At 53.9% G+C, this 57017-nt stretch carries 53 protein-coding genes (1 of these 53 cut by a window edge); 23 read left to right on the top strand and 30 right to left on the bottom strand.

Annotated elements, in window-relative coordinates; genetic code table 11:
• The first annotated feature begins 59 nt into the window (after positions 1–59).
• Together WA318_RS12090 and WA318_RS12085 are read left to right on the top strand one after the other, a co-directional pair.
• A complete protein-coding gene (locus tag WA318_RS12090; RefSeq protein WP_336081360.1) occupies positions 60–1529 on the top strand; it encodes a M81 family metallopeptidase in 1470 nt (489 codons plus the stop codon).
• Positions 1530–1584: 55 nt separating this feature from the next.
• A complete protein-coding gene (locus WA318_RS12085; protein ID WP_336081357.1) occupies positions 1585–2655 on the top strand; it encodes a D-TA family PLP-dependent enzyme in 1071 nt (356 codons plus the stop codon).
• 33 nt (positions 2656–2688) lie between these two features.
• Here WA318_RS12085 and WA318_RS12080 read toward each other — a convergent pair whose 3' ends face one another.
• Positions 2689–3180, bottom strand: a complete 492-nt coding sequence (locus WA318_RS12080) for a hypothetical protein (RefSeq protein ID WP_336081356.1) — start codon at positions 3178–3180, stop codon at positions 2689–2691.
• 198 nt (positions 3181–3378) lie between these two features.
• Between WA318_RS12080 and WA318_RS12075 the strand changes: the two genes are divergently transcribed.
• The 3 genes from WA318_RS12075 to WA318_RS12065 all read left to right on the top strand — a co-directional run bounded on the left by WA318_RS12075 (position 3379) and on the right by WA318_RS12065 (position 5791).
• A complete protein-coding gene (locus WA318_RS12075) occupies positions 3379–4230 on the top strand; it encodes an alpha/beta hydrolase (protein WP_114097292.1) in 852 nt (283 codons plus the stop codon).
• A 125-nt stretch (positions 4231–4355) separates the two neighbouring features.
• On the top strand, positions 4356–5297 hold the full coding sequence (locus tag WA318_RS12070) for an ornithine cyclodeaminase family protein (protein ID WP_336081353.1): 942 nt from the start codon (positions 4356–4358) through the stop codon (positions 5295–5297).
• The gene (locus WA318_RS12065; RefSeq protein ID WP_114097294.1) at positions 5294–5791 is read left to right on the top strand and encodes a thioesterase family protein; all 498 of its coding nucleotides are present in this window, start codon (positions 5294–5296) and stop codon (positions 5789–5791) included. The genes WA318_RS12070 and WA318_RS12065 overlap by 4 nt, the downstream gene beginning before the upstream one ends.
• A 57-nt stretch (positions 5792–5848) precedes the next feature.
• On the opposite strand, the gene WA318_RS12060 is transcribed toward WA318_RS12065, so the two are convergent.
• Positions 5849–6361 (bottom strand): GNAT family N-acetyltransferase, encoded by a 513-nt coding sequence (locus WA318_RS12060; protein ID WP_336081350.1) that lies wholly within the window; start codon positions 6359–6361, stop codon positions 5849–5851.
• A gap of 100 nt (positions 6362–6461) precedes the next feature.
• On the opposite strand from WA318_RS12060, the gene WA318_RS12055 reads away from it, so the two are divergent.
• Entirely contained in the window at positions 6462–7694 is a 1233-nt protein-coding gene (locus WA318_RS12055; protein ID WP_336081347.1) for a bifunctional alpha/beta hydrolase/OsmC family protein, read from the top strand.
• Between the two features lie 66 nt (positions 7695–7760).
• Here the strand turns inward: WA318_RS12055 and WA318_RS12050 are convergent, their stop codons facing one another.
• From WA318_RS12050 to WA318_RS12005, 10 genes are all read right to left on the bottom strand, one after another.
• Positions 7761–8108: a RidA family protein gene (locus WA318_RS12050; protein WP_336081345.1), complete on the bottom strand. Its 348-nt coding sequence runs from the start codon at positions 8106–8108 to the stop codon at positions 7761–7763.
• 42 nt (positions 8109–8150) lie between these two features.
• Positions 8151–9437: a M20 family metallopeptidase gene (locus WA318_RS12045; protein ID WP_336081343.1), complete on the bottom strand. Its 1287-nt coding sequence runs from the start codon at positions 9435–9437 to the stop codon at positions 8151–8153.
• A 51-nt stretch (positions 9438–9488) separates the two neighbouring features.
• Entirely contained in the window at positions 9489–10634 is a 1146-nt protein-coding gene (locus WA318_RS12040) for an NAD(P)/FAD-dependent oxidoreductase (RefSeq protein ID WP_336081341.1), read from the bottom strand.
• Complete coding sequence (locus WA318_RS12035) at positions 10631–11689, bottom strand: histone deacetylase family protein (protein ID WP_336081339.1); 1059 nt, start codon at positions 11687–11689, stop codon at positions 10631–10633. Before WA318_RS12035 ends, WA318_RS12040 begins: the two co-directional genes overlap by 4 nt.
• Before the next feature lie 67 nt (positions 11690–11756).
• On the bottom strand, positions 11757–12686 hold the full coding sequence (locus tag WA318_RS12030) for a 3-keto-5-aminohexanoate cleavage protein (RefSeq protein ID WP_336081337.1): 930 nt from the start codon (positions 12684–12686) through the stop codon (positions 11757–11759).
• Positions 12683–14059 carry an aminotransferase family protein gene (locus WA318_RS12025; RefSeq protein WP_336081335.1) on the bottom strand — a complete coding sequence of 459 codons (1377 nt, stop codon included), beginning with the start codon at positions 14057–14059 and terminating at the stop codon, positions 12683–12685. Before WA318_RS12025 ends, WA318_RS12030 begins: the two co-directional genes overlap by 4 nt.
• A 35-nt stretch (positions 14060–14094) precedes the next feature.
• Positions 14095–15192, bottom strand: a complete 1098-nt coding sequence (locus WA318_RS12020) for an ABC transporter ATP-binding protein (protein WP_114097302.1) — start codon at positions 15190–15192, stop codon at positions 14095–14097.
• 110 nt (positions 15193–15302) lie between these two features.
• A complete protein-coding gene (locus WA318_RS12015) occupies positions 15303–16457 on the bottom strand; it encodes an ABC transporter substrate-binding protein (protein WP_336081332.1) in 1155 nt (384 codons plus the stop codon).
• A 111-nt stretch (positions 16458–16568) separates the two neighbouring features.
• Positions 16569–17384 carry an ABC transporter permease gene (locus WA318_RS12010; RefSeq protein ID WP_114097518.1) on the bottom strand — a complete coding sequence of 272 codons (816 nt, stop codon included), beginning with the start codon at positions 17382–17384 and terminating at the stop codon, positions 16569–16571.
• Between the two features lie 15 nt (positions 17385–17399).
• Positions 17400–18272: an ABC transporter permease gene (locus tag WA318_RS12005; protein ID WP_336081331.1), complete on the bottom strand. Its 873-nt coding sequence runs from the start codon at positions 18270–18272 to the stop codon at positions 17400–17402.
• Positions 18273–18447: 175 nt separating this feature from the next.
• Between WA318_RS12005 and WA318_RS12000 the strand changes: the two genes are divergently transcribed.
• Together WA318_RS12000 and WA318_RS11995 are read left to right on the top strand one after the other, a co-directional pair.
• A complete protein-coding gene (locus WA318_RS12000; RefSeq protein ID WP_258548640.1) occupies positions 18448–19392 on the top strand; it encodes a LysR family transcriptional regulator in 945 nt (314 codons plus the stop codon).
• A 174-nt stretch (positions 19393–19566) separates the two neighbouring features.
• A complete protein-coding gene (locus WA318_RS11995; RefSeq protein WP_336081330.1) occupies positions 19567–20253 on the top strand; it encodes a GntR family transcriptional regulator in 687 nt (228 codons plus the stop codon).
• On the opposite strand, the gene WA318_RS11990 is transcribed toward WA318_RS11995, so the two are convergent.
• From WA318_RS11990 to WA318_RS11975, 4 genes are all read right to left on the bottom strand, one after another.
• A complete protein-coding gene (locus WA318_RS11990) occupies positions 20250–20702 on the bottom strand; it encodes a type II 3-dehydroquinate dehydratase (protein ID WP_336081329.1) in 453 nt (150 codons plus the stop codon). The genes WA318_RS11995 and WA318_RS11990 overlap by 4 nt on opposite strands.
• A 10-nt stretch (positions 20703–20712) precedes the next feature.
• On the bottom strand, positions 20713–22014 hold the full coding sequence (locus tag WA318_RS11985) for a TRAP transporter large permease (RefSeq protein WP_114097307.1): 1302 nt from the start codon (positions 22012–22014) through the stop codon (positions 20713–20715).
• Positions 22011–22535 carry a TRAP transporter small permease gene (locus WA318_RS11980; RefSeq protein ID WP_114097308.1) on the bottom strand — a complete coding sequence of 175 codons (525 nt, stop codon included), beginning with the start codon at positions 22533–22535 and terminating at the stop codon, positions 22011–22013. Before WA318_RS11980 ends, WA318_RS11985 begins: the two co-directional genes overlap by 4 nt.
• Before the next feature lie 77 nt (positions 22536–22612).
• The gene (locus WA318_RS11975; protein WP_336081327.1) at positions 22613–23614 is read right to left on the bottom strand and encodes a sialic acid TRAP transporter substrate-binding protein SiaP; all 1002 of its coding nucleotides are present in this window, start codon (positions 23612–23614) and stop codon (positions 22613–22615) included.
• 237 nt (positions 23615–23851) lie between these two features.
• Here WA318_RS11975 and moaD point away from each other — a divergent pair, with 237 nt between their 5' ends.
• The 3 genes from moaD to WA318_RS11960 all read left to right on the top strand — a co-directional run bounded on the left by moaD (position 23852) and on the right by WA318_RS11960 (position 27442).
• On the top strand, positions 23852–24103 hold the full coding sequence (gene moaD, locus WA318_RS11970) for a molybdopterin converting factor subunit 1 (protein ID WP_114097310.1): 252 nt from the start codon (positions 23852–23854) through the stop codon (positions 24101–24103).
• Positions 24104–24323: 220 nt separating this feature from the next.
• Positions 24324–25916, top strand: coding sequence for an L-serine ammonia-lyase, iron-sulfur-dependent, subunit alpha (locus WA318_RS11965; RefSeq protein WP_336081325.1), 1593 nt, complete (start codon positions 24324–24326; stop codon positions 25914–25916).
• A 209-nt stretch (positions 25917–26125) separates the two neighbouring features.
• Entirely contained in the window at positions 26126–27442 is a 1317-nt protein-coding gene (locus WA318_RS11960) for an NAD(P)/FAD-dependent oxidoreductase (RefSeq protein WP_114097312.1), read from the top strand.
• Positions 27443–27455: 13 nt separating this feature from the next.
• On the opposite strand, the gene WA318_RS11955 is transcribed toward WA318_RS11960, so the two are convergent.
• The 5 genes from WA318_RS11955 to WA318_RS11935 form a co-directional block, all read right to left on the bottom strand.
• A complete protein-coding gene (locus WA318_RS11955; protein WP_336081322.1) occupies positions 27456–28154 on the bottom strand; it encodes a cysteine hydrolase in 699 nt (232 codons plus the stop codon).
• Positions 28155–28156: 2 nt separating this feature from the next.
• Entirely contained in the window at positions 28157–28651 is a 495-nt protein-coding gene (locus WA318_RS11950) for a MarR family winged helix-turn-helix transcriptional regulator (protein WP_336081320.1), read from the bottom strand.
• 192 nt (positions 28652–28843) lie between these two features.
• Entirely contained in the window at positions 28844–29326 is a 483-nt protein-coding gene (locus tag WA318_RS11945; protein ID WP_336081318.1) for a group III truncated hemoglobin, read from the bottom strand.
• A 90-nt stretch (positions 29327–29416) separates the two neighbouring features.
• Positions 29417–30766 (bottom strand): NAD(P)/FAD-dependent oxidoreductase, encoded by a 1350-nt coding sequence (locus WA318_RS11940; RefSeq protein WP_336081316.1) that lies wholly within the window; start codon positions 30764–30766, stop codon positions 29417–29419.
• A 126-nt stretch (positions 30767–30892) separates the two neighbouring features.
• Entirely contained in the window at positions 30893–32263 is a 1371-nt protein-coding gene (locus tag WA318_RS11935) for an aspartate aminotransferase family protein (protein WP_114097317.1), read from the bottom strand.
• A 316-nt stretch (positions 32264–32579) separates the two neighbouring features.
• On the opposite strand from WA318_RS11935, the gene WA318_RS11930 reads away from it, so the two are divergent.
• The 7 genes from WA318_RS11930 (at position 32580) to pgi (ending at position 40855) form a co-directional block, all read left to right on the top strand.
• On the top strand, positions 32580–33962 hold the full coding sequence (locus WA318_RS11930; protein WP_114097318.1) for a glutamine synthetase family protein: 1383 nt from the start codon (positions 32580–32582) through the stop codon (positions 33960–33962).
• Positions 33963–34006: 44 nt separating this feature from the next.
• On the top strand, positions 34007–34555 hold the full coding sequence (locus tag WA318_RS11925; RefSeq protein WP_114097319.1) for a cupin domain-containing protein: 549 nt from the start codon (positions 34007–34009) through the stop codon (positions 34553–34555).
• A 93-nt stretch (positions 34556–34648) separates the two neighbouring features.
• Positions 34649–36154 (top strand): aldehyde dehydrogenase, encoded by a 1506-nt coding sequence (locus WA318_RS11920; RefSeq protein ID WP_336081313.1) that lies wholly within the window; start codon positions 34649–34651, stop codon positions 36152–36154.
• A gap of 70 nt (positions 36155–36224) precedes the next feature.
• Entirely contained in the window at positions 36225–37196 is a 972-nt protein-coding gene (gene speB / locus WA318_RS11915) for an agmatinase (protein WP_114097321.1), read from the top strand.
• A gap of 154 nt (positions 37197–37350) precedes the next feature.
• A complete protein-coding gene (locus WA318_RS11910; protein WP_114097322.1) occupies positions 37351–37956 on the top strand; it encodes a tyrosine phosphatase family protein in 606 nt (201 codons plus the stop codon).
• Positions 37957–38096: 140 nt separating this feature from the next.
• Positions 38097–39056, top strand: coding sequence for a PfkB family carbohydrate kinase (locus tag WA318_RS11905; RefSeq protein WP_336081309.1), 960 nt, complete (start codon positions 38097–38099; stop codon positions 39054–39056).
• 152 nt (positions 39057–39208) lie between these two features.
• On the top strand, positions 39209–40855 hold the full coding sequence (pgi, locus tag WA318_RS11900; protein ID WP_336081307.1) for a glucose-6-phosphate isomerase: 1647 nt from the start codon (positions 39209–39211) through the stop codon (positions 40853–40855).
• Between the two features lie 3 nt (positions 40856–40858).
• On the opposite strand, the gene WA318_RS11895 is transcribed toward pgi, so the two are convergent.
• From WA318_RS11895 to WA318_RS11885, 3 genes are read right to left on the bottom strand one after another with little or no spacing between them, the layout of a single operon-like run.
• Positions 40859–41143 carry a DUF3253 domain-containing protein gene (locus tag WA318_RS11895; RefSeq protein ID WP_336081305.1) on the bottom strand — a complete coding sequence of 95 codons (285 nt, stop codon included), beginning with the start codon at positions 41141–41143 and terminating at the stop codon, positions 40859–40861.
• Complete coding sequence (locus WA318_RS11890) at positions 41140–41334, bottom strand: DUF2256 domain-containing protein (protein ID WP_336081303.1); 195 nt, start codon at positions 41332–41334, stop codon at positions 41140–41142. The genes WA318_RS11895 and WA318_RS11890 overlap by 4 nt, the downstream gene beginning before the upstream one ends.
• Before the next feature lie 24 nt (positions 41335–41358).
• Entirely contained in the window at positions 41359–42366 is a 1008-nt protein-coding gene (locus tag WA318_RS11885) for an NAD(P)/FAD-dependent oxidoreductase (RefSeq protein WP_336081302.1), read from the bottom strand.
• 185 nt (positions 42367–42551) lie between these two features.
• Here WA318_RS11885 and WA318_RS11880 point away from each other — a divergent pair, with 185 nt between their 5' ends.
• From WA318_RS11880 to WA318_RS11870, 3 genes are all read left to right on the top strand, one after another.
• Positions 42552–44147, top strand: a complete 1596-nt coding sequence (locus WA318_RS11880; protein WP_336081300.1) for a choice-of-anchor I family protein — start codon at positions 42552–42554, stop codon at positions 44145–44147.
• Positions 44148–44312: 165 nt separating this feature from the next.
• Positions 44313–45047: a response regulator gene (locus tag WA318_RS11875; protein WP_114097329.1), complete on the top strand. Its 735-nt coding sequence runs from the start codon at positions 44313–44315 to the stop codon at positions 45045–45047.
• A gap of 9 nt (positions 45048–45056) precedes the next feature.
• Positions 45057–46556, top strand: a complete 1500-nt coding sequence (locus tag WA318_RS11870) for a sensor histidine kinase (RefSeq protein ID WP_114097330.1) — start codon at positions 45057–45059, stop codon at positions 46554–46556.
• A gap of 56 nt (positions 46557–46612) precedes the next feature.
• Here the strand turns inward: WA318_RS11870 and WA318_RS11865 are convergent, their stop codons facing one another.
• The 5 genes from WA318_RS11865 to WA318_RS11845 all read right to left on the bottom strand — a co-directional run bounded on the left by WA318_RS11865 (position 46613) and on the right by WA318_RS11845 (position 53964).
• Complete coding sequence (locus WA318_RS11865; protein WP_336081297.1) at positions 46613–49495, bottom strand: HAMP domain-containing methyl-accepting chemotaxis protein; 2883 nt, start codon at positions 49493–49495, stop codon at positions 46613–46615.
• A 203-nt stretch (positions 49496–49698) separates the two neighbouring features.
• On the bottom strand, positions 49699–50811 hold the full coding sequence (locus WA318_RS11860; protein WP_114097332.1) for an ABC transporter ATP-binding protein: 1113 nt from the start codon (positions 50809–50811) through the stop codon (positions 49699–49701).
• A gap of 4 nt (positions 50812–50815) precedes the next feature.
• Positions 50816–51703: a carbohydrate ABC transporter permease gene (locus tag WA318_RS11855; RefSeq protein ID WP_114097333.1), complete on the bottom strand. Its 888-nt coding sequence runs from the start codon at positions 51701–51703 to the stop codon at positions 50816–50818.
• Complete coding sequence (locus WA318_RS11850) at positions 51696–52604, bottom strand: carbohydrate ABC transporter permease (RefSeq protein WP_114097334.1); 909 nt, start codon at positions 52602–52604, stop codon at positions 51696–51698. The genes WA318_RS11855 and WA318_RS11850 overlap by 8 nt, the downstream gene beginning before the upstream one ends.
• Positions 52605–52701: 97 nt before the next feature.
• A complete protein-coding gene (locus WA318_RS11845; RefSeq protein ID WP_336081294.1) occupies positions 52702–53964 on the bottom strand; it encodes an ABC transporter substrate-binding protein in 1263 nt (420 codons plus the stop codon).
• A gap of 671 nt (positions 53965–54635) precedes the next feature.
• Between WA318_RS11845 and WA318_RS11840 the strand changes: the two genes are divergently transcribed.
• Complete coding sequence (locus WA318_RS11840) at positions 54636–54800, top strand: DUF1127 domain-containing protein (RefSeq protein WP_114097336.1); 165 nt, start codon at positions 54636–54638, stop codon at positions 54798–54800.
• Positions 54801–54916: 116 nt separating this feature from the next.
• Here WA318_RS11840 and WA318_RS11835 read toward each other — a convergent pair whose 3' ends face one another.
• Entirely contained in the window at positions 54917–56491 is a 1575-nt protein-coding gene (locus WA318_RS11835) for a cryptochrome/photolyase family protein (RefSeq protein ID WP_336081290.1), read from the bottom strand.
• Between the two features lie 267 nt (positions 56492–56758).
• Between WA318_RS11835 and bfr the strand changes: the two genes are divergently transcribed.
• On the top strand, positions 56759–57017 hold the 5' portion of the coding sequence (gene bfr / locus WA318_RS11830; protein WP_114097520.1) for a bacterioferritin. The gene runs 218 nt beyond the window's last position; the window shows 259 of its 477 coding nt (coding positions 1–259); the start codon lies at positions 56759–56761; its stop codon lies beyond the right edge, outside the window.

Below are 57017 nucleotides of genomic sequence, written 5' to 3'. Positions count from 1 at the left end.
TTCCGCCCCTTCGGATTTCATTAGCTGATATCAAAAGACCAATAACAAAGGCACGGGCCATGCGGATTTTTTGCGCCTCGATTGCAACCGAGACCAATACATTTTCACCTTTAAGAACCGATTTTTCCGATTTTCAGGAAAGCTTTTACGCGCCGCCTGGTCAGCATCCGGTAACCCCGACGCTGTGCAGTGCCGTCTTTACCGAAGGTCGCCTTCGTGCCGCAAAGGAAGGCTGGGACCTGATCGAAGGCACTGCAACCTGGGCTGAACCCGGCGGGCTTGTAAGTCGCGAAACCTATGAACAGCTTCGCGACGAAGTTCTGGGGCAGCTCCGCGCGGCCATGCCGGTTGATGGCGTGATCCTTGGCTTGCATGGCGCGATGGTTGCGCAGGATTATCTTGATTGCGAGGGCGATCTTATTTCACGCATTCGCGCGCTTGTTGGTCCGGAAGTTGTGATCGGCACCAGCTTTGACCCGCATAGCCATCTGACTGCATTGCGTGTCGATAATGCCGACATCATCGTCGCCTTCAAGGAATTCCCCCATACCGATTTCGTCGAAACCGGGCGTGCGGTGGTTGATCTTGTTTTGCGCACGCTGCGTGGTGAAATCATGCCGACCAAGGCAGTCTTTGATTGCCATATGATCGAAGTCCTGCCGACATCGCGTGAACCGATGCGGTCCTTTATTGACCGGGCAAAGGATATGGAAGGGACGGGCGATATTTTATCGGTTTCCTTCATTCACGGCTTTATGGCCGGTGACGTGCCCGACCTTGGTGCCAAGGTCATTGTCACCACCAACAATAACCCTGCGGAAGCCAAACAGATTGCACGAGACCTGGGGGTTGAGTTGTTTGGTTTCCGTGGGGCCACCCGGCCGACATTCCTTAAACCCGAAGCCGCCCTTGATCAGGCATTGGCGTCGGACGCCAAACCGATTGTGCTAACCGATGTCTGGGATAATCCGGGCGGAGGCGTACCGGGCGACAGCACGATTTTACTGCGCGCGGTGATGGAACGCGGGCTTTCTGATTATGCCTTTGGCACGCTTTGGGACCCGATGGCGGTAAAGACCTGTTTTTCTGCGGGCGAGGGCGCGACATTGCCGCTGCGCTTTGGCGGTAAAACCGGTGCCCATGCCGGAGCCCCGATTGACGCCGAGGTCACGGTCAAGAAGCTTGAACGCAATGCCTGGCAGTATTTCGGCGAAAGCATTGTGCCGCTTGGCGATTGTGCGGTGATCGTTCTTCCGGGCGGGGGTGAGGTGATCCTCAATACCAACCGGTCGCAAAGTTTCGATCCCAGCCTGTTTTCGAATATGGGGATCGATCCGAAATCAAAAAAATATTTGTTTATCAAATCGACCAATCACTTCTACGATGCCTTCGCCAAAATCGCGGGCGAGATCATCTATATTGATGTGCATGGTCCTTATCCGTCGGATCCGAAAACCAATGGATACCGTCATGTCAAACGTCCGCTTTGGCCGATTGTCGATGATCCGTTTGCCCAAAAGGCCAGCTGATTGTTGATTGCCATCGCCCCTTCGCGTCACCACCGAAAATCAAAGGACGTTTTTCATGACCCGTTCACCGCAATATCCCCAACTTGATACGCCTTGCGCGGTGATCAATCTTGATACGGTCGATCGTAACGTAAATGCCTATCAGGCCTATTGCGACAAGCACGGCATTGCGCTGCGCCCGCATATCAAGACCCACAAGATCCCGGCCTTTGCCAAACAGCAAATCGATGCCGGGGCCAGGGGAATTACCTGTCAGAAAATTGGCGAGGCCGAAATCATGGCCGATGCCGGACTGGATGACATTCTTCTGACCTATAATGTGTTGGGTGAACGCAAGCTTGCCCGTCTGCGTTCCTTGTTTGACCGGATCAAAACACTTCGTGTTGTTGCCGATAACGAGGCCGTCATCGAAGGCCTGTCGCGTGCCTTTTCTGACAGTGCCAAGCCGCTGGAAATCCTGATTGAATGTGATACCGGCGGCGGACGTTGTGGTGTGCAAAGCTCCGATGCAGCAGTGGTTCTTGCACAAAAGATCCAATCCCTTCCGGGCATTGCCTTTGCCGGTCTGATGACCTATCCGGCGGCCGGTGGTGGACCGAAAGTTGGCGGGTTCTTTGGCGATGCCATGGCCAAGCTCGACGCGGTCGGGATTGACTGCCCGATCAGAAGTTCGGGCGGGACGCCCGATATGTGGAAGGCCCACGAAGTATCGAACGTCACCGAACATCGTATTGGCACCTATATCTATAACGACCGGTCATTGATGGCGCGTGAGGTCTGTGGCGAGGATGATTGTGCACTTCGTGTTCTGGCCGAGGTGGTTTCACTCCCGGTACCCGGACGTGCAATCATTGACGCGGGATCAAAGGTTCTGACTTCCGATCTTCTGGGTCTTGAGGGATATGGCTGTGTCGTTGGCCATCCCGAGGTCAATGTGGTCGGTCTTTCCGAAGAACACGGCATCCTGCATTTCGAGGCCGATCTGAGCCCGTTTGAAATCGGCGAGCGGATCGAAATCATCCCCAACCATGTCTGCGTGGTCAGCAATATGCTTGATCAGGTGCATCTGGTGCGTGGGGACGTGATCTCAACGGTCGATGTCACCGCACGCGGCAAGGTTTTGTAACCAAACAATCCATATCGCGGGAAGGCCCGGCGGTCACGCCGGGTCGTGATTGGGCAGATAGCCGGTGAAACCGGTGATCAGCCATTTCCCGTCATCCTGCTTTTCGCAGTAATAATGGGTTTTCCAAAGCAGACGGTCTTCTGTGCCGTCTGCTTTTTTGATGCGCCCGTTGAAATGTTTGCGGACCAATGCGCGGTTGCCGGTAATGTCGATTTTTTCAAGTCTGGTTGCGCGAAATACACCCGTATAAAGGTCTTCGGCAAACGCGATTTTTTGCGCTTCGATCGCCTGGCGCAGCCATTCATCGCGATAGGCCCCAAGATCGGGAAACATCATTTCCCAGTCATCAGGGTTATCGGATTTACAGGCATCAATCGCATAAAACCCATCTGCCTTGAAATCATCTTCGACCATCGACCAGTCGGCGGCAACGAAGGCCGCAATATCGCGCGGAACCAGCATTTCCCATATTTGATTGCGGTCGGTATCAGATGGCGGAAACGGGCTTTGATCGGTGGGGCGCATTGCTGTCTATCCGGTTGATATAAAAATGATTTAGCCCATTTTCGCATCCCGGCGATGGCGGTTCAATCACAGAAGAAGCAAACGCGTAAAAATACGCATCCCCGATGCGAAGTGATTGCAAACAGGGAAAAATTGAAGAAAGATCGGTATTGAAGATCAGATCGTATACAGATCTAACCCATAAAATCCGAGGTGCCGATGGCTTGGGGTGGTTTCACATCAGCTGAACTTGAATGGCAATATAATCCGCGCGAAACCGTGCCGGAATTCATGACGCATTTCGAACGGTTTGTGAAACTGTCCGGTGAAACCCGCGCACAGTTGGGCGGCAAAATTGATGTCCGGTTCGGTGACGGACCCAAGGAAACCATGGATGTTTTCATGGCATCCGATCCCGGTGCCCCGGTTCATATCTTCTTCCATGGCGGATACTGGCGCAGTCAGGACAAAAAGGATTATGCCTTTGTCGCCCGTGATCTGGTGGCGGCCGGGTTTACGGTGATTTGCCCGAACTATGATCTTTGTCCTGATGTCACGGTGGCCGATATCACCGAGGAAGCCGTGCGTTGCATCGACTATGTCTATCGCAATGTCGAAGATTTTAACGGGGATCGGGACAATATCTCGATCTCTGGCCATTCAGCAGGCGGGCAGATTGTCGCGCGCCTTGCCACCCATGACTGGGAAGAAACACTTGGCGATGCGACGCCGTTTTCGGCTGTGATTCCGATTTCGGGTGTTTTTGATCTTGAGCCGATCCGTCACACCAGTCTGAATGATGATATTCGTCTTGATGAAGCATCGGCTGCCGATAATTCCCCGATGCTTGATGCTGTGCCGATGGATGTGCATATGATGGTCATTGTCGGCGGCAATGAAAGCCCGGAATTCGTGCGCCAAAGTGATGCCTATGCCGCCTATTGCGGAAGTGCCGGGCACAAGGTTCCTGTCTATAAGGCCTGGGGGGCGAACCACTTTACCGTGCTTGAAGAAGTGTTTTTGGGTACCGGTTCGTTGTTTGGGCATCTCAAGCGGTTCCTGCAACCGTAAATCACGGAAAATCACCTAAAAACAGCATGAAAAACCATCGCACTTCCTGTGACGCGGGCAGTCTGACGTGATATAAAAAATGTCCGCTACCATACTGAAACACAAATAATTCTACAGGAAGGCCCATGCGTTTCGTTACTGCCGAAGATATCGACAAATTTGTATCGCCCCGTGATCTGGTTGAAGCCCTTCGTGACGGTTTTGCACAAGGCTGCGAAGCGCCGTTGCGCAGTCATTTCAACATGGAACGCAGTAACGAGGATGATGCGACTTTCCTGATCATGCCAGCCTGGCAAAAAGACGGGGCAGCGGGTGTTAAAATCGCCGCTGTTGTGCCGGGGAATTCTGCACGCAATCTTCCGGCGGTTTCGGGAACCTATGTGCTGCTTGATGCGGTCACCGGACAGCCGTCTGCTGTTCTCGATGGCACCAAGCTGACCACGCGCCGCACGGCGGCGGCATCGGCGCTGGCGGCTGACTATCTGGCGCGCCAGGATGCGACGGATATGGTCATGGTCGGTTCAGGTGCCATGGCCCCGCAATTGATCAAGGCTCATGCGTCGGTGCGTCCGATCAAAAATGTCACGATCTGGAACCGCAATGCCGACAAGGCGACGAAACTTGCCGCCGAGATCGCCGAACTTGGTTTCAATGCGTCGGGAACCGATGATCTTGAAACCGCCTGCAAGTCCGCAGACCTGATTTCATGTGCGACCCTTTCGACCGAGCCGCTGGTACGCGGTGACTGGCTGCGTGATGGCACCCATGTCGATCTGGTGGGCGCGTTCAAGCCGACCATGCGTGAAAGTGATGATGCCGTCATGGCGAAATCGCGCATCTATGTCGACAGCTTCGAAGGGGCCAGCGCCGAAGGCGGAGACGTCGTTCAGGCAATCAAAAGCGGTGCAATCACCAAGTCCGATATCATCGGTGATCTGTTTGGCCTGACCCGTGGTGAAGTCAAAGGGCGTGAAACCGATGGCGAATGCACGGTGTTTAAATCCGTCGGGCATTCGCTGGAAGATTTCTTTGCCGCTGTTGCTGTAGTCAAGGCGGTTGAAAAATGATCAGCAAGGATCTGTTTGCCAAAGAACCGCTCGAAGTATTTCGCGGAACCATCAAACCGGAATGGATTGATTTTAACGGCCATATGAATGTCGGATATTACGTGGTTGCATTCGATCTGGGGTCCATGGCGTTCCTGAATGCGGTGGGTATGGGCTTGAACTATCCCGAACAGCGCAATGGATCGACCTTTGCCCTTGAAATGCATGTGACCTATGACCGGGAAATTCATCAGGATGAACCGTTTGTCATTCACACCCGTGTACTCGATTGCGACCAGAAGCGTGTTCACATGTATCACGAAATGCGTCATGGCACCGAAGGCTGGCTGGCATCAACCAACGAAATCATCACCATGCATATCAATATGACGGAACGCCGGTCGGCCCCGTTCCCCGACGATATCATGGCGACACTCAACAAGATCAGGGAAGCCCATGCTGATCTTCCGATCCCGTCCGGTGTAGGGCGCAAGATCGGCATCCGCCGCAAGTAAAATGATAAACCCCGCATCGGATGGATGCGGGGTTTTCTTTTTGCGAAATGTACCGGCCTAGGGACGGCTTGCCATATAAAGTCGGCACATTTCACCCGACTGATTGACATCCTGATCCCGTAAAAATGTCAGGCCCAGCTTTTCAAGCATGTGAATGGACGGGCCATTATCGGGCAGGCAATACCCGTAAACCTTGTCAAAACCATAGACGTTCCAGCCGTGATCAAGCAGCGCGGAACAGACTTCATAGGCGTATCCCTTGCCCTGATGGGGCTCCGTCACGGCATAACCGATATCAGGCGCATCAAGGGTATCGCGTTTGACAAAGCCGATCAGTCCAATCGGGCTTTGTGTTTCCTTTTCCAGCGCAACGCACATTCCAAAGCCAAGCTTTTCATAATTCTCGCGAAAGCGCAGATCAATGTAATCGCGTGCGGCCTGAAGGTCGTGGATGTTGCGATCACCGATAAAACGGATCCATCCCGGCTCGTTGAGCAGTTGCAGAATGAACGGGGCGTCGTCATGGGTGGCTTCGCGCAGGATTGTGCGCGGTGTTTCAAGAATGGTCATGATGTGGGGCGCTTGTTATGGTGGAAAAAGACGTTCAGAACTTTACCGTGAATTCCATGTAATCAAAGCCGTTTTTCGGTTTGCAGACACGGAGAGATCAATGCCGGTCAAGCCCATTAAACTGACATTCGAAGGTGCCCATGGGGCCGAACTGGCCGCAAGGCTGGATTTGCCGGTGGGACCCGTGCGGGCCTATGCGCTGTTTGCCCATTGTTTCACCTGTAGCAAGGATTTAACCGCGGCACGCAAAATCGCCCAGTCCCTGACCTTGCAGGGGATTGGTGTGTTGCGGTTTGATTTTACCGGGCTTGGCGGTTCGGGCGGGGATTTCTCGTCGACCAATTTCACCTCCAACCTTGAAGACCTGCGGCGCGCGGCGGATTTTATGCGGCATGAATTTGCGCCCCCCAGACTTCTGATCGGCCATTCACTGGGCGGGGCGGCGGTTCTGGCCGTTGCCGATAGCGTGCCCGAAGCAACCGCCGTGGCAACTATTGCCGCACCTGCCGATGTCGAACATGTGACGCATAATTTTGATGGTTATCTTGATGATATCGAACGCGACGGGCAGGCGGAGGTATCACTCGGCGGGCGACCCTTTGTGATCAAGCGCCAGTTTGTCGAAGATCTGCGTCATCACAGTGTCGAAGCCGCAGTTGGCAAATTGCACAAGGCGTTGCTGGTGCTCCACGCGCCAATGGATCAGACCGTCGGGATCGAAAATGCCGGGCGGATTTATGATGCGGCCAAACATCCCAAAAGCTATGTCTCGCTTGATAGTGCCGACCATCTTTTGCGCAATCCCGATGACGCCGAATATGCAGCAAATGTCATTGCGGCATGGGCGAAACGCTATCTTCCCGACGATACGCCCGAGCAGCCGGAAGAGGCCGAAGGTGTGGTCGTGCGCGAGACCGGCCTTGGCAAATTCCAGTCGATGGTGATTGCCGGGCAGCATCGCATGATTGCCGATGAACCGGAAAATGTCGGTGGCTTTGACAGCGGCCCGTCACCCTATGATTTTCTGTCAGCCGCTCTTGGTTCCTGCACGGTAATGACGCTGCGACTTTACGCCGATCAGAAGCAGATCCCGCTTGATAGTGTCCGGGTTGAAGTCCGTCACGAAAAAGTCCACGCCGAAGACTGTGCAGAATGCGCGGAAAAACCGGTGTCGAAGTCGGGCAAGATTGATCGGTTTGAACGCCTGATTACGCTTCATGGCGATTTCACCGATGACGTGCGCACAAGGCTTCTTGAAATTGCCGATAAATGCCCGGTTCACAGAACACTTGAAGCCAGTTCCGTGATTGTGACACAGGAACATTCGGCCTGAGTGCGAAAACAAAAACGCCCGGCATACATTCCATATGCCGGGCGTTTTGTGATGATATCGATCAGATTACGGTTTTGCCGCAACCACGATGAACTCAACAAGGTAATCCGGGGTGGCAAGCTTTGCTTCGCCGCATGCACGTGCCGGGGTGTGACCCTGCGGAACCCATGCGTCCCAGATTTCGTTCATTGCGGCGAAATCTTTCATGTCAGCCAGCCAGATGGTGGTCGACAGGATGTTTTCCTTGCTCGAACCGCATTCGGCCAGAAGCGCGTCTACCTTTGCCAAGCATTCTTTGGTCTGGTTGGTAACGTCGCTGCCCGGTTCGCCGACCTGACCAGCAAGATAGATGGTGTTGCCATGAACAACGGCCTGGCTCATACGCGGGCCGGTGTGGAAACGTTGAACGCTCATGAAGCTCTCCTTTGGTGACAAAATTGAATAATTTATTCGGGTTTAGCTACCACGCTTTTGCACGCCGCACCAGTCAGCAATGAACAGGGCAAGCACTTCGGTAACTTCCATCATGGATGCAATTGAAACCCGTTCGTCAATGCCGTGAATTCGTTCGGCTTTTGGGCCATAACAGGTTGCCGGAATGTTACCGTAAATCTGGAAAAAACGGGCATCCGTGGTCGCGGTCGAGGCATAGTTTTTGATCGCGTTTCCGGTGACTTCCTGATGGATGTCGCCAATCATCGTCATCATCGGATGATTGACATCCATTTCGCATCCTTCGGCCTGAAAACCGCGATAGGTGATCTCGATCTTGGCACCCCTGCAGGACGGATGATTATCAAGCGCGCTTTGTTTCACCGCCTCGATGGTTTCGCGCACTTTTTCAAGCTCCATCCCCGGATAGAAACCAACCCGGATATCAGCCGTGCAAACCGGCGGTACGGTTGATGCCCATTCGCCGCCCTCGATCTTGCCAAGGTTGAAGTTCACGGGGTGAACATGCGCCCCGTATGCACAATGCCGGTCCGTCGGATGATTCCAGATATCCTCGACCTCCTTAAGGACTTCAAAGAAGCCAAATGCGGCTTCAATGGCGTTGCTTCCGGCTGAGGTATCAAGAACATGGGCGGGGCTTCCCGAAACATGGATCTGGAACCACATCACGCCAAGCTGTGCGGTCATAAGTGTCTGGTTAAACGGTTCGGGGATGATTGCACAATCGGCATGATATCCGGCATGAAGACAGGCAAGCGCACCATTGCCGGTACATTCTTCCTCGATCACCGATTGCAGGGTAACCGGGGCAGCGGGTTCAAGCCCGATATCGTGCAGGGCCTGAAGGGCATGGCAATATGCAATGATACCGGCCTTCATGTCGCCCGCACCGCGCCCATAAAGCCAGTCACCATCAACATACGGATCAAACGGTCCGCGACGCCATTGTTCAACCGGTCCGGTCGGTACAACATCCATATGTCCGTTGAGGATCAGACTTCTTCCCGTCGGGTTTTGCGGTCGATGCAGGCCAACCACATTTTCGCGCCCGTCATAATTTTCGATTACGGGCGGGGAGAAGCCGGGTTGATCCCGCAGGGCTTCGATATCGATTGTGACGCGTTCGACATCCAGTCCCATTTTGGCAAACTGTTCGGCGATCCAGTCCTGCGCCGATGCTTCGTTGCCCAGAAGGCTGTCGTGACGCACCAGCGCGCAAAGATCATCAACCGCCGCAGATGTACGCTCTGCTACGGCCTTGCGAAGGGCGGCGCGATCAAAACCGGTCATAGTGTCTTCTCCGTTCAGGCAAGGCATGGTAGCCGATTGCCTGTGTCGTCATCATTTGCCAGTGGCAAGGGTCAGTCGGGTGGCCGAAAGGGCATCCTTGGTCACGCCAAGCTTATCCATATGGGGCGGGACGCCATCGCCACAAATCAGGCTTGCGGCATATTCACCCATGGCGGGTGCCGTCTGAATGCCATAGCCGCCCTGACCGGCAAGCCAGTAAAACCCGTTTTCGTCCGCATCAAAGCCGGAAACCGGATCACCATCGGCAAAGAAGCTGCGCAGTCCGGCCCAGGATTCACCGGGCCGACGCACAACAACGTTGGTCGCCGTCATCAGGCGGTCAATGGCAATGGCGATATCAAGTTCTTCGGGCTGAACATCATGGGGTTCGGTCGGTGTCTTATCGGCTGGCGATACCAGCAAACGACCGGCGTCTTCCTTGAAGTAAAGGGACTCATCAAGGGCTGCGACCATGGGCATTCCATGGATGTTGATATCTGCCGGGGCATCAATCATTACGGCCGTTCTGCGCTTGGGAACGATGCCAAGCGGTTTGACACCAGCCTTGGTTGCGATGTCATCGGCCCATGCGCCTGCGGCATTCACAACGATATCCCCCCCATAAACCGAACCGTTGGCAAGCGTGACCTGCCATTTTCCATCGGCCTTGGTGATTGATTGCACGTCGGCCTTGGTGACAAGCGTTCCGCCATTGGCTTTGAACTGACGGATAAAGCCCCAATGTAGCGCGTGAACATCGATGTCCATGGCATCGGTTTCATGGGCGCCCTTGCCAATCAGATCAATATTAAGGATCGGAACGATTTCCTTAAGTTCCGCGGGGCTTAATTCTGTGAAAGTGGCCCCGTTGGCGCGTCCTTCGGAAATCAGTGCATCCAGTTCGGCTTCTTCGCCCGGGGCTGCATACATCACGATCCCGCGTGGGGTCAGGATCGGGTTTTCGGTGAAACCGGCTGGCGGGTTCAAAAAGAAGTCCCGGCTGGCGGTTGACATCTTGCGAATGATCTTGGGGCCATAGGTCTCGCTATAAAGGGCGGCGGAACGACCGGTGCTGTGATAGCCCGGCTGATCTTCGCGTTCGAGAACCGTGACGGATTTTCCCGCCTTTGCCAGAAAATATGCAGCCGACATACCGGCAATGCCGCCGCCAATAATCAGGATGTCTGAATGGGTCATTTGGGGCCTTCTGATAACGTGGTGTTCTTGTTGGTGACGCCAAAGGCGCTAAGGAATTGATACAGGTTTTCTGCCAGCGTGGAACTGACATAACCACCTTCCTGCACTATCACGGTTGGGCAGGTAAGGGTGCCAATTTTTTCGCCGATTTTCGAAAAACCATCGGGGCTGACAGCAAGCCCGCCGAACGGATCATCACGTGACGCATCAAGACCAAGCGCAACCACAACCGCGTCCGCCCCGAAATCGTCAATCGCTGCCATGGCGCGATCAAGTGCTTCGAGAAATACCGCATCGCCGCTGCCCAGTGGCAGGGGATAGTTCTTGTTGAACCCGATGCCAGCATTTTCACCGACCTCCACTTCATGGCCCCAGAAAAACGGATAGAAATCCATGGGATCAGCATGGATCGAAAGGGTCATGACATCGGCGCGGTCATAGAAGATATGCTGCGTACCATTGCCGTGATGCAGATCAACATCAAGGATCGCCACCCGGTCATATTTCGCACGCAGCTCCTGTGCGGCAATTGCGCTGTTGTTCAGATAGCAAAATCCACCGGCGATATTGCCACTCGCGTGATGGCCGGGTGGGCGACACAGGGCATAGGCCGCATGCGCGCCCTTGTCGCGGACGTGGCGGGCGGCTGAAATCGCGGTCTGGGCACTGGCATAGGCCGAATGCCAGGTGGTTTCCAATACCGGACAGGACGTATCGCCCAAATGAAAACCGGCCTTGCCCGTATGGTGGCGCGGGTAGGGGCCATTGCGGTCAAACGGATGGATATTGGGGATCACCAGTTCCGATCCGCCCGCCTCACGCCATTCCCGATAGATGGTTTGCAGAAAGTCCAGATATTGCTCATCGTGAATGGCGGCAATCGGTGCCATACCGGCATCATCGGGCGCGCGAAGTTCAAGGCCCAGCCGCGATACCGCCGTGCGCAGAATATCGGCGCGTTCGGGGACTTCGGGGATCGGCTTTTTCTCACCTGCGACAATGAATGTCTTGCCGTGATGACGTAACTGATCGTCTGAGAAATAGGCATGCATCATCGCTGCCGCCTTTCACTTTGTGCGTGGTCAAACGGTTGTGGCTTTGTGTCTTCAGTTTTGTGTCGAACTAAAAGGCGACCTTGTCGGCACCTTTCAGTCCCAAAATCGCGCGCGCCTCGTCGGGGGTTGCGATTTCAAGTGACAACCCGTCCAGAACTTCGCGAATTTTGCGAACCTGGGATGCGTTGTCGGGCGCAAGTTCGCCCTTGCGCAGATATAGATTGTCTTCAAGCCCGACCCGGACATTGCCACCCATGGCGGCTGCCATGCTGGCAAGCGGCATCTGATGACGACCAGCCCCCAGAACCGAGAAATGGTACTGGTCACCAAACAGCTTGTCGGCAGTGCGTTTCAGATGGGCAAGGTTGTCGGGATCAGCCCCGATGCCGCCCAGAACGCCCAGCACAAACTGGATAAAGATCGGCCCCTTGATCAGACCCCGGTCGACAAAATGGGCAAGGGTATAAAGATGGCCGACGTCATAGCATTCAAACTCGAACCGCGTGCCGTTGGCTTCGCCCAGATCGGCCAGAATGGTCTCAATGTCCGAAAACGTGTTCTTGAAAACAAAGTCGCGGCTGTTTTCAAGAAACTCCGGCTCCCAGTCATGTTTCCAGTCCGTGCGACTGGCAAGCGCCGGGAACAGGCCGAAATTCATCGTGCCCATATTCAGCGATGCCATTTCCGGCGCAGCATGACGGGCCGCACGAATGCGGTCCTTGACTGTCATGGTCATGCCGCCGCCGGTCGATATGTTGATTACCGCATCGGTTGCGGCCTTGATCCTGGGCAGGAATTCCATGAACAGATCCGGTTCGGGACTTGGAAATCCGGTCTGCGGGTCACGGGCATGCAGATGCAGGATCGAGGCCCCGGCATTGGCCGCATCAATGGCCTGCTGTGCGATCTCGTCCGGGGTGATGGGCAGATGCGGGCTCATGGATGGTGTATGCACCGATCCGGTCACCGCGCAGGTGATGATAACTTTGCGGCTCATGAAAACGCTCCGGCGGTGGCAAGTTCGTCCTGAAGTTCGACAAGGGCGGCGCGCAGCGGCACCAGAATGTCGTCGAACTGTTCGGGCTTGATCGTCATGGGCGGGCAGACCATGACATGGTCGCCGCGATATCCGCCGCGTGTGCGACGCCAGTAAATGATCAGCCCCTTGTCATAGGCAATGTCGACCAGACGGGCAGCCGCCATATGCTTGGGATCAATCGGCTCCATGGATGTGCGATTCTTGACGAGCTCGACCGCCAGCAACAATCCCTTGCCGCGCACATCACCGATCATGGTGAATTCGTCCGATAGCTTGGAAAGTTCGGCCTTCAATGCCGCACCGCTGGCGGCTGCATTTTCAAGCAGGCCGTCTTCGTCAATCACATCAAGAACCGCATTGCCCGCCGCACAGGCCAGCGGATTACCGGCATAGGTGTAACCATGGATAAACCCGCCATGATCCAGAACCGGGCCAACAATGCGATCTGGCGCAATCATCGCACCCAGCGGGGCATAACCTGCTGCCAGTCCCTTTGACACGGCAAGGATATCAGGCGTGATGCCCCAATGTTCGCAGGCAAAATATTTACCGGTACGACCGGCCCCGGTCATGACCTCGTCATAGATCAGAAGAATGCCGTATTGATCGCAAATCTCGCGAATGCGGCCATAGTAACTATCAGGGGCAACAAGTGCCCCGGTCGCAGCCCCGCCCACCGGTTCCATGATGAAACCAAGAACGGTTTCCGGGCCCTGTTTGATGATCTCGGCTTCCAGCATATTGGCATATTTGATGCCGCGATCATGATCGGACAGATCATCACGATCCAGATAACAGGTCGGTGCGGGGATTTTTGGCTGATCCACCATCATCGGGGCGAATGGCGCATGCATCGGCGTATAGCCGGTCAGGGCCAGTGCGCCAAGGGTCGATCCATGATAGCTCGGGAACCGCGAGATGATCTTGGTACGCTGTGCCTGACCTTTGGCCAGTGCATATTGACGGGCAAGCTTGATGCAGCTTTCAACCGCCTCTGACCCACCCGAAACAAAGAATACCCGTTCAAGATCGCCCGGTGCCCGTTCTGCCAGTCGCCAGGCAAGGTTTTCGGCCGCATCATTTTCGAAATGCAGGCGATAGGCGAAGCTTGCCTTTTCAAGCTGGGCATTCATTGCGGTAATCACGCGCGGGTCGCTATGGCCGATATTGCTGACCATCGCCCCGCTGGATGCATCGATATAGCGTTTGCCATCGACGTCCCACATGTAAACGCCTTCGGCACGGTCGATCAGCGGACGACGCGACCGGCTTTGATAGAACAGACGGGACTCCCGGTTATGACCGACCGGGCTTTTGATATCATGCGTCATTTATGGTGGCTCTCCTGAACCGGTATCAGTGATCCTTAGTCCTGATGACCGGGCAACAACACACAATTACGTGCCGCGATATGCATATAGATATCGGCACCTTCCTGATGGGGGCGGGCATCAATCGGGTTGATGACCTGCCAGTCGCGGCCATTGGCCTCGACGAAATAACGGGCCTGCTGGCCAAGATAATCGACTGTTTTGATCTTGCCGGGAATAGCGATAACGCCGTCACCGGAGCCATTTTGATCAGACAGTTCAATTTTTTCCGCGCGCACGACGGCACGCACATCTTTGGACCCATTGGCCTTGGCGGTTTGCTCGGTCGTGGTCAGAAGTGTCTCGCCACTTTTAAGGCTGACACGCGTGAAACCTGCATCCGGGCTGCCAAGGTTTGCCGGGATAATGTTGGAATGGCCAAGGAAGTCGGCAACAAATGCTGATGCGGGATTGTTGTAAACATCCTGCGGTGCGCCTTCCTGCTCGACAATGCCGTTATTCATGACAACCAGCTTGTCAGACATCGCCAATGCTTCGGACTGATCATGGGTAACAAATACGGTGGCAACGCCCAGTTCACGCTGAATGCGTTTGAGCTCGACCCGCATTTCTTCGCGCAGGTTGGCATCAAGGGCCGAAAGGGGTTCATCAAGCAGCAAAACATCGGGTTCGATCACAATGGCACGCGCCAGCGCAATGCGCTGTTGCTGACCACCGGAAAGCTGATTGGGATAACGTTCCGCAACATGGGGAAGCTGCACCAGATCAAGTGCCTGATTGACCTTCTTTGCGATGTCGGCCTTGGCGACTTTGCGATATTTCAGGCCAAAGGCGATGTTGTCAAAAATCGTCTTGTGCGGGAACAGGGCATAGTTCTGAAACACAAGACCAAGATTGCGCTTGTGGATCGGCAGGCTGTTGACCCGTTTGCCCCGGATCATCAAATCGCCTTCGGTAATATCGGTCAGACCCGCGATCATGCGCAATGTCGTGGTTTTGCCACAGCCCGACGGGCCGAGAAAGGTGACAAAGCTGTTATCGGGCACGGTCAGGTCCATGCGTTTGACCGCCGTGAATTCCCCGTACCGCTTGACGACATTTTGAAGTTCAACGGCGTTGGATGTGTCTGCCATTGTGTTTAATACCCTGTCAGAATAAAGGTGCCCGCCCAAAAAGGTTGGGCAAATGTGTCCTGGCCGGTTGTGCGAAGGCCAGGACACAGGATCAGGTGCGCAAGGCGGGATTAGTAACCGCGCTGCACACGTGAGAAGGTTTTCGACCAGTCGGCTTCGTTCTCGTTCCAGTAGGCCGGATCAAAGAAGCTGAGTGATTCGAGCGTGCCCTTTGGATCGAACGCCGGCAGTGCCGGGATGACTTTGCCAAGTTCAACCTTCTGCGGGTCAAGGGCCGGCGGATAGCTCTGGCCTTCGGCAACCGCAATCGCGACTTCCGGCTCCAGCATGAAGTTCAGAAGCTCTTCACAGGCCGCCATCGGGCTGCCACGCAGCACAAACAGACATTCCTGCCAGCCAAGACCACCAGCCGGATCAAGATAGCCAATGTCATGGCCCTGATCCTGAAGTGCCTTGATGCGGCCAGACCAGCCTTCGGTAACATAGATTTCTTCTTCGGCCAGAAGGCTCATCAGTTCCGCGCCTGAGCTCCAATATTTAAGCGCCAGATCACGGTGCGAACGGATCATGTCCCAAACCGCGTCAATGTCCTTGATATTGTTCGGGTCCTGATCAGACTGAAGCGCGCCGTACCAGATACGGGTTTTCCATTCACCCCAACCGCCGATCTTGCCTTTATAGGCTTCATCGACCATCAGCTTGGCACCCTTGGCCTTGGCTTCGTCGTCGCTGATATATTTGCGGTTATAGGCAATGCCCGTGGTGCCGTAATCATATGGCACGGCCGAAATCGTGCCGCCGGTGATTTTACGAAGCGGCTCGATCAGGCTTGGAATCACGTTTTGAAGGTTCGGAATATTGGCTTCGTTGAGTTCCGAAGTCAGTTCGAGACCATGATAACGGGCATAGTCAAACACGCCCGAAAGGTGGGCAAGGTTGAATTCGCCCGGCTGGCCTGCCTTGACGCGTGCGATATATTCGTCAGCCCCGCCAAAGGTGCCCGAAACAACCTTGATACCGGTTTTCTGGGTATATGGTGCAAAGGCGTATTTTTCGAATGCCTCGGAAACAACGCCACCCCAACCGTCAAAGCGAACCTGTTCCGGGGTGGCAGCATGCGCCTTGCGTGCGAGCATCCCCATCGGGCCGCCGGTGACACCGGCAACAACACCGGCAGCGCCAAGAGCGGTCAGAAAAGTACGGCGGCTGATATCACCATCGCGGTAGCGATTAAGCAGGCGTTCATAGCGTTTCGTATCGTCCATTTAAGGCCTCCTGATAAAACAATTTATTCCGTTATCGGTTTTGTTCTTGGTCGTTGGTCTTTTGGTCTTGTTATTGGTTTTGGCGGTTTCCCGCGATATTCAAAGCTTGGTCTAGGCAATCTGTGTCTTGCGGTTTGATGCGCGCAATTTGCGCATCGCCATCACGCGCGCAATTGATGCCGCGACAAGGGGCAGGGCGACGGTGAAGATCACCATCACAGCGCCAAGGGCATTGATTTCGGGGCTGATGGAATTGCGCAGCATGGCAAAAATCTGGGTTGGCACGGTTTCAACACCGCCCGGTTTCCAGAACAGGGTGCCGGTGATGTCATCAAATGAAATCGTGAAGGAAAATAGCATCCCGGCCATCACCGCTGGCATCATCAGCGGCAGGGTGATTTCAAAGAATGTCTGAATTGGCGTTGCGCCAAGGCTCATGGCGGCTTCTTCGACATCGCGCCGGATGGACACCAGTCGCGCCTGTACCACAAGCACCACGAAGGGCAGGGTAAAGACAACATGCCCCATCAGAAGCAGGCCAAAGCTTTTGGGCATCGACAATGCCTGCAGGAAAAGCAGCAAGGCAACAGCCAGAACAACTTCCGGGATCAGGATCGGCGCAACCAGAAGGGTCGAAATCGTCCGTTTTCCCGGGAAGTCATAGCGCACCATCGCAAGAGCCGCCAGCGTGCCAAGCGTCGTTGACACTGCACTGGTCAGAAAACCCAGCAACAGGGACGTTTTAAACGCGCGCACAATGGCGTCATTGTTCCAAAGCGCTTCGAACCAGCGCAGAGAAAACCCCTCGATTGGAAATCCGCCAAACTGATTGGCGTTGAATGCCAGAAGGATCACCACGGCAACCGGCGCAAACAGGAACAGATAAACAAGGATGGTGGCAATTCGGATCATCGACCAGCCGGACATTGTCATATACCTCCCTTATTTGAAGCTCTTGGCGATCTGATCGATGCCGAGATAGCGGGTGTAAATGACGACCAGCGCCCCCAGAAGGGCCAGAAGGACGAGTGAAAGTGCCGATCCAAGCGGCCAGTTCAACTGGGTGACGATGGCCTCGAACACCAGATTGGCAAACATCGCATCACGCGGACCGCCCAGAACAATCGGGGTGATATAGGTGCCTGCCGCCAGCACGAAGCACAGAAGCGATCCCGCTGCCAGGCCGGGCAGCGACAGTGGCAAGGTCACTTCGCGGAAGGCCTGAAACCCTGTGCAGCCAAGACTTTGGGCCGCTTCCGTCAGGTTCTTGTCGATACCATCAAGGCTGACATAGACATTCAGGATCATGAAAGGTAGCAGATAATGCACAAGCCCCAGCACAACCGTGGTCTGATTATAAAGCATCTGGATCGGCTCATCGATGATGCCAATCGACAGCATCACGGTATTAAGCGCGCCCGATGTGCCCAGAATGTTGATCCATGACATGGTGCGGATGATGTAGCTGATCCAGAAGGGCAGCATCAGCATCAAAAGCAGAAATGCCTTGGATTTCATTGGCGTATTGGCAACGAAATAGGCCGGGATATACCCCACCAGTGCACAGATCACTGTGGTGTAAAAGGCAATGGCAAAGGTCTGAAACAGAATATCGCGATAGAACCGGTCGCCAAGGACCTCTATCCAGTTATCAAGATAAAAGCCGACCTGATCCGCACCGGTCGCTGTGCGTAACCAGAACGAATAGACGACAATAAACAGCATCGGGATGATCAAAAGCAGCCCGACTGTTGCCAGCGATGGCGATAACAGTATCCAGGGCGCGCGACGCGTCCCGGCGATATCTGCGGCCATTTATGCCTCCCGTTATTGTGCTCCGGCGATGCCGTGCGTGGTTATTTGGCCGTTGAAATATTTGCAGGCACCATTCCACCCCAGACTTGCACATAGCGCAAATAGATAAGTAGAATAGATCCCATAGCCAATAACTATGGGATGGGTTGAACATGGCAGCAGCCGGGGGATTGTGATGAATGAACTTATGCGTCGCCAGTTTGACTGGAACCTGTTGCATACCTTTACCGTGATTGTCGAAGAACGCTCGATCACAGGGGCCGCCAACCGGCTTTTGCTGCGTCAGCCAAGTGTCAGCAATGCGCTTAAACGGCTTGAAGATCAGATTGGCGCGCGTTTGATTGACCGGGAACGTGGCCGGTTCGAAGTCACCGAACAGGGACTGGCACTCTATCACGAATGTCGTGAAATCTGCGGGGCGATTGGCCGTTTATCTGATGTGATGTCTGATAGCGGCAGTCAGTTGACCGGTCACTTGCATCTCTGGCTGGCCAGTCACGTGGTGTTTCCGCCGCTTGACGATGCGCTGTTCGATTTCAACCGTGCGCACCCCGAGGTGACCTATGAAATCAATGTTGCAACCTCGATGCATGTTGTTGATCAGGTTCTCTCACAGCAGGCGAGCTTTGGCATCTGTCTGGTCAAGGAGCAGCATCCGCGACTGGAATATCGCAAGCTTTACCGCGAACATTTTGGCTTCTTCTGTGGGCCCAGCCATCATTTGTTTGGCAAGGAGAACCTGACACTTGCCGATCTGCGCAGCGAGGCTTTTGTTTCATTTTCCACCGATCAGCTTACCGATGCATTGGCCCCGGTCGCCATCTTGCGCGCACAGGAAGGCATGCGCGGCAAGGTCGTTGCTGTCAGCCCGCACCTTGAAGAGGTCCGTCGTCTGATCAATGCCGGACTGGGCATCGGGCCGCTGCCGATCCATGTGGTGCAGAACGCGACCGAACGCGGACAGCTGTGGCGCTTGCCGCCCTATGATGCGCCACCGGCGATTGACATCTATCTGGTCACCAATCCGCGCATGTCGCTGAGCCGGGCAGAACGGTTCTTCATCGATAACCTGACCGCACGCCTGTCACATGCCCCTGATGGATATTTTGTCTATCCATAAGGGGCCTGCCGTGGATTTTCCTCATACAATGGCATCTTGAGACATAAAATAATAATGTATAACAGAAGGTTATCGTCAAAAAATGCATTTTGATAAATTTATCTTATATTTTTATGATTGTCTGGTAAAAGATTAAAGAGCTAAGTTAATAAGCAGTCTGAGAAACTTGCATCTATGAAACAAAAATCATTTTTCGTCGCACGCGAAAACGAAACCGTTGGTGAAGTCGCTTTTCGTAACATCCGATCCGATATCATCCGGGGAAAATTGGCTCCGGGGCAAAAGCTTAAACTTGAAAAGCTCAAGGCGGAGTACGGAGTAGCGGTTCCAACCCTTCGCGAAATTTTGAACCGGCTCGCGGCCGAGGAATTTGTAATTGCCGAGGGCCAGCGCGGATTTGAGGTAACAGGCGTTTCCGAGGCGGGGCTTCGTGATATTGCGGGACTGCGTCTGTTGCTCGAAACCCATGCCTTGCGACAGTCTATTGCAACAGGTGACCTGCAATGGGAAGCGCGCGTTGTTTCTTCGCATCATATGCTTAAAGTGGTTGAAACCAAGCTGATCGAAGGTGATCTCAGTCAGGTGGAACAATGGGTTCAGCAGGATTGGGAGTTTCACCATGCGACCATTTCGGCATGCCAGTCACCTGCGATGATGGCGGCCCATTCAACGGCCTTTGACCGGTTTCTGCGCTATCATATGCTGGTTCTGGACTTCCGTGGCAAGCCAGCCGCTGATGAACATGCAAAGTTGCGTGATCTTGTCATCGAACGCGATGTCGAAGCTGCGGTAAAGCTTCTGACCAGCCATGTTGAAAGTGGTCTTAATCACGTTCTTGGCACAGGAAAAATCCCCGCCTAGGCGGGGATTGCTTCCTGTTCTGCGATCATTTCCTTGAGCGCGCCGATAGCAGTCGGATAGCCCTTGGCACCAAGTCCGGCGATCACTGCTGTGACAACGCCCGACATCAGCGAATGGTGATACATCTCTTCGCGACGGTGAATATTGGTAATGTGCAATTCAATTACCGGACCGGAAAACATCTTCAACGCATCCATGATCGCCATCGACGTGAACGTATAGGCGGCTGGGTTGAAAAGCAGGCCCGATGCCGTGTCGGTTGCCTCATGTATCCACTCGATAAGCTGGGTTTCGGAGTTGCTTTGGCGAAACTCAAGCGGTGTATCGCCAGCCGCAGCGCGGCACATTTTTTCCACGTCGGCCAGGGTCGTGTAACCATAAACTTCCGGTTCACGACGACCGAGCCGGTTAAGATTGGGGCCGTTTAAAACAAAAATGGGCTTAGACATGGTGGTCCTCTTAACCTTTGTAGCCAAATGCTCTGGGAAGCCAGAGCGCAATCTCGGGCACCAGAGTAAACAACAGCAATGCGCCGAGCATTGCGATCAGGAACGGGAATATTTCGCGGGAAATTTCACGCAGCGGACGATTTGAAATTGCCGTCATCACGAACAGCAGCAATCCATACGGCGGGGTGATCAGGCCAATCATGATGTTGATCACGCAGATCACACCGAAATGAACCAGATCAACACCAAGCATGTTTGCAGTTGGAATGAAGACAGGGACAATCACAAGAAGAATGGTCGTCCCTTCCAGCAGACAGCCAAGGACAAGCAGGATGGCATTCACCATCAAAAGGAATGCCATTGGTGAAAGGTCAAAGCCGCCCAGCCATGTGCTGAGGCTTGATGGGATATTTTCAACAGTCACGACATAGTTAAACACCATCGCCCCGGCGATCAGCATGCCGATTGATGTCGTTGTGCGCGCACTTGAAAGAAGCGAATGATAAAGGGCGCTCAGGTTTACGCTGCGATAAAGGATTGTCGAAACCAGCAATGCGTAAAGAGCTGCAATCGCGGCGGCTTCTGTCGGGGTGGTAATGCCGCCGTAAATCCCGCCCAGCAGAACAACCGGCATCAACAAGGCCGGAAAGGCATTTAGCGTAACCTTGGGTAACTCTTTTAGCGGGACAGGAGATTCGATCGGGAACTTGCGCCGACGGGCGGATGTTACGATGTAACCGGCCTGAAAAAGCCCCATAATAACGCCGGGAATGACACCCGCCAGAAACAGATATCCAATCGATGCATCGGAAACGAGCGCATAGACAACCATCGGAATGGATGGCGGAATAATCGGACCGATGACAGCAGATGCGGCTGTCAGTGCGGCGGCAAATGCTGGCGGATACTTGTTATCCTCGGTCATCATGCGTTGCATCATTTTACCCGTGCCAGCAGCATCCGCGATGGCAGAGCCGGACATGCCGGCGAAAATGATGCTTTGAACGACGTTGACCAACGCCAGACCACCCGGGAAACGACCAACGACAGCGTTACAAAAAGCAAGCAGGCGAACAGTCATGCTGCCCGAATTCATCAGCTCGGCGGCAAGAATGAACAAAGGCACAGCTAGCAGAATATAGCTCGAAAACATGCCATTGAGCAGTTGCTCTGATGCTGTCCCCATATCCAGTCCGGAGACCATCAGATACAGAATAGAAGAGGCAATCATCGCATGCCCGATGGGCAGGCCCAGAAGGCAAAGGCACACAATCGAAATGACGCAAAGCGCAAAGGGATCAACGAAACTCATGAATGGGTATCCGTATCGGAAAGGTGTGCCGGGTTTTCAGAGGTGTTTTGCCCGCGTAACGCAGTAATCAAAATCCACACATACCGAACCAGAATGGCAACGGCGAAAATCAGGTAGATCGAGAATAGCCAGTCGAAACGGATATCAAGATATGACGTGTCCTGAATTTTCATGAAGGTCACGAAATCCCACGTCGCAGGGAAAGACACCCCATAAAGAAACAGCAAGGCCAGTGCCGACAAAACGGTCATCACACGGCGAACTTTTGCGGGCACTGCGCTATAGACTATGTCAAAGCGTATCTCGTCTCTTTCACGCAGAACAAAGGCAGCACCCCAGAGAACAATCCAGAGCCACATGATGATGGTGAGTTCGGATGCGCCACCAATCGGAAAGTTCAGCAAGTATCGAAAGGCGACCTGGACAATGAAGGCGCCAAACATGATGGCAAGCATCAAGGCGGCAATGTTCTCTGCTCGACGATGGAGCCAGGCGCCGATCATTCTGATCCTGTCAGACATGTCTTGAATTCCGGTTTGCGTGCACAGGGAAAGCTTCCCTGCGCACGGTTTTGGAGTGGATGAACGGTTAGGAAAACTTACATCGCGTTGATGCGATCAAGCATGCCTTCCGGCCAGTCTTTGGAAAGATCGGAATCCAGATACATTTTCTGTGCGTGGGCACGGAATGCAGCAACGTCCGGAGTATAAATTTCGAGGCCCTGTTCCTTGAAGAAGTCCGCAAGTTTCTGCTCGCGGGCAAGGTGCTGTTCCTGACTCCAGTTGATGGCGTCATCCGCTGCTTTCTGGAAGGCCGCCTGTTCGTCGGCACTTAATCCATCCCAAACCTTGGATGACACGACGAGCAAGTCATAAGCAACCAGATGCGAAGTCAGGGCGATTTGCTTCATGACTTCATAGAACTTCATGTTTTCAACGTTTGGCAGCGGGTTGTCCTGACCGTCAATGGCACCGGTCTGAAGGCCGGTGTAAACCTCTGCATAGGCCATCGGGGTCGGGTTGGCACCCAGTGCCTTGCCCAGAAACTGCCATGCATCACCTCCGGGCATGCGCAGTTTGATGTCGCCCATATCTGCCGGGGTGTTGATTTTCTGATCTGTCCGCAGGCCGACCTGACGTGTGCCAAAATAGGTCGGGCCAAGGATGTGAATACCCAGTTGATCTTCGGCCATTTTCTTCATTTCAGTGCCAGCATCGCTGGCAAAGAATTTCCGCATATGATCCGCATCACGGAACAGATATGCCGAGCTGAGGATGGAAAATGCCGGAACCTGCGTTGCGATGTCCTGCGGGGATACGTTCCCCATTTCAAGGTTCCCGCGCTGGATCGCAAGAATCTCGGTGGTCTGCTTGAACAGGTTGCCGCCGTAATACAGTTCAACATTATACTTGTCACCAAGTGCTGACGAAAACTGCTTCATCATGTCAGCGCGAATGTCTTGTTCCGAGAAAACGGCAGAAAAACGCAGCTGTGTCTTGTCTTGGGCAACCGCCGGATTTCCAAATCCAAGCAGTGCCATAGTTCCGATTGCGGCCAGACCTGTTGCCAGCGCCCAACGACGGGTGATCTTACGTGTCATCTCTTGCCTCCCTAGATGCATTAATTATAAGACACTATCACTTTTGTAAGGTGATTCTTATTATATATGTGAAAAATTAGAACCTATCAAGATGCAAGCTGCCGCATGCCCCCCTAAGGGCTTTTGGCGAGGTGGATAGACAGCGTTGCGGTGGATTGATCTGGGTTTTGGGGGCTTGCGTCTTGGCAGTGATTGCGCAAGCATGGGCCAAACTCAAATCAGTCATCAGGATTGCAAATGAAACTGGTCTATTTTTCGTGGGTCAAGGACCGCATCGGTTTTGGCGAGGAAGACATTGATCTTCCCGATGATGTTAAAACCGTCGAAGACCTTCTTGTCTGGCTTCCGGGGCGGGGGGCGAACTTTGCGGATGCGCTTGCCGATCCCGCCATCATCCGGGTCGCGGTGGATCAGGAATATTCAACGCCTGATGCCGATGTCACCAAAGCCAGCGAGATTGCCCTGTTCCCGCCCGTGACCGGTGGCTGATTTTATTTGTCATACAAATAAAGATACCGCGCATCGCGATGCGGTTAATCGGCAGAAGATTTCACGATAATCGAATTTCGATCCCGGTCAGTGTTTGTTCACCGACCGGGATTTTGTTTTGGGTGATTGCATTCGCATCAAAGGCGGGTGATGATCATGGCATATTGTATGCAATTATCCCGCAAAATCCGACATACAGCGCCAATCAAGAAGTACCGCCATGCAAGAAATCAGCCTGCTTAATTCCGTCATCGGTCCCGTCATGCGCGGGCCGTCCAGTTCGCACTGTGCTGCACCCTATATGATGGCAAAGCTTGTCCGCGAACTTTCGTGCTCGAACGGCGAGGTTCTTGAAAAGGCGGTGGTGCGGTTTGATCCGCGCGGGTCTTTTGCCCCGTGCTACAAGGCGCAAAGCTCGGATGAAAACTTTGCTGCTGGGCTTTACGGGGCCAAGCTGACCGATGCCGATTACCGCGAAATTCTGGGTCGGGTGGAGCGCGGCGAAGGATTTCATTTCGCGGTCGAGGTCACCGAACTTGATAACAACAACCACCCCAACCGGGTGGACCTTGAGCTGACCCTGCGTGGTCGGGACGGGGATGCACGAACCGATATCTATACCGGTGCCTCGGTTGGTGGCGGGATGTATTACATCGACAGCATGAATGGCGAAGCCCTGTTTATGACCGGTAAAACAGCGACAGTTTTTGTCTGGGGCGCGGGCGCGGTATCTGATGCCGACCAAATTGCAAGCCTTCTTGCAACTGGTGAGAACAGGCTTTTGGGGATGTCGGTCGATCAGAAGCACAATCGCGTCGAGATTTCCCTGCAATCCGTGCCGTCCGCCGACTGTCTGGCCGGGATTGCGGCACGTGATGACGTTCGTGATGTACGGTTCGCCGATGCGTCACAATACCCGGTCTGCGCAATGGATGATCTGTTTTCAACCAGTGACGCGGTGATTGCGGTTGCCGATCAGGATGAAGGCGGATCAATCGCCGATGCGGCCTTGGCCCTTGAGGCCAGGCGTCTTGGCCTTTCGCGTGAGGCAACACGCATTCTGTTCCGTGAACGCTGTGAATTGATGTTGCGTGTCGTGGCCGAGGGATTTGATGCCAAACCCGAAGACAACGTGATGCGGTTCCTCACCTTGCGGGCCCGCAAGGTGCGTGACGCCAATTTGCCCGGCGGTCTTGGCGGGCCAGTACTTCAGGATGCAATTGCCGGTGCGCTCTCGGCGATGGAGCGTGACAGTAACCGGGGGCTGGTCTGTGCTGCCCCGACGGCGGGAAGTGCGGGTGTGGTGCCCGGAACGCTTTATGGCCTGATCCGTCACGGCATTGATATCGAAGGAGCGACGGATGCCCTTCAGGTCATGGCACTGATCGGCGCGGTATTTGCCGCACGCGGAACCTTTGCCGCAGAATGTGGCGGCTGTTCGGTGGAAACCGGGGCGTCGGCGGCAATGGCGGCTGCCGGTGTCGCGCAGGCCTATGGCGGATCGGCAAGGCAATGCTTTGATGCGGCAAGCATGTGTCTGATGAATACCCTTGGCCTTGTCTGTGACCCGGTCGGCGGAGATGTTGAAATCCCGTGCCATGCCCGTAATGTTGCAGGTGTTTCGCACGCCTTTTCATCGGCAATGGCGGTTCTTGCCGGGTTTGATGCGGTGCTGGGATATGACGAACTGGTCGATCAGACCGTCAAGATCGGCGCGATGATGCATCCGGATTTGCGCTGTACGGCGCGCGGCGGCTGTGCGGCAACCAAAACCGCGTTGCGCATGGTCGAGGCGGTTACGCAAGGTGCCTAGGGATGAGGCATCTGACTTCGGTTAAAGCCGACTGACATTTATCGCGTTTTGGGTGCGGGTTGGCGCAATCCTTTTCCCTTTGGGTTGTCTGTTTTGGCATAATCGGCGAAATGCGCCAGACCATGCCGAAAACGGGCAGTTTTCCCTTGATAGATGGGCCTGTTCGGGCAGGATAGGGCGACGATAAACAACGAAAATGAGGATTCCTCGTGTTTACCCCCAATCTGCTGACGGCCAATGACAAGGACGGCACCTATCCGGCGTCCTATTATGCGGCCACCGCAAATCCGACCGAAAAATTTGCAAAGCTTGAGGGGGATCAAACCTGCGACATTGTCGTGATCGGCGGGGGCTTTACCGGTTTGTCTTCGGCCCTGCATCTTGCGGAACGCGGATTTGACGTCATCCTGCTTGAAGCACACCGGGTTGGCTGGGGCGCTTCGGGCCGCAATGGTGGTCAGGTCGGATCGGGCCAGCGCCGCGAACAGGACGATCTTGAAAAGATGGTCGGGCGCGCGGATGCCAAGAAACTTTGGGATATTGCCGAACAGTCAAAGGACATCGTCAAGTCGCTGATCGCCAAGCACGACATCAAGTGTGACTGGAAACCGGGCATTCTACATGCCGATCATCGTGCGCGCTTTGTCCCTGAAACTCATGAATATGCCCACAAGCTTCAGACCGAATATGGTTATGACCAGATCCGGGCCGTTGATCGCGATGAGATGCGCGAGATGCTCGGATCCGAGTTTTATCACGGTGGGTCGCTTGATATGGGAGCGGGTCATATTCATCCGCTGAATTTCGCACTCGGGATTGCTGACGCGGCCCGTCGTGCTGGTGCCCGGATATTTGAGGGGGCCTTTGTCACGTCCTACGAAAATCAGGCAGGCAAGGTTACGGTCAAAACGCGGGATGGCGCGGTTGTTCGCGCGAACAAGTTGATCCTTGGCTGTAACGGATATCTTGATGCGCTTGATGACCGGGTGGCCAGGCGCGTCATGCCGATCAACAATTTCATCATCGCTACCGAACCGCTGGGTGATGATCTGGCGCGCGAGCTGATCCGTGATGATGTGGCGGTCGCGGATTCAAAGTTCGTGATTAACTATTACCGGCTAAGTGCCGATAAACGCATGTTGTTTGGCGGGGGGGAGACATATGGCTATACCTTTCCGCGCGATATCAAATCTTTTGTGTCGCCGCATATGCTGGAAGTCTATCCGCAGCTTAAAGACGTGAAGATTGATTATGGCTGGGGTGGGACATTGGCGATTACGATGAACCGCATGCCGTTCTTCCGCAAGATCGACGACAACACTTTCACCGCATCGGGTTATTCCGGACATGGTGTTGCGATGGCGACCCTGGCCGGACAGATCATGGCCGATGCGGTGGCGGGCACCATGGACCGGTTTGATGTGATGTCGAACATCAAAATCCCGGTCTTCCCGGGCGGAAAGTCATTGCGCTTTCCGCTGCTGGTCGCGGCGATGTTGTGGTACTCGATCCGCGACAAGTTGTGATCATCAAGTGTGATCAGGCCGGATCAAGAGTTTTGGCCTGATCGGTTTTGGGTGTGCTGTGCTTTGCAATCCCGTCATGAACGCCCGCAGCGATCAGGCGGGATTTTGTTTTCAGCCAGCTTTCCGGATTAAGGGCCAAGGTGGTCGCATCACTTATGGAAATGTCATAGCCGCGATTAAGCGCCCCCTGAATGGTGGCATTGACACAATAATCGCCATCAAGCCCGACAATGATCAGCTTGCCGACATCATGGCGTGCAAGAACCCGATCCAGTTCCGGTTCGTGAAACGCATCGGCCCGTGATTTGACAATATCGTGGTCAATATCGCCATCAATCCGGTCATCAAGAGAAAGCCCGGTCGATGATGCGCTGCCACGGCCTTCGTTCAGCAGCTTGACCAGAAGATTGATATAAAACCCGTCAAATTTCTGACGAATTGAAATCACCGGGATGTCATTGGCATTCGCGGTTTCAACGAGGTCATTGATCGCGACAAGCGCATTGTGAAGCTTGTCGGCCGGATAAGCGTTCTTTGCCGTGTCGGACGTAAAATCTTCTTGCAGATCAACGATCAAAACGGCGGTGTTCGGGCGCAGCTCGGTTTCAATTGGCGCACCGGTGCTGGCAGTAAGGTGGCGGTGATGTCCGTAAATTGTGTAGGCAATCAGGGCAACAATCAGGATTGGAATGATCAGGAGCGCAAACCACATCGTCACTTTCTCCGTGTTTCTTTGGGGTTCGCGTTCTTGGGTGCAGATGCCCGGTCTGCAAACCAGCGGTTCATGCTTTGTTGAAGCCGATAATGGGTGTCTATTTCTTCAACGGTAAAAAGGCCTGCGAGTTCCCGAAGCATATCCATTTCATGACCGCGAATGGCACGGATTGCCGCCTGTCCGCGATCTGTTAGGACATGGAAATGCGCACGTGCATGATCGGGATTGGTTTGTTGCGTCGTCAAGCCAAGCTCTGTCGTTTCGGCGAGCATACGGGCAATGAACTGGCGTTTGAGTTCGAGACGGTCGGTTAATTGCGGGGCGGTCATGGCCCCGCCATCATCCAGAACTTCCAGAACAGCACGCTGGCCAACCGTCACCCCGCTATTGCCGAGTTCCCGTTCCACATAGGCCGCAATATTGCGCAACAGCGGACGGGTCAGTTGAATGGCGTGATAAAGTTTTTCGGTTGATGAGAGTTGATTTGTTTCCATACCCTCAGGAAACAGCAATCAATGATATTTGTCAACTTAGTTGACATTGTGGATTTGTGAAAAGCGGCGGTGCGTTTAAATGCGCAGTTATGTTTTCAGGCTCTCGATGTCAGAATGTGTTTATTGATCAACCGGTTGTGGTCTGGCCGTCGAGTATTCTGTCGGGTTTTCTGCCCGAAAACCCGACGGCCGTTATTTCGGATCCCAGCTTGAAACCGGATCATAGCGTTCGCCTTTGCCAAGGATCACGCCATTATGGGCGGCGATGCCGATCTCGAAACTTGATGCGATGCGCAGGGCGCGTTCCATGAAATGGCGGGCGGCGGGTTCTTCGCAATATTCCGACAGGGTCTGGGCAAAAAGTTCGAGCCAGCGGTCAAAATGATGACGGGTGATCTTAAGCGACAGGTGTTTTTGCATCGGACGGCCATCATAATTGCCCGTGGCAAGGGCTACCGATGACCAGAACATCACCATACGATCCAGATGATGATCCCAGTTTTCGACCTTTTCATCAAAGACAGGGCCCAGCATCGCGTCATCGCGGACCTTGGCGTAAAAGCCATGAACGATGTTCTTGATCATGTCCTGATCGATCCCGGTATCTTCCTTGATACGACGGGTGGCGATTTCGCGGCGCTCCTTGATTTCGGCAAGGGTCGGTTGGTCTGACATCTGAATGCGGGCTCGTTCCGGGTTGTGATGTGATCGCGGCAATAGCCCGAAAGCATATCGCCGCGACATGACATAGGTCAGTTTGGGCCATTACGCAAATCTGTCGCGCAATCCGTAATATCGATAGGCAAGGCTGCGTCCAAGGCGGCGGAACCGAGCAAGCGGGAACCGGTCTGGCGGGGTGCCAAGAATGGTTCCGATATCGGACGGTTTTCCGGTGCCAAGGATTTGTTTGCCCAACATCTGCCCGGCAAGGCTGCCAAGGGCGACGCCATTGCCATGCCAGCCAAGCCCGGTCCAGACCTCGCGATGGCCCGGTACGCGACCGATATAGGGCCGGAAGGATTGTGACAGACAGGCAAGCCCGTTCCAGTGATGGGTGATGTCAACATCCCGCCATGCCGGGAACATGCGATCGAAATGATGCAAAAGATCCCTTTTGCCAGCATCAAAGGCCGATTGCGTCGCGGTAATGCCGCCCCGACCACCAAACATGAAGCGGTTATCAGGCAATTTGCGGAAATAATGCAAAAGGATGCGACTGTCATAGGCCATCAGATCACTGGTCCAGCCCTGTTCGGCAAGTTCATCATCGGACAGCGGGCGGGTTACCAGAATTCCGGAAAAGACCGGCATCAAACGCCCGCCAATCCAGTCGGGAAGGTTTTCCGCACTGTAACCGTTGGTCGCGATGACAACCTTTTGCGCCGAAATCCGTGTATTTCCGGACCGAAGGTCATAGCCTGTGCCGGTATCTTTCAGGTCTTCGATCATCGCCTGTTCGAATATCCGAACACCTTTGGCGATACATTGCTGATGTAGACCGGCAAGGTATTTAAGCGGATGCAGGCCGAACCCGGTTTTGACATGCAAACCGCCATAGGTGTCAGCCGCAACAAGGCCGCGTTCATGCAATTGTTCGCGGGTCAGAAATTGACAATCGATATCGGAGAAATGCGCATGTTGCGCATCTTCTTCATGAAGCTCTGCGATGCGGTTTGGTTTATGGGCCAGAACGACTTCACCATCGGAATGACGGTCTGCATCAATGCCCCAGTCATCAAGGCGGGATGCGACAAGGTCGATGGATTGACGTTGAAGCCGCGCGTAATGGCGTGTTTCGTCCTCGCCAAAGCGTAAGCCCAGTTCGGCATAGCTAAGCGGGCTGCCACCGATACAGCAAAATCCGCCATTACGGCCCGAAGCGCCCCAGCCACTGCGCCCGGCATCGAAAACAGCAACCTCGACCCCGTTCTCGGCAAGCTCCAACGCGGTCGAAAGCCCGGTATAGCCACCGCCAATAATCGCAACACCGGTTTTAAACGTGCCTTCAGCGGGAAGCGTTTCACATCGGGGCAAAGGACCGGCACTTGCCGCCCAGTAACTGTCGGGCATGGTTTGGGTCTGATAGGCAAGCGGCTGATAAAGACGTTTGAGCATGTCGCACTCTGTCAGGTAATGGGGCTGGTATTTGGGCAAGGAACACGGGCGTAAACCGAAAACACCCGGCGATCATGATACCGCCGGGTGTTTGTGTCATTTACTCAATTCAGATCAAACCGGTTTTTACATTTTGCCGATTTTCCTTGCCGTCTCGTCAAAGGCGGCACGGGCGCGTTTGACCAGCTCGTCGACTTCATCACGTGTGATGCAAAGCGGCGGCGAAAGAACCATGCGATCCCCACAGGCGCGCATGATCACACCATTGGCCACACAGGCATCCCGGCAAATGGTGCCAACCGTGCCCGGCTTGTCAAAAGCTTTGCGGGTTTTTTTGTCATCAACCAGCGGCATCCCGGCAATGAGGCCAACAGTTTCAACCGCACCGACCAGCGGGTGGTCTTCAAGGGTCTTGAGTGCGTTGGCGAAATACGGGCCGATATCATCCCTGACGCGTTCGACCATTTTTTCGTCGCGCAGGATTCGGATGTTTTCCAGTGCGACCGCGGCACATGCCGGGTGACCGGAATAGGTGAAGCCATGGGTGAATTCACCACATTCATTGATCAGAACATCGGCAACGCGATCACCAACCATGACGGCCGAAATCGGCAGGTAACCTGACGACATGCCTTTTGCCATCGGCATCAGGTCGGGTTTGATATCAAAGGTATCAGAACCGAACCAGTTCCCGGTACGGCCAAAGCCGCAAATGACTTCATCGGCAATCAGAAGAATGTCGTATTTCTTGCAGATACGCTGAATTTCCGGCCAGTAGGTCGACGGCGGAATGATCACGCCACCCGCACCCTGGATCGGTTCGCCGATAAAGGCACCAACGCGATCTGCGCCAAGTTCCTCGATTTTCTCTTCAAGCTTGCGGGCTGCAATCAGGCCGAATTCCTCGGGCGTGTGATCGCCACCTTCGCCATACCAGTAGGGCTGATCAATATGAACAACATCGGGAAGCATCGGGCCGCCTTGCGCATGCATGCCCGACATGCCACCAAGCGACGCACCGGCCACAGTCGAACCGTGATAGGCGTTCTTGCGGCTGATGATATAGGTGCGTTCGGCCTTGCCTTTGAGTTTCCAGTACTGGCGAACCATGCGAACGACCGTGTCATTGGCTTCCGACCCGGAATTGGCGTAAAATACGTGGTTCAGGCCTTCTGGCGTGATTTCGGCAAGAACTTTGGAAAGCTCGATCGCCGGAGTATTCGCGCACTGGAAGAAGTTGTTATAGTAGGGCAGTTCCTGCATCTGGGCATAGGCCGCGTCAGCAAGTTCCTTGCGACCATAGCCGATATTGACGCACCACAGACCCGCCATGCCATCAAGATAGCGTTTGCCAGTGGAATCTTCGATAAAGACGCCCTGGGCACGTGTGATAACCCGGGTGCCACGATTATTCAGGTCCGCCGTATCGGTGAACGGATGAAGGTGGTGTGCCTGGTCAATGTCCTGCCAATAGGCGGTTTTGTCGAAATTATTCATAACGTCTCCTGACAGCGATGCTGGTCTGCTTTTGTGCGATATGTTGAACATCTGCATTTAGTGTTCGTTTTTTTGAACACCTTTGCAAGAGGATTTTTCGACAAATTTTTTCAGTATTCTGTGTTGGTTTTGGCGCTATGTGGTCGATACACCTCATGCCGGGGGCAAAAGATGTTTGAGGATCTTGCGTCTTTTTGCACTGCATGATTTGCACGATATATCGAACGAAGGGGCTTGACCGGCGCATTCCGGCACGGCACGATGGCAGACAGGCGCAATTGCTTTAATAATAGGCCTTTTCTGGGAGTATAAGACGATGAACAAGTCGTTCGTCGAAGACAGTAGGGCAGAAGCCCAACGATTCTTTGAAGAAAATCCTGATGTCGAACTTGTTGAGTTGCTCATTCCCGACATTAACGGCGTGTTTCGCGGCAAGCGAATCAGCAAACAAAAGTTTCTTAAAAGTTTTACCGAAGGCGTGACTTTACCCGGTTCGATGTGTCTGGTGGATATCACCGGTGACAACCCGGAAGGTACGGGACTTCTTTGGTCGAGCGGTGACCAGGACAATCTGGCAAAACCGATCCCGGGAACCCTGTGTCTTGTCCCTTATGGTGAATTGCCGCTCGCCCAGGTGATGATGAGCCTGCACAATCTTGACGGCACCCGGTTCTTTGCCGATCCGCGCAACGTTCTTCAGGGCGTTGTTGACCGGATGGCCGCAGACGGTCTGTACCCGACTGTCGCACTTGAACTTGAATTCTATCTTGCCGACCAGAATGAAAAAACCGCCGAACCGTTGCCGCCACAACCGCTTGGCGGCGGGATTGCGTCGGATGGTGTTCAGGTTTACGGCCTGCAACAGATCGAGGATTTTGAAAAAGTCCTTCATGATGCGGTGGCCGAACTCAACCGTCAGGGCATCCCGGCCGATACCATCGTGGCCGAAGCCGGCCCCGGCCAGTTCGAGATCAATCTTGGTCATGTGACTGATCCGATGCTGGCAGCAGATCATGCCATGCAGCTCAAACGCGTGGTCAAGGGCATTGCCTGGGATCATGGGGTCACCGCGACCTTTATGGCCAAGCCATATTCCGATCAGGCCGGTAACGGTCTTCATGTTCACGTATCGTTGCGTGACAAGGACGACAACAATGTATTGTCGCCGGTCGGGGATGAAGAAGTTTCGGACAATCTGCGCTTTGCAATTGGTGGCCTGCAGGAAGCCATGTTTGAAAGCATGGCGATCTTTGCGCCGAACCCGAACTCTTTCCGCCGGTTCCAGAACAAGGCCTATGCGCCGATGTCGCCGAATTGGGGACTTAACAACCGTACTGTTGCACTTCGTATTCCCGCAGGCAGCCCGAAAGCCGCCCGTGTTGAACATCGTGTATCAGGGGCAGATGCCAACCCGTATCTGGTTTTGGCCTGTGTTCTTGCGGGCATGCATCACGGGATCAAAAACCAACTTGATCCGGGTGAGCCGACCGTTGGCAACGGCTATGAACAGCATGGCGGGCGGATTGTTCCGCGCAGCATGATTTCAGCACTCGACCGGTTTGTTGAAGGCGATATCGTCAAGGACTATCTGGGTGAACGGTTTGTCGAAGTCTTCGATATCTGCCGTCGCGCGGAATATGACGAATTCTTTGCCGAAGTTACCCAGCTTGAATATCGCTGGTACCTTGACGCTGTCTGATCGCACATAAACATAAGAAAACGTTCGATAGGGAAACGACGGGAATGTCACAAAAGGTAGGAGATCGGTTGAAGGCCGTGCGCAGCATGTATGGGCTGTCGCAACGTGAGCTGGCACGACGTGCCGGTGTCACCAACAGCACGATTTCAACCATCGAACAAAACCGGGTCAGCCCGTCTGTTGACAGCCTTGCCAAGGTATTGGCAGGCATCCCGATGAGCCTGATTGATTTCTTCACCATTGATCTCGACAATGGTGAAGAAATTTTCTTTAAAAAAGAAGAACTTGTCGAACTTTCCGACGGGACGATGTCAATGCGTCTTGTTGGCGCATCACGCAAGGATCGTAAATTGCGTGTGCTGCATGAAACCTATCCGGCAGGCGGGGATACCGGCGATAACCTGATCGTCCAGAAGGGCGAGGAAGCCGGTGTTGTCGTTCGCGGCAAACTTGAAGTCACGGTGGGTGAAAGGGTCAAGGTTCTTGGTCCCGGTGATGCCTATTACTTCAATGCCGAAATACCGCACCGTTTCCGCAATGTCGGGGACGGGGAATGCGAAATCGTCAGTGCCGCGACACCGCCGTCATATTGATCACATGATCACATGATTATCCGGGCAGAATGCCCGACCAGATTACCGAAATTGAACAAGGCCCCATAAGCGCCATCCGTCAGGAGACTTCCGATGACCAATCCGTTGAATTTTGAACAACTGACCGCACAGGCTGCCGCCCTTGATATCCGCAACAAGGCGTTCATCAACGGTGCCTATGTCGATGCGGCATCGGGCAAAACCTTTGACTGTATCAGCCCGCGTGACGGGTCGGTGCTGACCAAGGTTGCCGAATGCGATGTCGAGGACGTCAACCGTGCCGTGGCATCGGCCCGTGCCGTGTTTGAAAAAGGCAGCTGGTCCGAAGCCGCCCCGGCCAAGCGCAAGGCAATCCTGCTTCATTTTGCAGATCTTCTGGAAAAGAATGCGGCCGAACTGGCCTTGCTTGAAAGCCTTGATATGGGCAAGCCGATCACGCTTGCCGCACGCGATGACATTCCGCTGTCTTACAAATGCATTCGCTGGTACGCCGAGGCGATTGACAAGATCTATGACGAAATCTCGCCGTCCGGCACCAACGAGATCGGCATGATCACCCGCGAACCGCTTGGTGTTATTGCCGCTGTGGTACCGTGGAACTTCCCGCTGATGATGGCCGTATGGAAACTGGGCCCGGCATTGGCGATGGGGAACTCGATCATCCTCAAGCCAGCCGAACAGTCGCCCCTGACAGCTCTTCGTGTTGCGGAAATCGCGGTCGAGGCAGGCATTCCCGAAGGTGTCCTGAACGTTGTTCCGGGCTTTGGTCCGACGGCGGGCAAGGCGCTTGGCCTTCATGAAGATGTGGATTGCGTGACCTTTACCGGTTCGGGCGAGGTCGGCAAGCTGTTCTTGCAGTATTCCGGTCAGTCCAACATGAAGCGTGTCTGGCTTGAATGCGGTGGCAAAAGCCCGAACATCGTTCTGGCTGATTGCCCGGACATGGATGCAGCTGCGGCGGCCGCTGCTGGTGGCATCTTCTATAATCAGGGTGAAGTTTGCACGGCCGGTTCGCGCTTGATCGTTGAAGAAACCATCAAGGACGAATTCATCGAAAAGGTCATCGCAGCGGGTGCAAAAATGCAGCCGGGAGATCCGCTTGACCCGAAAAGCCAGATGGGCGCAATCGTTGATGAAAGCCAGATGAACCGTGTTCTGGGTTACATCGAAAAGGGCTCTGCCGAAGGTGGCGTTCTGCGCACCGGCGGCAAGCGTGTCCGCACCGAATCTGGTGGCTATTATGTTGAGCCGACTGTGTTTGACGGCATCAGGAACGACATGACAATTGCCAAGGAAGAAATCTTTGGCCCGGTTCTGTCGGTTATTTCGGTCAAGGACTGGAAAGAGGCTGTTCAGACCGCAAATGATACGCCATATGGTCTGGCAGCAGCAGTCTGGACGCGCGACATCAACAAGGCACATATGACCGCAAAGAAACTGCGTTCCGGTCTTGTCTGGGTCAATTGCTGGGACGGTGGGTCAATCACCATGCCGTTTGGTGGTTACAAACAGTCTGGCACCGGTCGCGATCGTTCGCTGCATGCGCTTGATAAATATTGTGAAATCAAGTCGACCTGGATTGCACTGGGCGACGCGTAAGGTTCTCTGTCGACCCCTGAAGGGCAGGCGGTCCGGAGAACGATACCGGGAAGTGAGAAGGACAAGTTAAATGAGCAGCACCGGGGTCATTGACACCAAGGGCGGTGATAACGCCTTTACTGCAAAATCTGTGCATCAGAACACCAGCGAACCGATGTATTCCGGTGCGCTGTCATTCATGCGCCGCCGTTATTCGCGCGACCTGAATGGCATTGATGTTGCTGTAACAGGCATCCCCTATGATCTGGCGACCTCAAGCCGTCCGGGCACGCGTCTTGGCCCGCAAGGCGTGCGTCGTGCATCGACCAACCTTGCATGGGCACCGCATTTCCCGTCCGGTCGCGATATCTTTGCCGAACTCGCCGTCATTGATTACGGCGATATGGTGATTGATCCGGGCCATCCGGAAAAACTGCCCGACATGATCGAGGATCATGCGCGTGATATCGTGCAGTCGGGCGCCAAGATGCTGACGATTGGGGGCGATCACTTCATCACCTATCCGATCCTCAAAGCCCATGCCGAAAAATATGGTGATGGCATTTCCCTGATTCAGTTCGATGCCCATTCCGATACCTGGGAAGATGATGGCGACCGCATCGATCATGGCACCATGTTCTGGCATGCTGCGAAAAAGGGCATCGTCAATCCGTCGAAATCCATTCAGGTCGGTATCCGCACCCACAATGAGTCGACGCACGGCTATAACATCATTTATGGACCGGAAGTTCAGTCGATGTCGATTGACGCCATTGTCGAGCAGATCAAAGCCACGGTTGGCAACAATCCGGCCTATATCACCTTTGACATTGATGGCCTTGATCCGTGCTATGCACCGGGGACTGGAACCCCGGTTCTGGGTGGCCTTACCAGCCATCAGGCGGTGTCGATCCTGCGCGGTCTTGCCGGTCATGTGAACCTGATCGGCAGTGACGTGGTTGAAGTTTCCCCGCCATTTGATGTCTCGGACATCACGTCTCTGGCCGGGGCAACCATGGCGTGGGAAATGCTGAACATTCATGCGGTAAACCGCGCGAAATAACGGTTCTGATCATAAGGACAAGGCGACGCAAATCGTGGTGTCGCTTTGGAAAAATTCAGGGGCTGGCACTTTTAACGGGTGTCGGCCCTTGTTTTTTCATTTTCTTGTGCTCTGATAGGGCCGAATAAGAAATGAAATATGACAGGAAACGAAAATGAAGCCGATTGCGATTACCCGTTTGACCATCTGTGGCATTGATGAATTACCAACCCACCGTAATCACGGGGTTTCCCACGTCCTGTCCGTGCTTGATCCCGACCGTGAAGACCCGACCATCTTTGGCGATTTCGACCCGCATGAACGCACCATTTTACGCTTCCATGACGTGATTGACGACAAGGAAGGCCGTCCGGCACCGACGCGTGCGGATGTCGAAGCCATTCTCGCCTTTGGCGAAGAACTGAAAGCCAGCCATCAGGATCGCCGGGATGGTCACTTGCTGGTGCATTGTCATATGGGTGTGTCGCGATCAACCGCAGCCATGATTGCCCTGATGGCACAGGTCGAACCCGACCGGGATGAAGACAGCATATTCACCACCATTCGCGAGATGCGCCCGATCGCATGGCCAAACTCGGTGATGATTGCCTTTGCCGACGAAATGCTGGGTCGTGAAGGGCGCCTTACCGCAGCCCTTCAGCGTCACTATGCCATTCAGCTTGAACGGGATGACATGTTTGAACGCTGGATGACCGAGCTGGAACGTGTGCGCGAAATCGAATTCGGTCGGGCACTGTCCAAACAAAAGGCATCGGTTTAAGGACGCGATGCTGATCGGCCAGATTTTAATTTGCACGCCAAATTGAATCGATTTAAAAAGCCTTCGGTCCCACAGATCGCAACATTGAATTTGATAACGGGCCTGCGTGAATGCGCAGGCAATCCGAACGGAGAAACGTCATGACAGCCAAAGCTGTTTGTCTTGGGGAACTGCTGATTGATTTTGTTCCGACTGTGACCGGTACCGGCCTTGCCGATGCGCCTGCCTTTGCCAAGGCCGCAGGGGGCGCACCGGGAAATGCGGCTGTGGGATTGAAGCGTCTGGGGATTGATACGGGCTTTATCGGCAAGCTTGGCGATGATGCCTTTGGGCATTTCCTTGTGGATACGCTTAAGGCCGATGATGTTGATACATCGGGCATTGTCCTGACAAAGGAAGCGCTTACCGGGCTTGCATTTGTATCATTGCGTGCTGACGGTGAACGGGAGTTTTCATTTTATCGCAGTCCGTCTGCCGACATGCTGCTGTGTCCGGCTGATCTTGATCAGGACATGCTGACATCCACCAATCTGTTCCATTACGGAACCCTTTGCATGATCGACGATGATCCGCGTGCCGCTACCCTTGAAGCCATCCGCATTGCGCGTGAAAACGGTGCGATCATTTCGTGTGATCCGAACCTTCGCCTGCCATTGTGGCCGAGCGAGCAAAAGGCGCGTGAAATCCTGCGTCTTGCCATCAGCCAGGCCGATGTCGTCAAGATGTCGGACGAGGAAATCATCTTTGTGTCGGGCAAGGAAGACCTTGAAGACGGCATCAAGGACCTTTGGTGTGATCAGTGGCGTGCCCTGATTGTAACCTATGGCCCTAAGGGATCGCGCTTTATTACCCCGAAATTTGATGGCTTTGTGCCGTCCTTTGAAGTGACGGCGATTGATGCCACCGGGGCTGGCGACGGCTGCACGGCGGGTTTCCTGTCGCGGTTGCTTAAGGACCCGGAACTTCTGAACTCGGAAGAAAAACTGATCTCGGCATGCCGTTTTGCCAATGCGGTGGGGGCGATCACCGCAACCAAGCGCGGTGCGATTAATGCGCTTCCGACCGAAAAGGAAGTCGAAGACTTTCTTTCAGCGCGTTGAGACGCTAGGAATAGGGATGTCGTGGTGACAGCATAATCTTGCCACGACATTCTGCAAACTGTCCCACACATGGTTTGAACAAGATGCTAGTCTGCGTGATCGCGACGGCACTGTTTTGGTGTGTAACGAGTTGAACAAGCCCGAGGGTGGTGATGTCCGCTGATAAACTGACTGCAAGCTGGGAAGAACTGGATCAACTGGGTGCTGAGGTTTCCGGGAAACTGAACCTGCGCCGCGCATTTGCTGATGATCCGGCACGGTTTGAACGCTATAGCGCGGCCCTGAATGACCTGTTTGTCGACTATTCCAAAAACCTGATCACCGATGACGTGATGGCCGCCCTTGGCCGGTTGGCAAAGGCGGCCAATGTTGAAGAATGGCGCGACCGGATGTTTGCAGGGGACAAGATCAATGTCACCGAAAACCGTGCTGTTTTGCACACCGCCCTTCGTAATCTGGATGGCGGCGCGATTGAGGTTGACGGCGAAGACGTCATGCCAGCTGTCAAGGAAGTGCTGGCACGGCTTAAGGCATTTGCGGCACGCGTGCATTCCGGCGCATGGAAAGGCCATACCGGCAAGGAAATCACCGATGTCGTCAATATCGGGATTGGTGGTTCCGATCTTGGCCCGGTCATGGTCAATGAAGCGCTCCGTCCGTTTCATATCGACGGCATTCGCTGCCACTTCGTTTCGAACGTTGATGGCGCGCACATTGTTGATACGCTCAAAGACCTGAACGCGGAAACCACACTTTTCATCATTGCATCAAAGACCTTCACGACGGACGAGACGCTCACCAATGCCTATTCGGCCCGTGACTGGCTGATCAAGGCACTTGGTGATGAAAGTGCAGTTGCCAAGCATTTCGTCGCGGTTTCAACCGCCCTTGATAAGGTTGCGGCATTTGGTATTGATACCGACAATGCATTTGGGTTCTGGGATTGGGTTGGCGGGCGCTACAGCCTGTGGTCGGCGATTGGTTTGCCGATCATTCTCGCGGTCGGCTATGACAAGTTCGAAGAACTGCTGCGCGGTGCGCAGTCGATGGATAATCATTTCAAAACGGCACCGGTTGAAACCAACATTCCGATGATCCTTGCCCTGATCGGGGTGTGGTATCGCAATGTTTTGGGCGCATCCAGCCAGGCAATCCTGCCCTATGATCAGCATTTGTCACGACTGCCAGCCTATTTGCAGCAGGCCGATATGGAAAGCAACGGCAAGTCGGTCACCCGCGATGGCAAGGCGATTGCCTATGAAACCGGGCCGATCATCTGGGGCGAACCGGGCACGAACGGGCAACACGCATTCTATCAGTTGATCCATCAGGGCACCGAACTGATCCCGGTTGAATTCATAGTTGCGGCCAATGCGCTGCATCCGCTGGCCAACCATCACGACAAGCTGGTGTCGAACTGCCTTGCGCAGGCCGAGGCGCTTATGCGTGGCAAGACCGAGGATGAAGTGCGTGCCGAGCTTGCCGGTAGCGATCTTTCACCCGCCGAGATTGATGTTCTAGCCCCGCAAAAGGTCTTTGCCGGGAACAAGCCGAGCACCATGATCCTCTATAAACAGCTTGATCCGTTCACCCTTGGACGACTGGTTGCGATGTATGAACATAAAATCTTTGTTCAGGGTATCATCTGGAACGTCAATTCCTATGACCAGTGGGGGGTTGAGCTTGGCAAACAGCTTGCCAAGGAACTGCTTCCGATGGTCGAGGGCAGGGAAGACGCCGGATCGCGGGATGCATCGACTGCAGGCCTGATTAAACAGCTGCATGGTCTGCGCGGCTAGGCTCTAGTCTTCAATGACGGGAATGAGACGCAAACGATAAGCACCAGAAGGGCGGTTTTGGCCATGGCTGACACCGCCCTTGTTATATTCAAGAAGGCCTTCGGAACAAAGTTGTTCGGCAACCTGATGAACACGTGGCATCAGATCACGCCAATAGCTTCCAAATGTCATGGCAACTTCAGACGGACAGAAGGTACTTTCCGCACCACGTTCGGTTGCCAGACTGACAAGTCGCTGGCGCAAGATGGCATAGGTCGGAAGATCTTCGTCAGTTTGATCAAGCATCATGACAGGCTGCTTTGTTTGTCCCGAGATGTGGGCATATTCCGGTTCTGTCGGCAGCGATCAGAGCAATAGCACACCTCGTCCCAGCAATCCTTCCACTTGCGCCGCCATGAAAATGGACGGTTACAGGTGACACAGATTTTCTCGGGTAGATGTGATTTTCCGTGAAATTTGCCATTGGCGTTACGCGGCATGATTTTTCACCCGATATCGCAAGATCAGCCGATCAGGGTTTCGATCATGGCATGTGCGGCGGACTGGCCGCTGCGCCATGCTGCTTCGACCCGTGCACCAAGGCACCAGTCGCCCGCTGCAATGACGCGCCCATTCATACCGTTCAGATGGCTTGATCCCAACGGTGTTTCGGTGCGTGCATAGCGCCAGCGATGGGCCTGAACACTGTGCAGATCAGGCAGTTTCACCCCACTGACATCACGAAGGGCGCCAAGAAGCTTTTCGATTACACGTTGCTGGTCATCTTCAAGGTGGTCACGCGACCAATTTGGTGAGGCATGCAAAACCCAGGGATCAGGACAGCGACGATGAAACAGATCATCCGACGGGTTGCTGCGGGCGGCCCAGCTGATCGCGGGGGACGGATGAAGCATTGCGTCAAAAGCGGTGGGAAGTGGCGTTTCAAACGCCGCCATCACCGCCCAGCATGGCGCCATGACTACGTCGCCAATCGGGTCGTAGCGTTGTGATAATGGTTGCAACAGCTCTGCGGTTTGCGGGGCAGGGGCGGTAACGATCACGCCGTCAAACGGACCGAATTTCCCATCCAGATCATCATGAAGGGCAAAGCTGCGTGTGTTGAGCTGTTCGATCCGGGTGATCTGGTGCTGTTTGAGAATTTCAAAGGGTTCGACCAGCGGGCCGATCAGCTTGTTCATCTGCGGTGCGCCCTGATACCAGTGATCAAGGGCAAGGTTGCCAAGCTGCTGCGGGCTGGTTTCCTGTCCATGATGAAGGTTCGGTTTCCAGTTTTGTGCAGCGTTGAATGATTTTGCCTGTTCAAGATAGGCCGCAAAACCGGGATGGCGGGCCGTGACATATTGTGCGCCATGATTGAAATGACCGAACTCGGTCCGGCGTGATGCCAGCCGTCCACCAAGGCCCCGGCTTTTTTCAAACACCGTCACGTTCATACCGGTTTTGTGCAGCGTGCTGGCAGCCTTGAGCCCGGCCATGCCTGCACCGATGATGGCGATCCTGATCGAAGTCATGTGGCGATCCCGAAAAGTTGGTTCTGCGACAATTCAAAGGCTTGTCTTCTGATACGGATCGAAAACGCGTTTGGAGCAGTCTGTGCCACAAGATATTTATGAAACTGTCACCGCCTGGTCATTAAACGGTTACAACAAATCAGCAGGTTGTCAGCTTTGACGAACCATTTACCAAGGGGGGAATTATGCGTTCATCACTGTTGGCAACTGCTGCCGTTTCCGTGCTTCTGAGTGCCTGTGCCGGTACCGCTGAAAACCATTCAATGATGGCAAATACGGTTGCCAATGCAGGTGCGCATCCATTGACAATCGTGCCGATGGGTGAATATCGCACCGGTATGCTTGATGAAAGCGCGGCTGAAATTCCGGCATTTGACCCGGTGTCAAAGCGCATCTTTGTGGTGAATGGTGCCGACAAAACCGTTGATATCCTTGATATGTCAAACCCCGACAAGCTTGTGAAGCTTGGAGCGTTGGAGCTTGCAACCTGGGGCAAGGCCGCCAACAGTGTGGCGGTTAAAAACGGTGTTGTGGCCGTTGCCGTTGAAAACACCGACAAGCAGGCCCCAGGGCAGGCCGTGTTTTTTGACTCTGATGGCAATTTCATCTCGGCTGTGACCGTCGGCGCGCTTCCCGACATGATCAAGTTTTCACCGGACGGGAAATATGTTCTTGTCGCCAACGAGGGTGAACCGAACGACGCTTTCACCAATGATCCGGAAGGCAGCGTTTCCATCATCCCGATCGCGGGTGGTGTCGAAGGTCTTTCGGATGCGGATGTTCGGACGGTTGATTTCAAATTCCTCAATGACGGCGAACTGCCCTATGGCATGCGCATGTCCAACCCGGGAACCTCAAGCGTCGCGCAGGATGTCGAGCCGGAATATATAGCCGTGACCAACGACAGCAAGACCGCCTATGTTTCGCTTCAGGAAAACAATGCGGTTGCGATCATCGATATCGAAACGGCAACGGTCACCCGTGTTGCCGGTCTTGGTTTCAAGGATCATTCGGTTCATGCCTTTGATGCCAGCGACAAGGACGGCAAGATCAATATTCGCACCTGGCCGGTAATGGGCATGTATATGCCTGATACCATTGATGCGATTGAAATCGGAGGCAAGGAATGGGTCCTGATCGCCAACGAGGGTGATTCACGTGACTATGACGGTTACAGCGAAGAAACCCGTGTCGGCAAACTAACCCTTGATCCGGTCAGGTTCCCGACGGCAAGCACCCTGCAGAAAGACGAAAATCTTGGTCGCCTGAAAACGACGACTGCACAGGGTGATATTGATGGCGACGGTGATGTCGATGTTATCTACAGCTATGGCGCACGGTCATTCTCGGTTCTGAATGCAGATGGCGAGATGGTCTTTGACAGCGGTGATGCGTTTGAACAGCTGCTGGCATCGAAATATGCCAATGTCTTTAACGCGTCGGACACCGAAAATTACAGCCGTGACAACCGTTCCGATGACAAGGGCCCCGAGCCCGAAGGCATCGCCGCAGGTTACGTCAACGGCACGCCATACGCGTTTATCGGTCTGGAACGTCAGGGCGGCTTCATGGTCTATGACCTGACCAATCCGGCCAACCCGCAATTTGTCACCTATCACAGTGATCGTCGTTTCTCGGGCAGCCCGGAGGCTGATACCGCAGGTGAACTTGCCCCTGAAGGCATGCAATTCATCGATGCCAAGGACAGCCCGACTGGCAATGCGATGCTGGTTGTTGCATCTGAAGTTTCGGGCAGTACCAAGGTCTATGATCTGAAATAAATGCCGATCGCAGCGACTGGATTGACATTGGAGAAGCCGGGTTTTGCCCGGCTTTTTCTTTTATGACCAGGTCATGGTAAAATGTTTCAATCCGAAGGCAATATGGACTAAACTCCGCGCACGGTCAGGAACATGATCGACTGATAAATAGGGGAGTTCGGGACTCTGACTACGCGACGTGAACCTCATATTCTGGTTGTCGATGATGATCAGGAAATCCAGAAGCTTTTGAAGAAATTCCTGCTGCAGCACGGTTTTCGCATCACGACCGTTTCGGACGGTAATGAAATGCATCGTGCCTTGCGCGACTGGAAGATCGATCTTGTCATTCTTGATATCATGCTTCCGGGCGAGGACGGATTTGCACTATGCCGCGATGTAAGGCGGACATCCAAAGTCCCGATTGTCATGTTGACCGCAGTTGGCGAGGATACTGACCGTATCCTTGGGCTTGAACTGGGGGCGGATGATTATCTGACCAAACCGTTCAATCCGCGTGAATTGCTCGCACGTATTCGTGCGGTTTTCAGGCGGTTTGAAACCGGTGCAGTGGGGCCGACCGACAATGAAGTTGCCCCGACCAAGAAGATCATTTTTGGCGAATGGACGCTTGATATCGGATCACGCGAATTGCGTGATGCCGACAATGTCGCGGTACATCTTTCGACCGGTGAATTTTCGCTGCTTCTGGCTTTGGTCAAAAATAACAAGCGCGCTTTGTCGCGTGAGCAACTGGTTGATATCGTCCGGGGTCAAAGTTCGCTTCCATTTGATCGCAGCATCGATATCCAGATCAGCCGCCTGCGCCGCAAGATCGAAAAGGATGCCAAGAACCCCAAGCTGATCAAAACCGTTCGGGGCATCGGTTATCAGTTCTGCGCTGACACCCAGATGCTTTAGGGCAGCGTAATGGCGGACATGTTCGCAGAGTTCAGCAATTATCTCAGGCGCTACAAGCCTCGCACGTTGGGCGGGCGTATCTTTTTGCTGATGATGCTGGGCGGTGTGATCATCGCAGCCTTGAGTGCGTTGGCATCCTATTACGTTATTGAACGCGATGAACGGATCGGGCGGGCCTATACATTGGGCTTTACCATTCGCGAACTGGTCCGTATTGCCGATAATCCGGAATTCGAACCCAATATCGTCGATATCGCTGCGCGCGACGGGATGGCATTGCGTATTTTGCCCGCCGACGATATCGGAACGCTTTTGCTGTTTTCGCGACCAGCACAGCATATTGCCATGCCCGTGCGCCTTGCCAATACCGGATGGCCGACATCGGTAAAGGTCCATTTCATGCGCGGGCGGCTAAGCTCCGAGCAAAGGGCAACCATCGAGGCAACCGAAAACCCCAGCCTGTTCTTTGCCGAACTGTCGCGTGAAATTGCCCGTCTTGGCCTTGTCGCCCAGATCGAAATCATGATGCCAACAGGGAAGCGTATTCTGGTCAGTCATGATGAATTGTGGGCCAACTATTCATCGCCATCGCTTGTGTTTTTGATGTTCCTGTTGGGGGTTGTTGCGGTTCTGGCGGTTTTTGCAGCCCTTGCCGATCTGTTGGCAGGACCGTTCAAAAACCTGACTGCCGCAATCATTGCCCATGGTGACGAGGTCGATGGTCCACCTGTCGAGGAACGCGGTCCGACCGAAGCCCGATCCATGGCAGCCGCCTATAATGATCTGCGCGAACGTATTTCGCGCATGCTGGGTGACAGGACCCGCATGCTGGCCGCCATTTCGCATGACTTGCGAACACCAAGCACGCGGTTGCGATTACGGGCCGAGTTCATCGAGAATGATGAATTGCGTGAGACCGTTTTGCGTGACCTTGACGAGATGGACGGTCTTCTGAACGATGCGCTCGATTTTCTGGGTGACTGGATTCAGAAAGAAGAAGAACGCACGGTCGACTTTGTCTCGGTTCTTGAGGCGATTTGTGATGATTATGCCGATCTTGGCCGTCCGGTTTCATTTGACGGGCCGCAACCCTTGCAATTCAGTTCGGTCCATACCGTGTTTGGCGGTGGGGACGAACCCCATTCGTTTGAGGGCAAACGCAGTATCCGGATCACCTGTCGTCCCGGTACATTAAAGCGCGCCTTTACCAATCTGATCGAAAATGCCCTGAAATATGGATATCGGGCAAAGGTCAGTCTGGAAGCCACAGCTGACAATGTTCTGGTGACCATTCGCGACGAGGGACCAGGCATACCGGTAGAGCATCAGGACAAGGTGTTCCTGCCATTCTATCGGGTTGAAGGATCACGCGCGCGCAGTACCGGCGGCAGCGGTCTTGGCCTGTCGATTGTGAAGACCGTGATTGATGCCCATGATGGCAAGATCAGTTTGCGCAACATGCCGGGCAAGGGGCTTGAAGTAATTATTTCCTTGCCGCGTCGGGTGTGAGACCCAAACGAAAACGGCCCGCCAGAAGCGAGCCGTTTTGCATTCAGGGTGGTTAATCACCCTTTGCGAATGTCGCTCAGGAAATTGTCGACTTCGCGCTGGATATTGGTGGCCTGATGGCTCAGATCCTTGGCAGAAATCAGGACATTGTTTGAAATCTCGCCAGTTTCGATTACCACGGACTTGGCAGCCATCACGTCATCGGCGGCCCGACGGGTGGTGTCATTGGCGGCCTGCGCGTTCTGGGTGATTTCATGCGTTGCCGATGCCTGCTGTTCCACTGCACTTGAAAGGGCCGTTGTGATGTCATCAAGCTCGTTGATCGAGGTGGTGATGGCACCAATTTCATCACTGGCACTTTGGGTGGCGTTCTGAACAGCCTTGATGCGCGCACCAATATCGGCCGTGGCCTTGGCCGTTTGATCGGCAAGGTGCTTGACCTCGTTGGCGACCACGGCAAAGCCCTTGCCGGCATCACCGGCACGGGCTGCTTCAATCGTTGCATTGAGGGCCAGCATGTTGGTCTGTTCGGCAATATCGGAAATCAGGATCACCACATCACCAATTTCATCGGCAAGCTTGTTTAAGGCCTGAACGCTTTCGGCACTTTGAACAGCCCGTTCCGATGTTGTACGGGAGATACGGGTTGAATCTTCCATCTGACGACGGATTTCACTGATTGAGGCCGCAAGTTCCTCGGCGGCGGCGGCAACCGTTTCAACGCTTTGCGCGGTGGCCTGTGTGGCCTCTGCAGCACTTGCTGAGCGATCCGCACTGGTTGTGCTGCGCTCCGAAAGAGTTTGGGCAGATGCGTGCATGCTTTCGGACGCATGGGCGATGTCCTCGGCGAGTGATTTGATCCGGCTTTCGAAATCATCGGCAAGTGCATTCAGGGCTGCCTGTCTTTCCTGTGCTGCGGCTTCGCGTTGTTGCGTTTCACGCTGCTGGGCTTCGACCACTTCGGCGGCATTGGCCCGGAATACTTCGAGCGTCTTGCTCATTTCCGTTAATTCATCCCGACCAGTGTCATTGATCGCGACATTGGTGTTGCCTGCGGCAATTTCGGCCATGGCAAACCGTATGCGTTCAAGGCGGTTAATCAGGCCGCGACCAACATAGATCCATGCCAGAAGCCCCGCCAGAACAAGTGATCCGATGCCAAGGGCGCTCAGAATGATGCGTCCCTGTGTTATTGCCTCAGCGGATTCAACCGTGACGGCGGCCGATTGTTTGCTTGCCGCTCCGGCAACGCCCTGCACCCCCATTTTTTCGACAGCAACCCGAACATGATCAAGGGCATCGGTAGCGGATTTCCATGCTTCGATGGCCTTGCGTTTGGGTTCGAGAACCGACAACCCGGTCAGGGTTTCGGCCGTTTTGGTGATGTCGGTGGCTTCGGGGGCGTTTGTGGCGATGGCTTTGCTTGCCTTGCCAACATCGGAAAGACGGTTTTCAAGCTGGCTCAGAGTGTCAAGGTCGCTGGCGGAGGCTGCCTGATTTTGATAGCCGATGGCAAGGTTGCCCGCCGCTTCAAGGCGTACCATCGTAATCAGTGCAGCCAGTTCTTTTTCCATCAAACCGCTGATGGCCGAACGGCTTTGATCCTGAATGGCGACGGCCCGGTCACGAAGTCCGGTATCAGCAGCCTCGACCACCGGTGCAATCGCGTCCCGGAATGCCTGATGGGCAACAAAAAGCTGTTCCTTTCGTTCGGTGGCGAGCCGCGACCAGGTTTCGGTCGCACGCTGGATGGCTTCGAGTTCCTGCTTGCGCAGGTCAAACAATGCGCCACGGGTAATGCCAAGGCGGAAAAAATCACCAGCGGGCTTTTTGAAATCCGCACTGATGGTTTCTGGAACCTTGCGGTTTTCCTTGTAGAATTCCTTGAACTGATCCTTGATCTTTTCGACGGTTTCGATGTCGTTTGCTGCGATCCCCGATACCATCATTGCATAAGCCTGCGAAATGATGGCTTTCATCTGAAAACCGTCAGAAGCGGGCAGGGCGGCGCCATCAATCTGTGCAATCAGTTCGCCAAAGGCCTCATGAAGGCGGCCTTCAAGTCCCAGCCGTGCCTTGCGAAAAACTTCGCTGGATTGCGTGGTGGCGGTAAGTTCGTTTTTGCGGATGGCAAAGATATTGTTGTCACCCACACCAAATCCCAGAAGATTTTCCGTGATTTGCGCAAGATCATCAGAACCGGACGCAGAACCAAGTTCGGACAAGGTCGCGCTGGTGGCGTCAAAACGGGTTTTCAGGGCTTCGATAGTGTCGGCATCGTTGGCGTTGGCGGCTTCGATCAGGATGCTGACCAGAAGATTACCCTCAGCCTGCAAAGTCAGGGCTGAACGCAATGTGCCTACCTGATCGGTGATCAGGGTATTAAGGTTGTCAGCAGCCGAATTGATGACATCATTGCTGCCATCGACCAGTTCGCGGTTGGCGGCATTGACCTTGCCTGCGATGGTTTTCAGAAACTCGTCATGCTGGCTGCGAAGATCATTGATAGCTGCATCAACGCCGGTATCGAATTCCTTGCGGTTCGCCGATGCGGTGATCAGTGCATTCAGATCGGGATCAAGCGATTGGGCTATGTCGGAGAACGGCGAGTTCTGCGTTGCTTCACGCAGGTCCTTCATGCGGCTTTGCGCCGTTGCAGACAGGGTGTCCATATCGGCATTCGGATTTGTCGCCATTTCAGAGGCAAGAACAGCAATCGCACTGCTTTCTTCGGCAGCACGCAATGCCTGTGCAACAGATGAGGTCTTGGTGACTGTATCAAGTGCCGAGCTGATCCGTTCGATGGACACGATACCTACGATGGCTGCGATGGCGGTCATTGCCGCGATCGCGCCAAAAGAAGCACCCAGTTTGAAACGGATTCCGAGCCCTTTGGTTTCATTGACCTGTTTTTCGGTCGCTTTTTTTCTGGTCGTCATAGACCTTTCTCCCTAACTACGTGAATTTATTGTTGTTTTCACGTGGATTTGTGATCGACCGACTTCTTTGGTCCGGTTCGATTAACTTGGCATCTGAACGTTTTGAAAAAGCGTGGGTATGTAAAATATCAGGGCAGTGGCAGCGCAAGAACTGCCCAAAAAGAAGAATGGCGGGTGGCCCCCAGAACCACCCGCCAATCAGATCAGATCCGCAACTCGGTATCCGGGTCAAACAGACTGATCTGAGACATGTCGGCCGAGAATGTCATGCTCTCGCCCGGTGTCGGTGCGCGGTCCGGGCGGACGCGTGCGACGATTTCTTTACCCGCAATTTCAATCACGGTCATGGTGTCGGCACCGGTTGGTTCGATCACTTCGACCTTGCTGTCAAAGTTCACATACTGGCTGCCCGGTTCATCCGAACCCGTACGTTTATGGGTCAGGGCTTCCGGACGGATGCCAAAGACAACCTTCTTGCCTGCATATGCCTTGTAGCTTTCCGGTGCTTCGAAAAGCGGAAGGGTGATCGGGTTGCCTTCGCGTTCGATGGAAACGGCAAGCTGACCGTTATTATCGATCAGGGTCGCATTCACGAAGTTCATGGACGGAGAACCGATGAAGCCAGCAACAAACATGTTGTTCGGGCGCTCATAGATATTCTGCGGCGTATCGAACTGTTGGAGGATACCGTCTTTCATGACTGCGATACGCGAAGCCAGGGTCATGGCTTCGATCTGATCGTGGGTCACGTAGACGATGGTCGATCCAAGACGCTGATGCAGCTTTTTGATCTCGGTGCGCATATCAACGCGCAGCTTGGCATCAAGGTTGGAAAGCGGTTCGTCAAACAGGAAGATATCCGGATCACGAACAAGCGCACGACCCATGGCAACACGCTGGCGCTGACCACCCGAAAGCTGGGAAGGTTTGCGATCAAGAAGCGCCTCGATCTGAAGCAGTTTGGCAACGTCGGCAACTGCCTTGTCGCGTTCCTGCGCAGATACACCGCGGATTTCCAGGCCAAAGGTGATGTTCTTGCGAACAGTCATGTTCGGGTAAAGCGCATAGGACTGGAACACCATGGCGATGTTACGGTCTTTGGGATGCACGTCGTTGATAACGCGGTCCCCGATGCGGATTTCCCCGTCGGTTGAGCTTTCCAGACCTGCAATCAGGTTCAAAAGGGTCGATTTACCGCAACCTGACGGACCGACAAGGACGAGAAACTCGCCATCTTCAATCGCCAGATTGATTTCCTTGAGAACTTCAACAGGGCCAAAGGCCTTGCGAACTTTATCGAGGGTGAGTGATGCCATTTGCTTATCCCTTCACCGAACCGGCGGTCAGGCCGCGGACGAAGTATTTGCCTGCCAGGACATAAACCAGCAACGTCGGAAGACCGGTCAGCAGGGCTGCTGCCATGTCAACGTTGTACTGTTTCACGCCGGTAGTGGTGTTGACGATATTGTTGAGTGCGACTGTCATCGGTGCATTTTCGCCAGAGGCAAAAGACGCGCCGAACAGGAAGTCGTTCCAGATCTGGGTGAACTGCCAGATGACCGAAACCACGATGATCGGGGTCGAGATCGGCAGAATGATGCGCCAGAAAATGGTGAAGAAACCCGCCCCATCAATGGTAGCTGCCTTGACCAGTTCATCCGGGATCGAAACATAGTAGTTCCGGAAGAACAGGGTGGTGAAGCACAGGCCATACACGACGTGGACCATAACAAGCCCCGGGGTCGAGCTGGCAAGACCAAGCTTGCCAAGAACCTGTGACATTGGCAGCAGAACGACCTGGAACGGAATGAAGCAACCGAACAGCAGAAGGGCAAACACAATGTTCGCGCCCTTGAAACGCCATTTGGTCAGTGCATAACCGTTGATCGCACCAAGGAAGGTCGAAATCAGAACAGCGGGGATCGCCATTTTGACCGAGTTCCAGAAATAGATTTTGATACCTGTACATTCAACACCGACACAGGCTTCGTTCCATGCATAATTCCATGCATCAAACGTCACAACGCGCGGCAGCGAAATCAGCGACCCTTCGCGGATCTCGTCAAGCGACTTCAGGGAAGTCGAAACCATGACGATCAACGGGAACAGGTAATAAGCTGCAAACAGGATCAGTACGAGATAGAGCAACCCGCGCAGCACTGTGTTTTTCCAGCCTGCGTCGTGGCTATAGGTCTGAAGATCAGCCATTTTTCTTGCCTCCGCGCAGTTCGGAATACAGATACGGCACAATGATTGCCATAACGGTTGCCAGCATCATCATGGCACTGGCCGCGCCAATACCAAGCTGGTTGCGCTGGAAGGCCATGGTGTACATGAAGGTTGCCGGAAGATCCGATGCGTAACCCGGACCCCCGCCGGTAAGTGCAATGACAAGGTCAAAGCTTTTAACAGCAAGGTGGGCCAGAACGACGATCGCACTCAGGAAGACCGGGCGGATCGACGGAATAATAATACCGAAATAGATGCGGGGCAGGCTGGCACCGTCCATGTAGGCTGCGCGAATAATGTCCTGATCGACGCCGCGCAATGCTGCAAGGAACATTGCCATGACAAAACCCGATGCCTGCCAGACAGCAGCAATCACAACGGTGTAGATTGCCATGTCGGAATTGACCAGCCAGTCGAACTTGAAGCTCGTCCAGCCAAGATCATGCATCATGCTTTCCAGGCCAAGACCCGGATTGAGAAGCCATTTCCAGACGGTACCGGTCACAATGAAGGACAGGGCCATCGGATAAAGGAAGATCGTGCGAAGTACGCCTTCGGCGCGAATGCGCTGATCAAGAAGAACTGCCAAAAGGCACCCGATGATCAGGCAGGTCACGATAAACAGACCACCAAAGACCAAAAGGTTTTCAATGGCAACATGCCAGCGTTCCATTTGCCACAGGCGTTCATACTGTCGCAGACCTGCCCAATCCCAGACGGGAAGCATGCGCGACTTGGAAAACGCCATATAGCCGGTCCACAGGATGAACCCGTAGACGAAAAACAGGGACGCAGCAAAGGACGGTGCAACAACGATCTTTGAAAGATGACGCTGAATACTGGCCGTCAGGTTGCTTTCGGTGCTTTGAGAAGCCCCCATACCCTTTGCCTCAAAAGTTAGATGTAGCGGGAAGCAGGCCCCGGAAACCGGGGCCTGCACACTAATCAGTCGATCAGACTGTTCAGATCAGATGAGATTAGTCTTTTGCCAGTTCAACGGCTTCGACCAGACGCGAGACGGCTTCGTCAGACGACATGTCGGAGTTGAAGTGGGCAGTGACAACGTCAACGATCGCACCCGAAAGGTGACCACGAAGCGCCATGCCATGTGCCATGGACGGCAGGAAGCCGCCAGCGTCCTGGGCTGCCAGAAGGTCAGCTTCGGATTTCTTCGCGCAATCGTCGAACTTGTCGAGCGGAACGCCAAGACGTGCCGGGATCGAACCTTTGAGAAGGTTGAAGGTTTCCTGGAACTTCTGACCAACGATCAGCTCGGCAAGAAGTTTCTGGCCAGCAACCTTGTCGTCGCCAGAAACGTTGAACATTGCGAAGCTGTCAACGTTGAACAGGTAACCGTTATCCGACGGAGCAGCCGAGCAGATGAAGTCTTTGCCCGGTACTTTGCCAGCAGCAAGGAATTCGCCCTTTGCCCAGTCACCCATGATCTGCATGGCGGCTTCGCCATTCATGACCATTGCGGTTGCAAGGTTCCAGTCACGACCCGGGAAGTCGGCATCGACATAACCACGGATTTTGCGCATCTGGTCGAACACCGCTTTCATGGTGTCGGATTTCAGAGCGTCTTCGTCGAGGTCAACCATTGCTTTCTGGAAGAATTCCGGACCGCCAAGGCCAAGAACGACGGTTTCAAAGATTGTCGCATCCTGCCAGGGCTGACCACCATGGGCGATCGGCGTGATGCCGGCTGCTTTGAGTTTGTCAGCAAGAGCGTTGAACTCGTCCCAGCTTTTCGGAACGTCGGTTGCGCCAACTTTTGCCAGAAGGGTCGGGTTTGCCCAGATCCAGTCAATACGGTGAATGTTCACCGGAACAGCAACATAGTCGCCTTCATATTTCATGACGTTCTGAATTGCCGGCGGGATAACCTTGTCCCAGCCTTCTGCTTCGGCAACGTCATTGAGATCAGCAAGTGCGCCCTGTTCAGCCCAATCCTGAATCGCCGGACCTTTAAGCTGAACAGCTGCCGGTGCGTCGCCAGAAAGAACGCGCGAACGCAGAACGGTCATGGCTGCGTCACCGCCGCCACCAGCAACCGGGCTATCAACCCATTTGCCACCATTTGCTTCGAAATCTTCTTTGAGGGCTGCAACAGCTTTTGCTTCGCCGCCCGAAGTCCACCAGTGCAGAACTTCAGCGGTCGGCTCGGCATGAGCAAAGCTAGCAGTTGCGAGTGCAGAAATCGCCACACCGGTGGCGAGGATGGTTTTGCGCAGATACATTTAGGTTTCCTCCCTGGCTTTGAACCATTTGCAGCGACAACATGCTTTGAGAGGGCATTCAATGCATCCACAAAACTGTAACAGGGCGTTTCCAGAACGCGAACTGAAACAATCTGTTACAAAAATAATTTGGCGTATCGTAAATATATTGCAGGGCAGCAAAAACAATTAGGGCGTTTGTTCGCATGACAGATGTGATGTGTGTTCACAAATGATGTCAATTCGATCCGGAATTCAATCTTTTGAATGGCTATTGGGCACAAATAAAGGGGGGCGGGGTCTACCGGAGTTGCTCAAGGCTTGTGTGCCAACTTGTCAATAAACGGCCTCACCATCATGGTTGCTTTAACAGCGGGCCTGATTGATCGGTTTTCTGGTGAAAAACAGATCAATCGGGCGTGGAAATGTTGCGGTGCAGCTTTTGGTGATGCGGAAGATGCGCTGGGTATCGGCATGACCAAACTGCATAGCTGTAAACTTTTGTGGCCTATGTCGGAGGTGTGAGGGGATATATGTGACAAAATGGAATAGATGATGTGCAAACTTTGGTAATTGAGGATTGAATGCTGTTTGGGCATATTGCATTGCGAAACTACTGAGGCGAATGCGCCAGACAGTTGGAGGTCTCCTCCAAGGCGGCATTCAAAATTTGTAACCCAAGGAGGTTCAACATGTTCCTGTCCAGTATTCTTGTTGCTGTTCGCCGTTGGGCCTATGCACGTTCGGTTGCGAATGAACTTTACGGCCTTGATAAGCGCGATCTTGATGATGTCGGGATTTCCCACTGGCAGATCAAAGACGTTGCTCGTAAAGCCGCTCGTGACGCGATTGCATAACGCCAGCGCAATTTAGGCTCCCGACCTTCGGGAAAGCCAATGCGGAAGCCGGACATCAGTCCGGCTTTTTGTGTATCCGGGCTGTGGTTTCCCGCAGCTTTGCTGAGGCCGTTTGGTTAAAGCAATTGTCTTTGACGGCTACGTAAACCCGTCTCGTTGCTGTCGAGCTTGTTCAGGAACGCATTTGCCTGGGCAATAAGGCTTTCTTTATCGGCATCCTTCATACGTGCCCAGTTCCGGTAAGCCATGCGCAAGCGAGCATTGTTGCCAAGTTTATCGACATTGCGATCAAGAAAGTGCCAGTAAAGCGCATTAAAGGGGCAGGCGTCTGAACCGATATTTTTGCGCGGATTGAACGGGCAGCCCTGACAGTAATCAGACATCCGGTCGATATATTTGCCACTCGCGGCATAGGGTTTGGAGGCCATGGTGCCACCATCGGCATAAAGCGCCATACCAAGTGTGTTGGGCAGTTCAACCCATTCAAATGCGTCAATATAAACTGCGAGATACCATTCGCAGACCTCCTGAACAGAAAGGCCAGTCAGGAGCGAAAAATTACCAATCACCATCAGGCGCTGTATGTGATGGGCATAGGCATTTTCAAGCGTTTCGCCAATCGCCTGCTTCAAACAATTCAGCGATACATCCCCGTCCCAGAAAAACGCGGGCAGGGGGCGTTTTGCTTCAAAATGATTGCGGGTGACGTAATCCGGTCCCATGAACCAGTAAAGCCCGCGAACATATTCTCGCCAGCCAAGGATTTGGCGAATGAATCCCTCAACCGCATTAAGGGGGGCCTTGCCGTCGTGATAGGCACGTTCGGCCGCACGACAGACTTCATCAGGCAACAGCAAGCCGATATTGATATAGGGACTGATCAGTGAGTGATAGACCGTCGCACTTTTGACAGTCATGGCATCCTGATAATCACCAAAGCACGCCAGACGATGGTCAATGAAATGATCCAGTGCCATCAGGGCATCCTGTCGTGTCACTGCCCACCCAAAGGATTCAACCGAACCAAGCCCGTCGGGAAAGTCATCATAGGCCAGATCAAGCAGGTCACGGGTAACGGGATCGGGGGCAAAGGATTTCGGGGGAAGTGGTGTAAGGTCATCGGGCAGAGCTTTGCGATTATCGTGATCAAAGTTCCATTGCCCGCCAGCCGGTTTGCCATCGGGTTCCATCAGAATCCCGGTGTTCCGGCGCAAGCCGCGATAGAAATATTCCATGCGCAGTTCTTTGCGACCCTTTGCGAACTCTTCGAATTCCGAAAGCGGGGCAAAGAAACGATCATCGGACCGGATTTCAAGTTCCACATCAGGAAGAGACGACCAATTCTCTATTTCCTGACGAACCCGCCATTCGCCGGGTTCGGTGATGATAACCTTTGAAACGTCATGCTGATCAATCGTGGTCCGCAACGCGTCGGTAAAGCTTTTGGTCGGGCGGGTTTTGTAGTCGTAATAATCAACAACAAACCCTTCCTCCCTGAGCGCTTTGGCGAAGTGACGCATGGCAGACAGAATCAGAACGATCTTTTGCCGGTGATGGGGAACATAGGTTGCTTCGGCCTGCGGTTCCGCCATGACAATCAGATCTGTGTCGGGATTGGCATCGGCAAGACTTGAGACGTCGCGGGTCAGTTGATCACCAAGCACAAAGCGGATGGTTTGATAAGTCGTCATCGGGATTGCATGCAGCCTGATTGGGGAACGGATACGAGTCGTACGAGGCCGTTGGGTCAAAAGATCGCAGGCAGGTGATTTTTTGCAGAACCGATTTTCATTCGCAGGCAAAAAACTGCGAATGATTTTTACTCAAGCAGCATAAATGACCTATTTCCAGAAAAAGGCCTAAATTATTGATAATGGTAATCAAAGGCGCGCTTTTCTCTTGAAACGGGTGGGGGCTGTTCCCAATATCATGGAAGCCCAACCATCAGGAGAGCCATGATGAAAGGTGATCCCAAGATCATCACATACCTTAATCGCATTCTGACAAATCAGTTGACTGCGATTAACCAGTATTTCCTGCATGCCCGGATGCTGCGCGACTGGGGTGTCGAAGAAATGGGCGAATATGAATACAAGCTTTCCATCAAGGAAATGAAACGTGCAGATGATACTATCGAGCGCATTCTGTTCCTTGAAGGTCTGCCCAATCTTCAGAACCTCAACAAACTCATGATCGGCGAAAATGTTCAGGAGATCG

The organism is Thalassospira sp. CH_XMU1448-2 (assembly GCF_037027285.1).
Taxonomy (GTDB): domain Bacteria; phylum Pseudomonadota; class Alphaproteobacteria; order Rhodospirillales; family Thalassospiraceae; genus Thalassospira; species Thalassospira profundimaris_C.
This window is presented reverse-complemented; position numbering and strand designations above follow the sequence as displayed.

What these genes read in the sequence shown, in the direction of transcription:
- WA318_RS12090 (WP_336081360.1), top strand. Translation starts at nt 60, where the DNA reads ATGCGGATTTTTTGCGCCTCGATTGCAACCGAGACCAATACATTTTCA.
- WA318_RS12085 (WP_336081357.1), top strand. Translation starts at nt 1,585, where the DNA reads ATGACCCGTTCACCGCAATATCCCCAACTTGATACGCCTTGCGCGGTG.
- WA318_RS12080 (WP_336081356.1), bottom strand. Translation starts at nt 3,180, where the DNA reads ATGCGCCCCACCGATCAAAGCCCGTTTCCGCCATCTGATACCGACCGC.
- WA318_RS12075 (WP_114097292.1), top strand. Translation starts at nt 3,379, where the DNA reads ATGGCTTGGGGTGGTTTCACATCAGCTGAACTTGAATGGCAATATAAT.
- WA318_RS12070 (WP_336081353.1), top strand. Translation starts at nt 4,356, where the DNA reads ATGCGTTTCGTTACTGCCGAAGATATCGACAAATTTGTATCGCCCCGT.
- WA318_RS12065 (WP_114097294.1), top strand. Translation starts at nt 5,294, where the DNA reads ATGATCAGCAAGGATCTGTTTGCCAAAGAACCGCTCGAAGTATTTCGC.
- WA318_RS12060 (WP_336081350.1), bottom strand. Translation starts at nt 6,361, where the DNA reads ATGACCATTCTTGAAACACCGCGCACAATCCTGCGCGAAGCCACCCAT.
- WA318_RS12055 (WP_336081347.1), top strand. Translation starts at nt 6,462, where the DNA reads ATGCCGGTCAAGCCCATTAAACTGACATTCGAAGGTGCCCATGGGGCC.
- WA318_RS12050 (WP_336081345.1), bottom strand. Translation starts at nt 8,108, where the DNA reads ATGAGCGTTCAACGTTTCCACACCGGCCCGCGTATGAGCCAGGCCGTT.
- WA318_RS12045 (WP_336081343.1), bottom strand. Translation starts at nt 9,437, where the DNA reads ATGACCGGTTTTGATCGCGCCGCCCTTCGCAAGGCCGTAGCAGAGCGT.
- WA318_RS12040 (WP_336081341.1), bottom strand. Translation starts at nt 10,634, where the DNA reads ATGACCCATTCAGACATCCTGATTATTGGCGGCGGCATTGCCGGTATG.
- WA318_RS12035 (WP_336081339.1), bottom strand. Translation starts at nt 11,689, where the DNA reads ATGATGCATGCCTATTTCTCAGACGATCAGTTACGTCATCACGGCAAG.
- WA318_RS12030 (WP_336081337.1), bottom strand. Translation starts at nt 12,686, where the DNA reads ATGAGCCGCAAAGTTATCATCACCTGCGCGGTGACCGGATCGGTGCAT.
- WA318_RS12025 (WP_336081335.1), bottom strand. Translation starts at nt 14,059, where the DNA reads ATGACGCATGATATCAAAAGCCCGGTCGGTCATAACCGGGAGTCCCGT.
- WA318_RS12020 (WP_114097302.1), bottom strand. Translation starts at nt 15,192, where the DNA reads ATGGCAGACACATCCAACGCCGTTGAACTTCAAAATGTCGTCAAGCGG.
- WA318_RS12015 (WP_336081332.1), bottom strand. Translation starts at nt 16,457, where the DNA reads ATGGACGATACGAAACGCTATGAACGCCTGCTTAATCGCTACCGCGAT.
- WA318_RS12010 (WP_114097518.1), bottom strand. Translation starts at nt 17,384, where the DNA reads ATGTCCGGCTGGTCGATGATCCGAATTGCCACCATCCTTGTTTATCTG.
- WA318_RS12005 (WP_336081331.1), bottom strand. Translation starts at nt 18,272, where the DNA reads ATGGCCGCAGATATCGCCGGGACGCGTCGCGCGCCCTGGATACTGTTA.
- WA318_RS12000 (WP_258548640.1), top strand. Translation starts at nt 18,448, where the DNA reads ATGAATGAACTTATGCGTCGCCAGTTTGACTGGAACCTGTTGCATACC.
- WA318_RS11995 (WP_336081330.1), top strand. Translation starts at nt 19,567, where the DNA reads ATGAAACAAAAATCATTTTTCGTCGCACGCGAAAACGAAACCGTTGGT.
- WA318_RS11990 (WP_336081329.1), bottom strand. Translation starts at nt 20,702, where the DNA reads ATGTCTAAGCCCATTTTTGTTTTAAACGGCCCCAATCTTAACCGGCTC.
- WA318_RS11985 (WP_114097307.1), bottom strand. Translation starts at nt 22,014, where the DNA reads ATGAGTTTCGTTGATCCCTTTGCGCTTTGCGTCATTTCGATTGTGTGC.
- WA318_RS11980 (WP_114097308.1), bottom strand. Translation starts at nt 22,535, where the DNA reads ATGTCTGACAGGATCAGAATGATCGGCGCCTGGCTCCATCGTCGAGCA.
- WA318_RS11975 (WP_336081327.1), bottom strand. Translation starts at nt 23,614, where the DNA reads ATGACACGTAAGATCACCCGTCGTTGGGCGCTGGCAACAGGTCTGGCC.
- moaD (WP_114097310.1), top strand. Translation starts at nt 23,852, where the DNA reads ATGAAACTGGTCTATTTTTCGTGGGTCAAGGACCGCATCGGTTTTGGC.
- WA318_RS11965 (WP_336081325.1), top strand. Translation starts at nt 24,324, where the DNA reads ATGCAAGAAATCAGCCTGCTTAATTCCGTCATCGGTCCCGTCATGCGC.
- WA318_RS11955 (WP_336081322.1), bottom strand. Translation starts at nt 28,154, where the DNA reads ATGTGGTTTGCGCTCCTGATCATTCCAATCCTGATTGTTGCCCTGATT.
- WA318_RS11950 (WP_336081320.1), bottom strand. Translation starts at nt 28,651, where the DNA reads ATGGAAACAAATCAACTCTCATCAACCGAAAAACTTTATCACGCCATT.
- WA318_RS11945 (WP_336081318.1), bottom strand. Translation starts at nt 29,326, where the DNA reads ATGTCAGACCAACCGACCCTTGCCGAAATCAAGGAGCGCCGCGAAATC.
- WA318_RS11940 (WP_336081316.1), bottom strand. Translation starts at nt 30,766, where the DNA reads ATGCTCAAACGTCTTTATCAGCCGCTTGCCTATCAGACCCAAACCATG.
- WA318_RS11935 (WP_114097317.1), bottom strand. Translation starts at nt 32,263, where the DNA reads ATGAATAATTTCGACAAAACCGCCTATTGGCAGGACATTGACCAGGCA.
- WA318_RS11930 (WP_114097318.1), top strand. Translation starts at nt 32,580, where the DNA reads ATGAACAAGTCGTTCGTCGAAGACAGTAGGGCAGAAGCCCAACGATTC.
- WA318_RS11925 (WP_114097319.1), top strand. Translation starts at nt 34,007, where the DNA reads ATGTCACAAAAGGTAGGAGATCGGTTGAAGGCCGTGCGCAGCATGTAT.
- WA318_RS11920 (WP_336081313.1), top strand. Translation starts at nt 34,649, where the DNA reads ATGACCAATCCGTTGAATTTTGAACAACTGACCGCACAGGCTGCCGCC.
- speB (WP_114097321.1), top strand. Translation starts at nt 36,225, where the DNA reads ATGAGCAGCACCGGGGTCATTGACACCAAGGGCGGTGATAACGCCTTT.
- WA318_RS11910 (WP_114097322.1), top strand. Translation starts at nt 37,351, where the DNA reads ATGAAGCCGATTGCGATTACCCGTTTGACCATCTGTGGCATTGATGAA.
- WA318_RS11905 (WP_336081309.1), top strand. Translation starts at nt 38,097, where the DNA reads ATGACAGCCAAAGCTGTTTGTCTTGGGGAACTGCTGATTGATTTTGTT.
- pgi (WP_336081307.1), top strand. Translation starts at nt 39,209, where the DNA reads ATGTCCGCTGATAAACTGACTGCAAGCTGGGAAGAACTGGATCAACTG.
- WA318_RS11895 (WP_336081305.1), bottom strand. Translation starts at nt 41,143, where the DNA reads ATGATGCTTGATCAAACTGACGAAGATCTTCCGACCTATGCCATCTTG.
- WA318_RS11890 (WP_336081303.1), bottom strand. Translation starts at nt 41,334, where the DNA reads ATGCCGCGTAACGCCAATGGCAAATTTCACGGAAAATCACATCTACCC.
- WA318_RS11885 (WP_336081302.1), bottom strand. Translation starts at nt 42,366, where the DNA reads ATGACTTCGATCAGGATCGCCATCATCGGTGCAGGCATGGCCGGGCTC.
- WA318_RS11880 (WP_336081300.1), top strand. Translation starts at nt 42,552, where the DNA reads ATGCGTTCATCACTGTTGGCAACTGCTGCCGTTTCCGTGCTTCTGAGT.
- WA318_RS11870 (WP_114097330.1), top strand. Translation starts at nt 45,057, where the DNA reads ATGGCGGACATGTTCGCAGAGTTCAGCAATTATCTCAGGCGCTACAAG.
- WA318_RS11865 (WP_336081297.1), bottom strand. Translation starts at nt 49,495, where the DNA reads ATGACGACCAGAAAAAAAGCGACCGAAAAACAGGTCAATGAAACCAAA.
- WA318_RS11860 (WP_114097332.1), bottom strand. Translation starts at nt 50,811, where the DNA reads ATGGCATCACTCACCCTCGATAAAGTTCGCAAGGCCTTTGGCCCTGTT.
- WA318_RS11855 (WP_114097333.1), bottom strand. Translation starts at nt 51,703, where the DNA reads ATGGCTGATCTTCAGACCTATAGCCACGACGCAGGCTGGAAAAACACA.
- WA318_RS11850 (WP_114097334.1), bottom strand. Translation starts at nt 52,604, where the DNA reads ATGGGGGCTTCTCAAAGCACCGAAAGCAACCTGACGGCCAGTATTCAG.
- WA318_RS11845 (WP_336081294.1), bottom strand. Translation starts at nt 53,964, where the DNA reads ATGTATCTGCGCAAAACCATCCTCGCCACCGGTGTGGCGATTTCTGCA.
- WA318_RS11840 (WP_114097336.1), top strand. Translation starts at nt 54,636, where the DNA reads ATGTTCCTGTCCAGTATTCTTGTTGCTGTTCGCCGTTGGGCCTATGCA.
- WA318_RS11835 (WP_336081290.1), bottom strand. Translation starts at nt 56,491, where the DNA reads ATGACGACTTATCAAACCATCCGCTTTGTGCTTGGTGATCAACTGACC.